Raw genomic sequence first — 57671 nt, forward strand, 5'->3', positions numbered from 1 at the left:
AGCCCGCTCCCACAGGGGGCCAGTCCCGCCCCAATAGGGGCGGTGTTCATGCCGCCAGGATCAGAAATCCTTGCACAGGCGCAAGGCGTCGTAGATCGCCGCATGCACGTTGCGCTGGGCCACGCAGTCGCCGATGCGGTACAGCAGGTAGCCCTCGCCCGGCTGGCTGAGGATCGGCTGCGGCTTGATGGCAAACAGCGCCTCCACATCGATCTGGCCCTTGTTGCGCGAGCCATCCTTCAGCGCGTAGTACAGCTCCTCGTCAGGGCGCACGCCGTTCTCGATCACAACCTGATCGACCACGCGTTCTTCCTTGGCACCGGTGTATTCGTTCTCCAGCACCGCCACCAGCTTGTCGCCTTCGCGGTAGACCTTTTCCAGCATCATGTCGCCGGTCATGATCACTTCTTTGGGGTACATGCTGCGGTAGTAGGTCGGGAAGGTCGTGCCGCCCATGGCCACGCCTGGCTTGATGTCGTCGGTGACGATTTCGACCTGGCTGCCCTTGTCGGCAATGTAGTCCGCCGTCGACATGCCGGTGAACTCGCAGATGGTGTCGTACACCAGCACGTTCTTGCCCGGCGCAACCTTGCCATCGAGCACGTCCCAGCTGCTGACCACCAGCCCCTCGGCCGCGCCCCAGTGCTCGTTCTGCTCGACGAACGGATGGCCGCCCACCGCCAGCACGATGACGTCTGGGCGCAGGTCCTGGATTGCGTCCACGCTGGCAGCGGTGCCCAGGCGCAGATCGACTTTCAGGCGTGCCAGTTCCAGTTGGTACCAGCGGGTGATACCGGCGATCTGGTCGCGCTGCGGTGCCTTGGCGGCGATGGTGATCTGCCCGCCGATCTGGTCTTTCTTCTCGAACAGGGTCACGTCGTGGCCACGCTCGGCAGCCACGCGGGCGGCTTCCATGCCGGCAGGGCCGGCGCCAACCACCACCACCTTGCGTTTGACACCGGTGGTCTTCTCGATGATGTGCGGCACGCCCATGTATTCACGGGAGGTTGCGGCGTTCTGGATGCACAGTACATCCAGGCCTTGGTACTGGCGGTCGATGCAGTAGTTGGCACCGACGCACTGTTTGATCTGGTCGATCTGGCCCATCTTGATCTTGGCGATCAGGTGCGGGTCAGCCATGTGCGCACGGGTCATGCCGACCATGTCGACATAGCCGCCTTCGAGGATGCGCGTAGCCTGGTTCGGGTCTTTGATGTTCTGCGCGTGCAGCACCGGGACCTTGACCACTTCCTTGATGCCGGCCGCCAGGTGCAGGAACGGCTCCGGCGGGTAGCTCATGTTCGGGATAACGTTGGCCAGGGTGTTGTGGGTGTCGCAACCCGAGCCCACCACGCCGATGAAGTCGAGCATGCCGGTCGCGTCGTAGTACGCGGCGATCTGCTTCATGTCCTCGTGGCTCAGGCCATCGGGGTGGAATTCGTCGCCGCAGATACGCATGCCCACGCAGAAATCGTCGCCGACCTCGGCGCGCACAGCCTTGAGCACTTCCATGCCGAACTTCATGCGGCCTTCGAACGTACCGCCCCATTCGTCGGTACGCTTGTTGACCCGCGGGCTCCAGAACTGGTCGATCATGTGCTGGTGCACGGCCGACAGTTCGACGCCGTCCAGGCCACCTTCTTTGGCACGACGCGCAGCCTGCGCGTAGTTGCCGATCACCCGCCAGATCTCTTCCACCTCGATGGTCTTGCAGGTGGCGCGGTGCACGGGTTCACGGATACCCGACGGCGACATCAGGGTCGGCCAGTTGAAGCCGTCCCAACGCGAGCGACGGCCCATGTGGGTAATCTGGATCATGATCTTGGCGCCATGCTTGTGCATGGCGTCGGCCAGGTTCTGGAAGTGCGGAATGATGCGGTCGGTCGACAGGTTGACCGACGCCCACCACTCTTGCGGGCTGTCGATGGCGACCACGGACGAGCCGCCGCAGATCGCCAGGCCGATGCCGCCCTTGGCCTTCTCTTCGTAGTACTTCACATAGCGGTCGGTCGTCATGCCGCCGTCAGTGGCGTAGACCTCGGCGTGCGCGGTGCTGAGCACGCGGTTGCGGATGGTCAGTTTGCCGATCTGGATCGGCTGGAACATTGCTTCGAATGCCATGACGCTATCTCCGGCTTACAACGGCTTTGTAACGAACAGGCCATCTTCGTGGCCTTCTTCCGACCCGCCATAGACCTGCTCGGCCACGGTGCGGATCTTGCTGCCACGGGCAGCGAGAATCTGGTCCATTGCGCCGGCGAACCAGCCGGTGAACATGTAGTCGACCTTGCGGCCAACCTTGCCGTACACGTAGACGAAGGCGGAGTGCTTGAGCTTGACGCTGCAGGTGCCTTTGTCCAGGTCGATGTCCTGGATCTCGAACAGGCCCCAGCCACGCTGGGACAGGCGCTTCATGTAATGCTCGAACACCGCCACGCCTTCCAGGCCATGGCACTCGGCTTCTTTTTCACACCAGTGCCAGGCCGACTTGTAGCCCGCCTTGTAGAGGATCTCGGCATAGGCGTCGGCGCCCAGCACTTCCTCGATACCGATGTGGTTGTTAACGAAGAAATGGCGTGGCACGTACAGCATCGGCAAGGCGTCGCTGGTCCAGACACCGGTCTCACTGTCGACTTCGATTGGCAATTGCGGGGCGATCTTGGCCATGGAAACTCAACTCCATAAAATTTTTTATTGGGATGCCCCGGCGTTGCTGGCAGGGGCTTTCAGGCTTGGAGAGCGGCTTACTCGCCCCAGACATCCTTGAGGACGTTTACCCAGTTCTCGCCCATGATCTTGCGCACCACACGCTCGGAGTGGCCGCGCTTGAGCAAGGTCTCGGTGAGGTTGGGGAACTCGCCAACGGTGCGAATGCCCAGCGGGTTGATGATCTTGCCGAAGTTGGTCAGGCGACGGGCGTAGCCCTTGTCGTGGGTCAGGTATTCGAAGAAGTCCTGGCCGTGGCCCTGGGTGAAGTCGGTGCCGATGCCGATGGCGTCTTCACCAACGATGTTCATGGTGTATTCGATGGCTTCGGCGTAGTCGTCGATGGTCGAATCGATGCCCTTGGCCAGGAACGGCGCAAACATGGTCACGCCAACGAAGCCGCCGTGGTCGGCGATGAATTTCAGCTCTTCGTCCGACTTGTTGCGCGGGTGCTCCTTGAGCCCCGACGGCAGGCAGTGGGAGTAGCAGACCGGCTTCTTCGATTCGAGGATGACTTCTTCGGAAGTCTTGGAGCCCACGTGGGACAGGTCGCACATGATGCCGACGCGGTTCATCTCGGCGACGATCTCGCGGCCGAAGCCCGACAGGCCGCCGTCACGCTCGTAGCAGCCGGTGCCGACCAGGTTCTGGGTGTTGTAGCACATCTGCACGATGCCCACGCCCAACTGCTTGAACACGTCCACGTAGGCGATCTGGTCTTCGAACGCGTGGGCGTTCTGGAAGCCGAAGAGGATGCCGGTCTTGCCCAGTTCTTTCGCCTTGCGGATGTCGGCGGTGGTGCGCACCGGCATGACCAGGTCGCTGTTGTCGCGGATCAGCTTCTGGCTGGAGGCGATCTGGTCGACCGTGGCCTTGAACCCTTCCCAGACCGACACCGTGCAGTTGGCCGCAGTCAGGCCGCCTTTGCGCATGTCTTCGAACAGCTCGCGGTTCCATTTGGCAATGATCAAACCGTCGATGACGATGCTGTCGGCGTGTAATTCGGCTGGGCTCATCAGGCTGTCCCCTTTTATTGAGTTGGGTCACGCCGAACGTTGTGCCGGCGCTTTGGGGCCAGCATATGCCTGTGCCCCGAGGCGCCCCGATGCAAAAACGACAGGGGGTTTGCCGAAAGCGTCAATGCGCGACAACAGGCCCTCTGCGACGCTATCTGGCGATGAGAGACAGTCTCGATAACGACATTTTGTTCGCTTTCATGAACATTTCGTCAGGGAGCTACCGCGTTGCCTTCGGCTGAGCGAGAATCCCTGCGATTCGTCAGCCTGTTGAGGAGATAAAGGATGAAATCAATGGCATGCCTGGTACTGCTGGCCGTCGTGTCGGGCGCCCAGGCCGGCGAGGAAGAAAGCACCCCGTGCGACAACGTCGAGACCGACCAACAGACGTACGCGTGCGCGGCCTTCAACAAGCAGACGGCCGAGCGGGAGCTGAAGTCGGCTTACGATGACTTGATCCAGCGCATTCGCGACCAGTATGCCGACGAAGCCGACCAGGCCAATGCCTTGGTGGGGCGCATGGAGGCGGCGGAAAAACTCTGGGCCCAGTTGCGCGATGCCGATTGCAAGGTCGAGACCTTTGCCGAGAAGCCTGGGAGCAAGGCGTTCGAGGCGGCGTGGGGCACCTGTGTGGCGCAGCGCAGTGATGACCGGTCGGAGTACCTGCAGTCCATCGGGCAGCAGTAAACCTGCACCGGCCTCTTCGCGGGCAAGCCCGCTCCCACAGGATCGGGTCAAGCCTGAGGTCAGTTAAGTACCTGTGGGCGGGCTTGCCCGCGAAGAGGCCGGTACAGGTTTACTTCACACCGCTCTGGCCAGCCGATCCTCCCGCGGGCACCGCTGATACCGCGCCCGGTAACAGCGGGTAAAGTACGACGCCGACTCAAACCCACACGCTACCCCCACCTCCAGCACACTCATGTCGGTCTGGCGCAACAACTGCCGCGCCTTGTCCAACCGCAGCCGCAGGTAAAACCCGCTGGGCGTGTCGTCCAGGTGCAGCCGAAACAACCGCTCCAGCTGCCGCCGCGTTACCTGCACCGCATCGGCCAGCACTTGGGTATTCAAAGGCTGTTCGGTATTGCGCTCCATCTCGCCAATCACTTTCACCAGCTTCTTGTTGCTGATGCCATAGCGGCTGGCGATCTGCATGCGCTGGTGGTCTTGTCGCGGGCGGATACGCCCGAGCACGAACTGCTCCGACACCTGCACCGCCAGCTCACTGCCGTGGGCTTGCGCAATCAGGTCGAGCATCAGGTCGATCGAGGCGGTGCCGCCTGCGCAGGTGATGCGCCGCCGGTCGATTTCGAACAACTCTTGGGTCGCCTGCAAACCTGGGTAGTTTTCCTTGAACGCTTCAAGCGCCTCCCAGTGCACGGTCGCGCGGTGGCCGTCGAGCAAGCCCGCCTCGGCCAGCACCACCGCCCCGGTATCGATGCCACCCAATATCACCCCGTCATGATCGAGACGGCGCAGCGCCTGCTGCAGCGGCGGCCCATAATAAGCCAAAGGCTCGAAGCCGGCGACGATCAGCAAAATGCCCCCCGCCTCGCCCGCGCCCAATGCCGCATCGGCGTTCACCGACATCCCATTGCTGGCCTGCACCGCGCCGCCATCCAGGCTCAGCACCTGCCAGCAGTACGACGGGCCCTTGAAGCGGTTGGCCACACGCAGCGGCTCCAGGGCACTGATAAAGCCCATGGCCGAGAAGCCGGGCAACAACAGGAAATGAATGATCTGCGGCATTGCTGTGCTCCACAGTGAAGGTGGTCGCCTGGGTGCAAGTGTTGGTCGCCAGGGTGCGATTTTCCACCCCGACAGCAGCGTAGCGTGTTCACACGGTCCAGAGAGACCGATCCCCATAACAATATGCACTGCCGATGGAGAGCCACCATGCACAGCTTGATCCGCCGCAGCCTGTTGACCCTTGCCGTGAGCAGCATCGTCTCTACCCCGCTTCTAGCCGCCGAGCCCGCCGCCTGCCAGAACGTGCGCCTGGGCGTGGTCAACTGGACCGACGTCATCGCCACCAGCGCCATGGCCCAGGTACTGCTCGACGGCCTGGGTTACCAGACCAAGCAGACCAGCGCTTCGCAGCAGATCATCTTTGCCGGCATCCGCGACAAACGCCTGGACATGTTCCTGGGTTACTGGAACCCGATCATGACCCAGACCATCACCCCGTTCATCGACGCCAAGCAGGTCAAGGTGCTCGACAAGCCGAGCCTGGAAGACGCCCGGGCGACCCTGGCAGTGCCAAAGTACTTGGCCGACAAGGGGTTGAAGACCTTCGCCGACATTCACAAGTTCGAAAAGGAACTGGGTGGGAAAATCTACGGCATCGAGCCCGGCTCGGGGGCCAATACCCAGATCAAGGCGATGATCGCCAAGAACCAGTTCGGCCTGGGCAAATTCCAGCTGGTCGAGTCCAGCGAGGCCGGCATGCTCGCCGCGGTCGACCGTGCCGTGCGGCGCAAGGAGGCGGTGGTGTTCTTCGGCTGGGCGCCGCACCCCATGAACGTGAACATCGACATGGCCTACCTGGGCGACAGCCAGGACGCGCTCGGCCCTGACGAAGGCCGCGCCACGGTGTGGACAGTCACCGCGCCGGACTACGCCGAACGCTGCCCCAACGCTCACCGCCTGCTGGCCAACCTGAATTTCAGCGCCGAGGACGAGAGCCGCATGATGCAGCCCCTGCTCGACCACAAGGACGCGCTGGAGTCGGCCCGCCAGTGGCTCAAGGACCACCCCGAGGACAAGGCCCGCTGGCTTGAAGGTGTGACCACCTTCGATGGCAAGCCCGCTGCGGACAACCTCAAGCTTACCGCCAACTGATCCGGCCTCTTCGCGGGTAAACCCGCTCCCACAGGTACAGCGCATGCCAGGGACATCACGATCCCCTGTGGGAGCGGGTTTACCCGCGAAAAGGCCAGAACCGACATCACAAGGAACCGCCATGAACCACGACGTCATCATCACCTGCGCCCTCACCGGTGCCGGCGACACCGCCTCCAAAAGCCACCTGGTCCCAGTCACCCCCCAGCAGATCGCCGAAGCCGCCGTCGAAGCCGCCAAAGCCGGCGCCACCGTGGTCCACTGCCACGTCCGCGACCCGCAAACCGGCCGCTTCAGCCGCGACGTGAACCTGTACCGCGAAGTCATGGAACGCATCCGCGAAGCCGACGTGGACATCATCGTCAACCTCACCGCCGGCATGGGCGGCGACCTGGAAATCGGCCCAGGCGAAACGCCCCTGGAGTTCGGCCCAGGCACCGACCTGATCGGCCCGCTGGAGCGCCTGGCCCACGTCGAAGCGCTGCTGCCAGAAATCTGCACCCTCGACTGCGGCACCCTCAACTTCGGCGACGGCAATTCGATCTACGTCTCCACCCCGGCCCAACTGCGCGCCGGTGCCAAGCGCATCACCGAGCTGGGCGTAAAAGCCGAGCTGGAAATCTTCGACACCGGCCACCTGTGGTTCGCCAAGCAGATGATCAAGGAAGGCCTGCTCGACGACCCGCTGTTCCAGCTGTGCCTGGGCATCCCATGGGGCGCGCCGGCCGACACCACCACCATGAAGGCCATGGTCGACAACCTGCCCGCTAACGTCACCTGGGCCGGCTTCGGCATCGGCCGCATGCAGATGCCCATGGCCGCGCAGGCCGTGCTGCTGGGCGGCAACGTGCGCGTCGGCCTGGAAGACAACCTGTACCTGGACCGTGGCGTGCTGGCCAGCAACGGCCAGCTGGTCGAGCGCGCCGTGGAGATCATCTCCCGCCTCGGCGCCCGCGTGCTGACCCCGGCCGAGGGCCGGGAAAAAATGAACCTCAAACGCCGCTGATCCCACAGGAGACCGCTATGCCTTTCATCACCAAGATCAAGACCTTCGCCGCCCTGGGTAGTGGCGTGATCGGCAGCGGCTGGGTCGCTCGCGCCCTCGCCCACGGCCTGGATGTCGTCGCCTGGGACCCAGCCCCCGGCGCCGAGCAGGCCCTGCGCAAGCGCATCGCCAACGCCTGGCCGGCGCTGGAAAAACAAGGCCTGGCGCCAGGCGCATCGCCGCAACGTTTGACCTTCGTCAGCACCATCGAAGCCTGCGTGCGGGACGCCGACTTCATCCAGGAAAGCGCGCCAGAGCGCCTGGACCTCAAGCTCGACCTGCACGCGAAGATCAGCGCTGCGGCCAAGCCTGATGCGATCATCGGCTCCAGCACCTCGGGCCTGTTGCCCAGTGAATTCTACGAGTCATCCACCCACCCCGAACGTTGCGTGGTTGGCCACCCCTTCAACCCGGTCTACCTGCTGCCGCTGGTCGAAATCGTCGGCGGCAAGCGCACCTCGCCAGAGGCCATCGACGCGGCAAAAACCATCTACACCGCCCTCGGCATGCGCCCGCTGCATGTGCGCAAGGAAGTCCCCGGCTTCATTGCCGACCGCCTGCTCGAAGCGCTGTGGCGCGAGGCGCTGCACCTGGTCAACGACGGCGTGGCGACCACCGGCGAGATCGACGATGCAATCCGTTTTGGTGCCGGCCTGCGCTGGTCGTTCATGGGCACCTTCCTCACCTATACCCTGGCCGGTGGCGATGCCGGCATGCGCCACTTCATGTCGCAATTCGGCCCGGCGCTGAAACTGCCCTGGACCTACTTGCCAGCCCCCGAGTTGACCGACAAGCTGATCGACGATGTTGTGGACGGCACCTCGGACCAACTGGGCGATCGCAGCATTGCGGCGCTGGAGCGCTACCGTGATGACACCCTGCTGGCAGTGCTGGACGCGGTGAAAACCAGCAAGGCCAAGCACGGCATGGCCTTTGGCGATTGAGGAGACTGCAATGCCTGCACTGATCACCTACCGCACCCCGGTCCAGGAGGACTGGGTGGATTACAACGGGCACCTGCGCGATGCTTATTACCTGCTGATTTTCAGCTATGCCACCGATGCATTGATGGAGCGTATCGGCCTGGATGCCGACAGCCGCGGGCAAAGTGGGCATTCCCTGTTCACCTTGGAGGCGCACATCAACTACCTGCATGAAGTGAAGCTGGGTACCGAGGTGTGGGTGCAGACGCAGATCATCGGTTTTGATCACAAGCGCTTGCATGTTTATCACAGCTTGCACAGCGAAAATGTTGAGGGGCCTTTGGCAGCCAGTGAACAGATGTTATTGCACGTCTGCTTGAAAGCATCGAAGGCATCTCCATTCGGTGATGTGACCACCGAGTGCATACAACGCCTAACGAAGCTCCAATACGGCATTCCACCACCCGCCTACGTCGGCCGCATCATTGGCCTGTTGCCACGGTAATGCGGGTGGGGCGACGTCCAAACCAGGAACGGCCGCCCCACCTGCTCCCTAATAGGGTAGAGCCATCCATAGAACATCATCCCTCTCAGAGCAATTGCTGAATAGAGGGCCGTCACTTCTTTCATTACCTTCCAGGCAGTTGGAGATACCGAAGACTGAAAACTTAATCAACCCGCCACCAGAAAAAATAAAGCTTGAATTCATACCTGAGCATGCACCCATGCCTGCTGCAGCACCATTTGCCGTCCATTGAAGGCATGATGAAGCATCGCCTTGCTGGACGCGGATTGTCGTCCGCGCATTGTTGCTCCAGTACCAAAAATCACCTTCACGCATACTGTCGCAATCCGCAAAAGTCAGCGCACCACTTGAGGTAACCGTCAAGCAGGCTGGAAGCCCTAATTTGAATCGTGCGATATTTAAGAGTTTCTTTCCAGCAAAGGGAGGATAGAAGTTTTCTACCGTTTCTCTGCGTTCATTCATCGCTCTAGCAACATCATGGTTCGCTACCGTACCCAGTGCGTGCCCTTGATAACTCAAGCGTGGATTGGAGAAGAACATTTGCCTAGGGCAGGCCGGACTGCAATCGTAAGCCATCTGTGTGCGGAACCTGAGGGAGCCCGACGCAGATTTATACTGATATCCATGCGTGTAGGTATTACTTTCACCGTTCCAGCTATGGGACATACCGAAGTTGTGACCGATCTCGTGCGCCAATGAAGAGATGCAATTGATTGCCGAAAACCCTAAATGTTTTTCTGGGCCCGGTTTACCGCCACCACACAGCTCGTTATTAGCCACTAACATCGAGACGAGATCAGCGCGCAGCCGATCCCGCACAACTTTCACCTCCGGCATGCGGTACGTCAAATCATTGAGAAGCGTGACAAAATCTCTGCCGGTCTCATCGTGATTAGCGTCCATAAAACCGGCTAATTCATACGTTATAGCGACCTGGCTATTTTTTGCGATTTGATTGGCATCCCGCAATCCCAGGATCAGCGCAGCACGGTAGTTTGGATTGTTAGCGCGGGCCTGATTGGTAGTGACAAACAGCAACCTGATCGTACTGTGTGCCGATTTCGGCGGTAGATTAGTCTTGACCGCCGATACTTCATTTGCATGCCCCTGTGGACCCTGACTGTCTTCAGGCGGCAACTTCGAACTGTCAACCTTTATTAACGCATGCTGCCTGCCTCCGAGGTATTCCAGTTGATAGCGCTGGTTATCAACGATCAAGTTACCGACCAACTGGGTGCCGTGGCGCACGATCGACAGGTAATAGCGAGGGTCAAAATCGATCTCAGCAGGTGAAGGGTTATTCAGCTTCCACGCTGAACCTTTATAACCCACCCAGCCTTCGTAACCACCGGCCATAGAACTAAAGTCGCGCACGTTGAATTGGGCTGTTTTACCATCGGGCAATGTCACTGCCAAATGCTGAGTGCTGTTGTTGATCAACTCCGCATTGGCCTCAACCAGCGTTATTTCCTCGTTAGCTGGATTCGCCAACAGAGTCGCCAGATACCCCGTGGCTGTTTTCTGCAGCGTACTGCGATCTGGGGTGGGTTCAAGCGTGAACAGTTGCGTAACCGCGCTTGAAGTGCCGCTCTCTAGCGGTGTCGATGACGAGCAAGCCGCGAGCAACGCGCACCCTGCTATGACGAGCCATGCCCTATAGGCAGATATTTTCATAATCCCGCTCCACTGGAAGTCCATCGCCTCTAGCAGAGCAGGTAACACGCAGGCTAGTCACCTGGCAGAAATGTCAGGTAGCGGCATGGAAAACAGCGAAGTATGGGCAAAAAATAACCCCGGAAAGCCGTGAGCATCCGGGGCCAAGAGCGAGCAACATCCACTGTGCACGAGCGAGGGTGACCAAACCCTCCGTTGCGGCAGATGGCTTGAGTGTGCTCACTTCAGGGCCGGGTGATTTAGCCGTAAACGACCTGTTCTTAGCCAAAGCAGCCATTGCGACATTCTGCCCTTGCGGGCATGTCGCGGTGGACACAGAATCGGTCGTAAATCACAGCAGCACTCGCTTAGCGATAAAAGGGACAACAGCCATGATGCATGCGGATTTGATTGACCAGGACGACCTCGCCGGCCACCTGCGCGCGCGCGGTTTCGACATCCCCGCCGGGGCCAGCGCCGAGCAGGCCTGCGAGGCGGTAGTGCGTGGGCTGACCGAGCCCAATGCAAAGGCGCTGAAGGGCATGGTCGAGCAGATGTATACCGGCAGCGCGACAATATTGCCGGCGGTGCGCCAGGCGATCGACAAACAGCTTTTGCCTGCGCTGGCACAGTTCAGCAAGCGCACCTGACTGATTAATCCTGCACCGGCCTCTTCGCGGGTAAACCCGCTCCCACAAGGACTGCACGATCCTGTAGGAGCGGGCTTGCCCGCGAAGAGGCCAGCACTGGTTCACAGAGGTTCCAGTTCCACCGTTTTCCCGAATACCTTGGCCAAGCCTTCCTGGTGGGTCACCGCCACAACAGTACACCCCGGCAACTCCCGCTTGAGCATCTCCAGCAAACGCTGCGCACTGCCGATATCCAGGTGACTGGTCGCCTCATCCAGGTACAACGTATCCGGCCGGTACAACAGCGCCCGCGCCAGGCTCACCCGCTGCTGCTCGCCGCCAGAAAGCACCCGTTCCCACTCCACCTGCCTGTCCAGTTGCCCAATCAACCCGCCCAGCCCCACCTTGCCCAGCACATCGACCAACTGCACATCGTCTATCGACCGCACCTGTGGATAAGCCAGCAAGCCACGCAAGCTCATCTGCGGCAGATACGGCTGCTGCGGCAACAACAGGCTGCGCCCCGGCGGCAATTGCCAATCACCCGTGCAATGGGGCCACAGCCCCTGCAAGGTGCGCAGCAAGGTCGACTTGCCCAACCCGCTGTGCCCGGCAAGCCGCACCCACTGCCCCTGGCCGACGCGCAGCTTGAGGCCGCGGAGCAAATGACTGCCGTCGGGCCGGCATACCGTCAGCCCTTGCAAGCACAGGCAATGGCCCTGCGGCGCCTTGATCACCTGCTGGCGGCTGGCGGCGATGGCCTGCTCGAACTGGTCGAGCCGCTCCAGCGCCGCGCTCCAGCGCACCAGCTTGTGGTACAGCTTGATGAACCAGCTGAGCGAGTCGTGCACGGCATTGAACGCGCTGCGAATCTGCATCAGGCCACCCAAGGTGATGGTCTTGGCCATGAACGCGGGCAGCGCCGCGAATACCGGCACGATCAGGCTGAAGCGCTGGTAGGCGACCGTGAACAGGCTCAGGTCACGCTCACGGCCCATGAGTTGTCGCCAGTTCTCGGCAATAGCTTGGAAGCGCTGTGCCAAGTGCTGGCGCTCGACCGCCTCGCCTCGGTACAGGGCAATTTGCTCGGCGTGGTCGCGCTTGCGCAGCAGGCCCGCGCGAAAGTCTGCCTCCCGTTGCTCACGCGCATAGTTGAGCGCGTGCAAGGGTTTGCCGATCAGGTGGGTCAGGACACTGCCGATCAGGGTGTAGGCCAGCACGATCCACAGCAGGTAGCCATGCACGGTGAAGGGTTCGCCGAACAGGTGGAAGGTCTGCACCCCGGACAGGTTCCACAGGATCACCACGAACGCGCCGACCTGGGCCAGATTGACTACCAGCGAGGCCACCAGCTCGATGCTCAGGTCCACCATCAGGTCGACGTCCTGGGCGATGCGCTGGTCCGGGTTGTCGGGTTCGCCGCTGAGCCCCAGGCGGTAGAACGCCTGGTCGCCCAGCCAAGCATCGATCAAACGCCCGGTCATCGCTTGGCGCCAGCGCAGTACCAGCCCTTTGCGCAGGTAGTCGAGGGCGACAAAAATCAGCACGTAGAGCCCAAGATAGAGCGCGTACTCACCGGCCAGCGCGTACAGCCCAGCGGTGTCGAAAGACGCCAGCGTGTCGTAGAAGGTTTTACTCCAGCTGTTGATCAACACGTTGATCTGCACGATCAACAGGCCAAGCCCGATGATCGTCGCCAGCATCAGCCAGGCAAGCCACTGCTGGCGGGCTTGCCAGAATGGCCGGCTCAGGCGGTAGAACCTGCGCAGGGTATTCACAACGCCTGCTCCAGCGCGGCAGCCGATGGCAGCAGGCGCAGCTGCACCTGGTTGGCGACGGGGAACAACTGCCGCGCCAGTTGCTGCATGGCCGGCACGGTCAGTGCCTCGGGCAGCCTCGCCTGTTCGCTCAGGTAGCGAGGGTCCTGCCAGTGGCGCTCACTGAGGATCAAGCGCTTGAATTGGGTTTGCGGGTCTTCGCGGCGTTTGGCCTCCTGGCGCGCCAGCTCGCGACGCTCGGCCAACAGCCACTGCTCATCCACCTTCAGCTCGGCCAGGGTCTGCTGCGCCAGTGCCCATAACTCATCCACACGCGCCGGGTCGCAGGTAAAACTCAGGGTGCTTTCGATGCGCTGCGAATCGGGGTCGAGCTGGGCATCGAAGCTCAGGCGATAAACCCCCGAGGCCTCGCCACGCAGTTGCTGTTTGAGCTGCTGGTTGGCCAGCTCACGCAGCAGTGCGACGCGCATGGCGGCCTGCGGTTGCCAGGCGTGCGGCTGGTAGCTGCTGGCCTGCAGCACAGCGCGGGGCTCGAGCGCGATCGCCAGGTCGCTGCGGCGCTGGCCGGGTTGCTGCAACGCGGCTTGCGGGTTTGGCGAGACGCCGCGCGGCAGGTTGGCCAGGTAGCCGCGCACCAGCGGTTCGAGCTGTTCTGCGGGCACATCGGCCATCAGGTAGTAAGTCACCGGCGCACGGGCAAGGCGCTGCCAGTCCGCCTGCAACTGCTTGCGATCGAGCTGTTGCAGCGCAGCCTGGTCAGGGGTTTGCCAATGATCGGCCCCGTACTTGAGTACGCGCTGCTCGCGCTCCTGGCGCGCACGCACATCCTCGGGACGACTGCGCAAGCGCTGCAGCAGATCGCTGCGCGCCTCGTCGAACAACGTGGCGTCGATGCTCGCCTGTTGGCTCAGCCGGTAGCTCTGCAGCAAGGCCGGAAGTTGCTCGGGGCGGGTGCTGAGGTACAACTGCAGGCGCTGTGGCTGATGCTCAAGGTTGACGGTGGCACCTTGCGCCTGGCGCCACGCCTGCGCACCGTCCGGCCCGCTGCGCACGGCCAGTTGGGCAGCCATCTGTAAGCGCCAGGCAGGCGCATCGGCGAGGCGGTAGCCGGCGGACGAGTCCGCTTGTAACAGCCACTTGCCCTCTGGGCCGTTACGGCGCAGCCATACCAGCCGGTCGCCGTTACCCAAGCGCCAGTGTTCGACGTGCTCAGCAGGGAATGCCTTGCGGTCGACAATGTGCCCTGCGGTGCCCGGTGCATCGGGCTTGTAACTGGCTACGCTCGGGGTTTCAGCTGACTGCTGAACAGGTGGCGAAAGCGTCTGGCTGGCAATCTCCAACCGCAGTGCCTCGACCGCTGCCACGCTTGGCAACTCGACCTGCGACTGCCCAGGCACGCTGAACTGCAACACGCGATCGGCACTGCCAAGCCAACGCCGCAGCCTGTGATTGAGGTCTTCCCGCTCGATGCCTGGCAGCACCTGCAGGTAACGACGGGCAGCAGCATGACGCTCGACCACGCTGCCTTCTGCCGCGGTGGCGTTGTTGAGCTGTTCGACCCACTGCTCGAACGTACGTGGCGCGCGGTTGGCCAAGGTCTTGTCGCCCAAGGCGCGAATATGGGCTTGCTGTTTTTGGTAGTCCTGCGCGCTGAAGCCATGCTGACGCAGGCGCTCGATCTCGGTCAGCAGCTGGCGCAGCGCCTGTTCGTGCTGCTGGCCTTCGACGCCAGCAGCGATACCCAGCACCGTCGACTGGCTGCCGATCAGGGTTTTCTGTGCCACCAGGCTGCGCACCCCGGGCGCCAGCGGCTGGCGTCGCAGGCTGTCGAGCAGCGCGGCCAAGGCCATGCGGTCGATCAACCGCTCACGCAGCGCCGCGCGGGTGGTGCCGCGGCTGTCCGGTTCATGCAGGCGGAACAACAGCGCCACCTGGTTGCTGCCAGACTGCGGGTCTTGCAGGCGGAAGATTTTCAGCGCGTTGTCCAGCGGCAGGTCGCGGTAGTCGCGAGCCGGGCTGGCACCACCTTTGGCCCTGCCGAAGGTGTGCTCGATCTGCGCCAGCATGGCCTTGGGCTCGAAATCGCCTACCGCCGAAATCACCATGTTCGGCGCCTGGTACCAGCGCGCCTGAAAGCCCTGCAAGCTGGCCAGGCTGGCACTGCGGATGGCCGCCTCGTTGCCGATGGTGCGGTGCTCTGGGTAACGTGAGCCAACCCGTTGCGAGGCGGTGCGTTGCTGGTTCATGCGCTGGGCCACACCCAGGCCGCCCCGCCACTCCTCGATGACGATCGGCCGTTCGCGCTCAAGGTCGGCAGCACTGTAGTCGCCGGCGAACGCCAGGTCGGCCAATGCTTGCAGAGCCTGCGGGGCGTGGCGCACGCCGGCCGGCGGGCTGAGCATGAACTGGGTGCGTTCGTAGTTGGTCACCGCATTGAAGTGACGGCCTTGCACCCAGCCCAACGCCGTCATGCGCTGGCGCAGGTTGCCCGACTGCCCGGCGCGGCTGTGGAACACCAGGTGTTCGACCATGTGCGCGACGCCCACCTGGTCGTCGGTTTCGTCGATGGAACCGGCATTGACCGTCAGGCGCAGGTCGAGCCGGCCAGGCTGGGCGGTCTCGCGTACCAGCCGGTATTGCAGGCCGTTGGCCAGGGTGCCTTGGCTGACCTGGGCATCCCAAGGCAATGGCGAGTCAGGTTCGGGTAGCGCGGTGCAGGCGCCGAGCAGCAGCGGGCCGAGCAGGCCCGCAATGAGCTTTTTCATCAGGGTGTCCACGGTTTTTTATGGGGTCAGAAGCGGTAGCCGACTTCCAGCCAGTACTGGCGGCCGACTTCATACGTGGTGCGGACGGTGCTGCTGTTACTGACGATCGAGTTGACCTTGTCAGTGACGTTGGTCACGTCCACAGCAACAAACAGCGCCTGCTCCCTGGCGGTGGGCATTTCCCATTTCACGCGCATGTCCCAGGTGGGTGCGCCAGCCACCGAAGCGGTGTCGTAAACGGCCAGGGCCTCGCCGTCCACATCGGCGGTGCGGCCGGTGTCGATGATCTGGTCGTACGCACCCCGGTAACGAAAGAAGTTGCTGATGCTCAGGTGCCAGCGCGGGATCTCGGTAATGGTGGTCAGGCGCGCGGTCCAAGGGCGGTTGAAGTCGCTGGCCGGGAGTTGGCTGTAAGCCATGCGTTTGCCGTCGTAGAGCACATCACCATCCGCGTATTCGGCGTCATTGAAGCCAGCTTCATAGGTGCTGTAGGCATTCTTGCTGCGCGACCAATCCAGTGCCAGTTGCAGGCTGGTGACACTGCCCAGCACCCGCAATGGCTGATTGGGCGTAACGGTCAGGGACAGGTTGTCGCTCTCGCTCGCACCCGCATTCACGTAGGTGTAGTAAATGGCCTGGTAGCCCTCAAGGGGATCAAGGCCAAGCACCCGCGACGAGGACCGCACCACCTGGTCCTTGCCCTTGCGGTGTAAGTACTTCAGGCGAAAGTCAGTGTTCAGCCAGCGCTGTTCCAGGCCGAGCATCAGTTCATCGTCGTAAGGGATGTTCATGTCTGAAAAACGGTTGGTGTTCAGCGTTTGCCGACCGACCCACTCACTGGTCTGGCTGCTGCGGGTATAGGTGGTGTTGAAGCCCTGGCGGCCATCGGCAAGGCGGTACTTGAACAGGTTGCGGCCGTAATAGCGGTTGGCGCCGAAAACCAGCACCGTGCTGCGGTCGCCGAAGAAGTCGTAGTCACCGGCAAAGCGCGGTGAAAGGGTCTTCTGCTGCATGTAGTCATCGCCTTCGAAGCGCACGCCCGGGCGCAGGCTGAGCTTGCCTATCTGCATTTGGTCGTCGATGAACACGGCGTAAGCATTTTCGGTCAGGTCCAGCTTGCCTGCGTTGTACTGGGTACGCAGGTTCGCCCACTGGCGGCTTTTCCCGTTGAGCAACGGGCTGACGGAGCACCACGGATCGTCGCCTGCGCAGCGGGTTTCGTCGTCGCGGCTAAACCCGCTCACGCCCTGCCCGGTTGCTTCGCGCTCCCACTCCGCGTGCTTTTGCGACAACTCAAGGCCTGTCGTGAACGCGTGGCTGGTACCGGCGAAATCGAACGTCTGCCATTGGCCCTTGAGCGTGTAATCAAGACCGCGCTGACGCTGGTCCAGATTGCCGAACGAGCCCTCACCGCTGCGGGCTGTATTGCCGGTGGGGTTGCCCCAGTTCTTCTCATCGGAGTAATACCAGAACACCGTGTCCTTGCTGTCGGCCTCTCGCGAGCTGTACAGGTTGGTAAGCGCCAGCGTGTGCGTCCAGCGCGCTTGGTCACCTTCCCAGACGGCCTTCAGCGAGCCCTGCCAGCCGCCATTGGTGTTGGTGAAATCGGAGTCGAGAAAATTCTGCCGGAAAAACACGTTCTCCTGAGGCGCGTGGATGAACGAGCCTTCCAGCGTCAACCGCTCGTTGACGTCCCAATAGGTCTTGAGCATGTAGTTGTCGAGCTGGCGGGTCTGGTCCGCGCTGCTGTCGGCATTAGGGCTGCTGTAACCATTTTCGTAACGGTTGAGCGGGATCACCGAGCGGCGCTGGGAAAAGCTCAGGATGGCACCGAAATTGTCGGTCAGGTGGCCCTCGAGCATGCCTCGCAACGTGGTCTTCTCGAACTCCGGCTGGTACTGCTCGGAAGAGGCGTGGTCGAAGCTCTCCTGATCGGCTTCGGTAATGTGGTAGCGGGTCCACTCCGAGCGGGTCAGTGCATAGGAGATCTTGCCGTGCAGTTCTCTGCTCGGGCGACGGGTGATGGCATCGATCACGCCGCCATTGAAGCCACCGTATTCGACTGGGACGTTGCTGTCGTAGACCTTCACTTCCTGCAGCAGGTCAGCGTCCAGGGCTATGCCGTGGGGGTTGCTGGGCGCGGCATCGAATTGGCGGTTTTCACTGTAGCCATGGGCGCCAGGGTCCAAGTCGTTATTGATCGAAATGCCATCGATCATGAAGTTGTTCTGGTAGAACTTGGCGCCGTTGATGCTGATGTCGGCGGGGTCGATTTCGCCCGGGGTGTTGGAGCTTTTTTGCGCGCTGGAAAATTGCACGCTCGGGTGCATCTGCAGCAGGGTCGTGATATCGCCATTGGCCCCAGGGAAGGCACGGATGGCCTGATTGCTGATGACCGTGGCACCCAGGTAACCATTGTCGCCGCTATCGCCCAGCACCAAGGTGTCATGCAATTCCATAGGGCCGGCATCTGCATCGCTGTGCAGGAGGCGCAGGCTTACCACACCACCGTCGTAGTCCCAGGTCAGGCCACTGCCAGAAAGCAGGCGAGCCAATGCCGCTTCGTTGCTGAAACGCCCCTGCACGGCATTGCTTTGCGCGCCCTCTAGCAACTGCGCATCGGCGGTCATTTGCAGACCGCTTTGCTGGCCGAAGGCGATCAACGCGCCAGCAAGGTCCTGCGCCGGGATAGCAAAAGCATGCACTTGCGCCAATTGCGAAGAGGCGGCGGCCTCACCTGCCGACACTGCAGGCACGATCAGGACACAGCCTGCGCCAAGCAGCGTACTGCGGGCCAAATGCTTCAGGCGCAACGACCACCCCCGCGCTTGGCGAGGCATACGGCTTGTTGTTTCAGTCATCCCACATCCCCACCCCGGGCAATCGCCGGGCTGCAAAATTGAATACGAATCGGTATCAGTTATTGCGCGCGGGGAAGAAGACGGGGCAGTGCGGGGATTTTTCAGAAAATTGTGAAATTAGTTTTTTTGTGACGCGTTTTTTGGGGCCGCAAAGCGGCCCCCGGCAATCTCAAGGCTTACTCAGCACCAATAACCAAGGCCCATAGCTACGCAGCTCTCCGCCATGCGGCCGGACCACCGCACGCAGCGCCGCCTCGGGTTTGCGCAGGTCATACACACCGGTGACGCGCTTGGCCCCCAGCGCATCGTCACGCAGCAGCACCTTGCCCGGCAGGTAGCGCGCCAGCTCCGCAACCAGTCCGGCCACCGTCTGGTCATCGGCAATCAGTTGCCCTTGACGCCAGGCGGCCGCCTGCGCGGGCACGAAGGTGTGCACCTGTACCAGCCCGTCGTCATAGCGCAGCCGCTGCCCTGCAGTCAGCGCACCGGACAGCACATGCCCATCGCCGCTGTCCTCGACCCGCACCGACCCGTGCTGCACATCCACCCCTACCCTGCCTGGCCGCAGTGCGACGTTGAACGCCGTCCCGGTCACCGTCACCTGCACCGCCTGGGCACGCACGTGAAACGGCTTGGCTTTGTCGGGGGTGACCTGGAAAAAGGCCTGGCCGGTGAGCAGGCGCACATCACGGTGATCACCCGCATAGTCCACAGCGATGGCCGTGTCGCTGTCCATCTGCACCACGCTGCCATCGGCCAGGGTGATGTCGCGTGTTTCGCCCTGGGCCGTGCGGTAGTCGGCCTGCAGCCGCAGGCTCAAGGAAGGCGCCAGCGCCACCAACAGGCAGGCAGCGACCGCAGCGCCCAGCCACCAGCGGCGCCGAGATGTGCGCGGCACAGGCAGACGCAGTACCTCAGCTTGCGGCCATTGCGCGGTGGTAGCAGGGGCCAGTTGCCCCGTCAGCTGCCACACCCGCTCGGCTTTGCGGTAGGCCTCGGCGTTGGCCGAATCGCTGGCGCACCATTGCTCGAACTCGGCACGCAGCGGCCCATCCTGCGGGGCCTGCTGCAGGCGCAGGAGCCAGTCCAGGGCCTGCTCGCGGCGGCTGGATACGAGGTCTGCTGGCGTCATGTCCGGCACGTCTCCTGGGGGCTGAGGGGCGCGAAGGGTCGCGAAGGGTCGCACAGAGTCGGCCCGATGAGCAAAGGACGCGCCAGCGCCTGGTTTTTTCAACTGCCCCGTCAAAGGTCGTCCTCCAGCCGCGCCATGCAATGGCTCATGGCGTCGCGCACCAGTTGATGCACCAAGCTCACGGAGACGTTCAGGTGGTTGGCCACCTGCTGCAAGGTGAAGCCCCCTAGGCGGTGCATTTCGAAGGCGATGCGGGTGCGTTGCGGCAGCTCTTCGAGGGCTCGGCTGATGGCGTCCAGCTCGTTCTGCTGGCTGACCGCCTGCTCGGGCGAGGCACTGCTCGACGGCAGCTCGGCGAGGATTTCGTCGCCGTCTGGCTGGGCTTTTTCGGTGGCGGTGCGGCGGGTCTGATCCAGGGCCAGGTTACGCACGATACGGTAGAGGTAGCTGGCCGGGTGGCGGATGTCGGCATCATCCTGCTGCCCACTGAAACGCAGCCAGGCTTCCTGGACCACATCCTCGGCGCGGGCACGGCAGCCAACAATCGGGCGCGCATAATCGACCAACGCCGCCCGATGGGCCAAGTACAGCTGCAGTTTGTCGTCCGCCACGGGGTGGTATGCCAGGGAGTATCGGGGGCGGCGATGTTACCCGTAGTCGAGAATCATTATCAATACATGATCACGGGCGGTGTTCACGTGTAGGAGCAGCCTTGTGCTGCGAAGAGGCCGGTGACAGCTTCATATAACGAACCTGTTTTCACCGGCCTCTTCGCAGCACAAGGCTGCTCCTACAAACGGGCGCGTAGCGTTTACAGCCTTACGCTGGCGAACGTCGACTCGTTGCGTGCCTGGCTCAGGGCCGCCATCGGCCCGCTGTGCGGCGACAGGGTCATGGCCTGCGGGATCGGCATCATCGCCACCTGCTGCGCGGTGTTGGAGCCCACGCGCTCATCACGCGGCGGAATGCCGAAGTACTCGCGGTAGCACTTGGAGAAATGCGGGGTAGAGACGAAGCCACACACCGAGGCCACTTCGATGATCGACATCGGCGTCTGCTTCAGCAACTGCCGCGCGCGGATCAGGCGCAGCTTCAGGTAATAGCGCGACGGCGAGCAGTGCAGGTACTTCTGGAACAGGCGCTCGAGCTGGCGCCGCGACACCGACACATACACCGCCAGTTCGTCGAGGTCGATCGGCTCTTCCAGGTTGGCCTCCATCAGCGCGACGATTTCCTGCAGCTTCGGCTGGTTGGTGCCGAGCATGTGCTTGAGCGGCACGCGCTGGTGGTCTTGCTCGTTGCGAATGCGCTCGTAGACGAACATCTCGGAGATCGCCGCCGACAGTTCACGGCCATGATCGCGGCTGATCAGGTGCAGCATCATGTCCAGCGGCGCGGTGCCACCGGAGCTGGTGAAGCGGTTGCGGTCGAGGGTGAACAGGCGGGTGCTCATGTTGACCCGTGGGTAGGCCTCCTGCATGGCGGCCAGGCATTCCCAGTGCACGCTGCAATCGAAGCCGTCGAGCAGCCCGGCACAGGCCAGCGCCCAGCTGCCGGTACACACCGCGCCCAGGCGCCGCGACTGGCGAGCCTGCGCCTGCAGCCAGGTCACGTGTTCACGGGTAACGGTGCGCTGAATGCCGACACCGCCGCAGACGATCACGGTGTCGATCGGCGGCGCATTGTGCATGGCCGCGTCGGGGGTGATCTGCAGGCCATCACTGGCCCAGACCTGGCCGCCATCGACGGTCAGGGTGTGCCAGCGGTACAGCTCGCGGCCGGAAAGCTGGTTGGCCATGCGCAGCGGCTCTACCGCCGACGCCAGGGAAATCAGGGTGAAGTTGTCCAGTAGAAGAAACCCGATGGACTGGGGAGTTGTGCGGTTCTGGGTTGGATTCCCGGAGGTGTACGACGTCATCGCGATTTCTCCTCACACAAATGCAGGGTGTGCCTCAGGCGGGCACTGATTTTTTTGTTATGGCCCCCTCTTCGTAGGTAGGGGCTTGTTGCCAATCACAACGCAAACGCCGTGCCTGAAATTGAACGGCTATCCGAAAAAACCTGAAAACGACGCCTTTACTCGGCAAATCAGGGCCTTCGGCGCGGGCTGGCTGAACTTCTGGAACCGCCGTGCTAGGCGCGCTCCTTGTAACTGCTGAGCACTTTGGTGACACGTGTCTTGTGGGTTGCCCAGAAACGACACTCTTAAGTGTCACCGACAATGCCCACACTCATCGCGACATCTGACGGCCGGTCATGCACAAACGCCCCATAGTGGGGCGTCGTGGTGACCAGCAGCGCGTGATTAGCGCATCAGCATTCGATGGCGCTGACCGCCAGGCCGCCGCGTGAGGTCTCTTTGTACTTGTCGTGCATGTCGGCGCCGGTGTCACGCATGGTGCGGATCACCTGGTCGAGGGAAATGAAGTGTTCGCCGTCACCGCGCAGGGCCATCTGCACCGCGTTGATCGCCTTGACTGCGGCAATCGCGTTGCGCTCGATGCACGGCACCTGCACCAGGCCACCGACCGGGTCGCAGGTCAGGCCAAGGTTGTGTTCCAAAGCGATTTCGGCGGCGTTTTCCAGTTGTGGCGGTGTCGCCCCCAACACTTGCGCAAGGCCTGCCGCCGCCATGGCACAGGCCGAACCGACCTCGCCCTGGCAGCCGACTTCGGCGCCGGAAATCGAAGCGTTCTTCTTGCACAGGATGCCGACCGCTGCCGCCCCGAGGAAGAAGTCGGTCACGTTCGACTCGTCCACCACATCACTGAAGCGCATGTAGTAGTGCAGCACCGCCGGGATGATGCCCGCAGCGCCGTTGGTGGGCGCGGTGACCATGCGCCCGCCAGCGGCGTTTTCTTCGTTGACCGCCAGGGCGAACAGGTTGACCCACTCCATGGCGCTCATGGTCGAGCCGATCACGTTGGGCTTGCCGATCTCTTGCAAGCTGCGGTGCAGCTTGGCGGCGCGGCGCCGTACGTTGAGGCCACCGGGCAGCGTGCCTTCGTATTTCAGGCCGTTGGTGACGCACTCCTGCATGGCTTGCCAAAGCTTCTGCAGGCCGGCGTGGATCTCTTCCTCGCTGCGCCAGACCTTCTCGTTGGCCATCATCAATTGCGACACGCTGAGGTCGTTTTGCTTGCACAGTTGCAGCAGCTCGGCGGCACTGTTGAAGTCGTAGGGCAATACGGTCTGGTCGGCGTCCAGCACACCGCTGGCGGCCTGCGCAGCATCGACCACAAAGCCACCGCCCACCGAGTAGTAGGTGTCGCGGTGCAGCTCGCCCTGCGCGCCTTCGGCGATCAAGGTCATGGCGTTGGGGTGGTACGGCAGGTTCTCGTCCAGCAACAGCATGTCGCGGGCCCAGACAAACTCGATGGGCAGGCGGCCGGCCAGCAGCAGGGTGTTGGTTTCGCGCAGGTCGGCGATGCGAGGGACGATCTGGGTCGGGTCGATGGCGTCCGGCCAGTCGCCCATCAGGCCCATGATGGTGGCGTTGTCGGTGCCGTGACCGATGCCGGTGGCCGAGAGCGAACCATACAGCCGCACCTCGACCCGTTTTACCTGCTCCAGTTCGCCGCGCTCGCGCAGCCCCTGCACAAACAGAGCGCCAGCCCGCATGGGGCCGACGGTGTGGGAGCTGGAGGGCCCGACACCAATCTTGAACAGGTCGAACACGCTGATGGCCATTGTCGAATCACCTCTTGCTGGGCTTGTCTCTGCGCGCCATGCGCAGGGCGGGGCAACTGCTAGGCTGAAGCTGCGAGCCGCCATGAATGCACGCATCATCGGCCTTTTGCCTACCCCTTCGCCGTCTGCAACCGACGTAGTTTTGTCCAGCTGCGCCGTGCTGTTTTTACCTGAGGTACTGCCGTCTTCACGCCGTTTTCCAGCGGCCTGGTGACGCAAAAACGCGGCCGAGGGGGTGGAAAAATCCATATGCGACATCGCCAGTACTGGATACGACCCGTTCCGTACTGGATACGACCCGTTCCGTACTGGATACGACCCCACCAGTAGGCGATTGCCCGGCGCTGGAGGATTATCAAAAGCGACTCGTATAGCACGGCCACGCAACCTGCCCTCTGCAGGCCTGGTCGACCGGACCTTCAGAACGCCCGGCGACCCACGCGAACCCGAAGACAAAATCACAGGAGTCCATCCATGAAAGGTTCACCCTCGCTGTTGTTGGTTGCGTTGTTGTCCACCCCGCTGCTGGCCCAGGCCGCCGAGCCTGAGCAGTGCCAGACGGTACGTTTCTCCGATGTCGGCTGGACCGACATCACGGTGACGACAGCCACCACAAGCGTTGTGCTCGAAGCCCTGGGTTACAAGACCCACACCACCATGATCTCGGTACCGGTGACCTATAAGTCGCTGGCCACCGGCAAGGACCTGGACGTGTTTCTCGGCAACTGGATGCCGACCATGGAGAACGACATCAAGCAGTACCGCGACGCCGGCACCGTCGAGACCGTGCGCGCCAACCTGGAAAACGCCAAGTACACCTTGGCCGTGCCCCAGGCGCTGTATGACAAGGGCCTGAAGGATTTCAGCGACATCCCCAAGTTCAAGAAAGAACTGGACGGCAAGATCTACGGCATCGAGCCGGGTAACGACGGCAACCGCACCATCCAGAGCATGATCGACAAGAACGCCTTCGGCCTGAAGGACGCCGGCTTCAAGATCGTGCAGTCGAGCGAGGCCGGCATGCTGTCGCAGGTCGACCGGGCGCAAAAACGCAACGAGTCGGTGGTGTTCCTGGGCTGGGAACCGCACCCGATGAACACCCGCTTCAAGATGCAGTACCTCACCGGCGGGGATGATTTTTTCGGCCCCGAATTCGGCAAGGCAACCGTATTGACCAACACCCGCAAGGGTTACGTGCAGGAATGCAGCAACGTTGGCCAACTGCTCAAGAACCTGTCGTTCGAGCTCAAGGATGAAAGCACCATGATGGGCTATGTCCTGGACGACAAGATGAAACCCGAAGCAGCCGCCAAGAAGTGGCTTAAAGACAACCCCGGCAAGCTGGATACCTGGCTGGCAGGCGTTACCACCGTTGATGGCAAACCCGGCCTTGAGGCGGCCAAGGCCAAGCTGGCGCAATAACGCACCACGCAATAGCGCTACCTCGGGGCGGGACCGTGCCCGCCCCGGACTGATTTCAATCTTTGCAGGTGGAAGCTCGCTATCATGCTTATCGATCAGAAAATACCCCTGGGGCAGTACATCGCGTCGTTCGTCGAATGGCTGACCCAGAACGGCGCGAATTATTTCGACGCCATCGCGCAAGGCCTGGAGTTCATGATCCATGGCGTCACCAGTACCCTGACCTGGTTCAACCCGTTCGTCCTCATCGCCCTGTTCGCCGCCCTGGCGCACGTTATTCAGCGCAAGTGGGGGCTGACGGCGTTCGTTGCGCTGTCGTTCCTGCTTATCTTCAACCTGGGTTACTGGCAGGAAACCATGGAAACCCTGGCGCAGGTGACCTTCGCCACCGTGGTCTGCGTGGCCATTGGCGTGCCGCTGGGCATCGTCGCCGCGCATAAACCGATGTTCTATACCGCCATGCGCCCGGTACTCGACCTGATGCAGACGGTACCCACCTTCGTTTACCTGATCCCGACCCTGACCCTGTTCGGCCTGGGCGTGGTCCCGGGGCTGATCTCGACGGTGGTGTTCGCCATCGCCGCGCCGATCCGCCTCACCTACCTGGGCATTTGCGATGTGCCACAAGAGCTGCTCGACGCCGGCAAGGCCTTTGGCTGCTCGCGCCGTCAGCTGCTGACCCGCATCGAACTGCCCCACGCGATGCCGAGCATCGCGGCCGGTGTCACCCAATGCATCATGCTGTCGCTGTCGATGGTAGTCATCGCGGCCCTGGTGGGCGCCGACGGCCTGGGCAAACCTGTGGTCAACGCACTGAACACCGCCGATATCTCCCTGGGCTTCGAAGCGGGCCTGGCGATCGTGCTGCTGGCGATCATGCTCGACCGTATCTGCAAGCAACCGGAAGTCACGGTAAGGGGTGAAGCATGAGCATCATTCGGTTCGAAGACGTCGACGTCATCTTCTCCAACAAACCGCGCGAGGCATTGTCGCTGCTCGACCAGGGCAAGACCCGCGAGCAGATCCTCAAGCAGACCGGCCTGGTGGTGGGTGTCGAAAAAGCCAACCTGGATATCGAGAAAGGCGAAATCTGCGTGCTCATGGGCCTGTCCGGCTCGGGCAAGTCGAGCCTGCTGCGTTGCATCAACGGCCTGAACACGGTCAGCCGCGGCAAGCTGTTCGTCGAGCATGAAGGCAAGCACATCGACATCGCCCACTGCACCCCGGCCGAGCTGAAGATGATGCGCACCAAGCGCATCGCCATGGTGTTCCAGAAGTTCGCCCTGATGCCCTGGCTGACGGTGCGCGAGAACATCAGCTTTGGCCTGGAAATGCAGGGCCGCCCAGAGAAAGAGCGGCGCAAGCTGGTGGACGAGAAGCTTGAACTGGTTGGCCTGACCCAGTGGCGCAACAAGAAGCCCGACGAGCTGTCCGGGGGTATGCAGCAGCGGGTGGGCCTGGCCCGAGCGCTGGCGATGGATGCCGACATACTGCTGATGGACGAACCGTTCTCGGCACTCGACCCGCTGATCCGCCAGGGCCTGCAGGACGAACTGCTGGAGCTGCAGCGCAAGCTGAGCAAGACCATCGTGTTCGTCAGCCACGACCTGGACGAAGCGTTGAAGCTGGGCAGCCGCATTGCAATCATGAAGGACGGGCGGATCATCCAGTACAGCAAGCCCGAAGAGATCGTACTGAACCCGGCGGACGACTATGTGCGCACCTTCGTTGCCCACACCAACCCGCTGAACGTGTTGTGCGGCCGCAGCCTGATGCGCAGCCTGGACAACTGCAAACGGGTCAATGGGTCGGTGTGCCTGGACCCGGGTATCGATTCATGGCTGGACATTGGCGAAGGCGGCTCGCTCAAACGTGCACGCCAAGGCCAGAACGGCCTGGATATGCAGAATTGGGCGCCAGGGCAGAATGTAGAGTTGCTGGAGCGCAGGCCGACGGTGGTGCACGCCGATATCGGTATGCGTGAGGCGCTGCAGATTCGTTATCAGACGGGCAACAAGCTGGTGCTGCAGGATAACGACAAGGTGGTGGGGATTCTTGGGGATACCGAGCTTTACCACGCGTTGTTGGGCAAGAACCACGGGTGATGCCATTGGGGCCGCGTTGCGGCCCATTCGCAGCACAAGGCTGCTCCTACAGGGGGCGCGTATTCTTGTAGGAGCAGCCTTGTGCTGCGAATGGAGGGCAACGCCCTCCCAGCAATGGCTCAGCGAACGACGATCCCGCGCGAAGCCATGTAAGCCTTGGCTTCCGGAACGGTGTACTCGCCAAAGTGGAAGATACTGGCCGCCAACACCGCGCTGGCATGCCCTTCCAGAATCCCGTCCGCCAGGTGCTGCAGGTTACCCACCCCACCCGACGCAATCACCGGAATCCCCAGCGCATCGCTGATGGCCCGGGTAACGCCCAGGTCAAAGCCGTTCTTCATGCCGTCCTGGTCCATGCTGGTCAGCAGGATCTCACCGGCACCCAGGCCTTCCATCTTCTTCGCCCACTCCACCGCATCCAACCCGGTCGGCTTGCGCCCGCCATGGGTGAAAATCTCCCAGCGCGGCGTTTCACCCGGCGCGGAGACCTTCTTGGCATCGATGGCAACGACGATGCACTGCGAACCGAAACGGTCCGCCGCCTCGCCCACGAACTCTGGGTTGAACACCGCAGCCGTGTTGATCGAGACCTTGTCGGCACCGGCATTGAGCAGGTTGCGGATGTCCTGCACGGTGCGCACGCCACCGCCCACAGTCAGCGGGATAAACACTTGGCTGGCCATGCGCTCGACGGTATGCAGCGTGGTGTCGCGGCCATCGACGCTGGCGGTGATGTCGAGGAAGGTGATTTCGTCGGCACCCTGCTCGTTGTAGCGACGGGCAATTTCTACCGGGTCGCCGGCATCACGGATGTTCTCGAACTTGACGCCCTTGACCACCCGGCCGTTGTCCACGTCCAGGCAAGGGATGATGCGCTTGGCCAGTGCCATGGTTCAGTCCTCAGCCTTGGTAGTTGTCGCAGAAGGCCTGGGCCTCGGCGACATCGAGGGTGCCTTCGTAGATGGCACGGCCAGTGATGGCGCCGATGATGCCAGGGGCCTTGGCGTCCAGCAGGGCCTTGATGTCGCCCAGGTTGTGAATGCCACCCGATGCGATCACCGGAATGCGCGTGGCTTCGGCCAGGGCTTTGGTGAAGGGCACGTTGCAGCCCTGCATCATGCCATCCTTGGCGATGTCGGTGTAGACGATCGCCGAGACGCCATCGGCCTCGAAACGCTTGGCCAGGTCGATGACCTGAACAGTGCTGACTTCAGCCCAGCCGTCGGTGGCGACGAAGCCGTCCTTGGCGTCCAGGCCAACGATGACCTTGCCCGGGAAGGCCTTGCAGGCCTCGGCGACGAACTCTGGCTGCTTGACCGCCTTGGTGCCGATGATGACGTAGCTGACGCCCGCCTTGACGTAGTGCTCGATGGTTTCCAGCGAGCGAATGCCGCCGCCGATCTGGATCGGCAGAGTCGGGTAACGCTTGGCGATGGCGGTGACCACTTCGCCGTTGACCGGCTGGCCTTCGAAGGCGCCGTTGAGGTCGACCAGGTGCAGGCGGCGGCAGCCACCCTCGACCCATTTGGCGGCCATGCTCACCGGGTCATCGGAAAATACCGTGGAGTCTTCCATGCGGCCCTGGCGCAGGCGCACGCAGGCACCGTCCTTCAGATCGATAGCGGGGATAATCAGCATCTTGGGAACCTGTCTATTTGTTGGGTTTCAGGGCTTCTCGAGTGCCCACAGGTCGCTCTCGATGCTCTCGAACCGCTCCTTGAGGTGCAGCTGAACATCGGCAATCGCCCTGTTGTAGTAATGGGGTGCAATCTCTTTGCTGAACAGGTCGAGGACCTCGGCCACTTCAAACGACCCCAGCTGCAGCTCGAAACGGTCTTCGAGAAAACGCTTGAGCGTATCGAGCGCTTCGCGCTCCTGCTCGGGGGCCAGGGTAATGATCGGGGCCTTGGTCTTCGATCGGCTCATTTACCAGCGCCCGTCCCAGGCGACGAAGTTCTGCAGCAACTGCAGGCCATGGGTATGGCTCTTCTCTGGGTGGAACTGCACGGCAAAGCGCGAGCCGTCGGCCAGCGCGGCGGCGAAGTCGACGCCATAGTGGCCGCGACCGACCAATTGGCTCGGCTTGCCGGCATTGATGTAGTAGCTGTGCACGAAATAGAAACGTGCGCGGTCAGGGATGTCGTGCCACAGCGGATGGTCGTTGGCCTGGCTGACTTCGTTCCAGCCCATGTGCGGCACCTTCAGGTGCTCGCCATCCTCTTGCAGGCCCTTGCCGAAAAACTTCACCTGGCCTGGGAACAGGCCGATGCAGTCGACGCCGTTGTTCTCTTCACTGTGCTCGAGCAGCGCTTGCATGCCGACACAGATGCCGAGGAACGGGCGGTCCTGGCTGACTTCACGCACCAGGCTGTCGAAGCCCAGGCGACGGATTTCGGCCATGCAGTCGCGAATCGCGCCCACGCCTGGGAACACCACGCGGTCAGCCTCGCGGATCACCGCGGCGTCGCTGGTGACCAGTACCTTGCCGGCGCCGACATGCTCGAGCGCCTTGGCCACCGAGTGCAGGTTGCCCATGCCATAGTCGATTACGGCTACCGTCTGCATTTACAGGCATCCCTTGGTGGAAGGCATCTGCCCGGCCATGCGCTCGTCCAAGGTAATGGCCATGCGCAGCGCGCGGCCGAACGCCTTGAACACGGTTTCGATCTGGTGGTGGGTGTTGTGGCCACGCAGGTTGTCGATGTGCAGGCTCACAAGGGCGTGGTTGACGAAGCCCTGGAAGAACTCCTGGAACAGGTCGACATCGAAGCCACCGACCGTGGCGCGGGTGTACGGCACGTGCATCTGCAGGCCTGGGCGGCCAGAGAAGTCGATGACCACGCGCGACAGCGCTTCGTCCAGCGGCACATAGGCGTGGCCGTAGCGGAAGATGCCTTTCTTGTCGCCGATCGCCTGGGCAAATGCCTGGCCCAGGGTGATACCGACGTCTTCGACGGTATGGTGATCGTCGATGTGCAGGTCACCCTTGCACTCGATGTCCAGATCGATCAGCCCATGTCGGGCGATCTGGTCGAGCATGTGTTCAAGGAAAGGCACACCGATATCAAATCGGGCCTTGCCGCTGCCATCTAGGTTGATCGAGCACTTGACCTGGGTTTCCAGGGTATTGCGCTCGACGGAAGCCTTACGTTCGACCATCACCAGCTCCGCAAAATCATTGGGCGAAAAGGGCTCCATTATAGGCCCAGAACGCGCCAGCTTGAAACGCGGATGACATATGGCAAAGCAAGCAATCACGGGGGGTAGATGCCGTTACAGGTCTATACAAGCTGTGAATCTGGGGCTGCGTTGCAGCCCTTTCACCGGCAAGCCGGCTCCTACAGTGACCGCGCAGGGCTTGAGCAACTGAAGATCCTGTGGGAGCCGGCTTGCTCATCAATGGAACAGTACAGCCGTCTTCTGCAGCGTAATCCACACCCCCCAAGCCAGCGGCACAACCACCGCAGCCCAGGCGATCAGCACCAACGGCAAGCTGCCCGGCGCGGCATGCCACTCCAGCGAACGTGCGCCATCGGCACCCTTGTCATGGCTCAGCGCACGCTCGGCGGCCAGTTGCTGGTCGCTCATGAAGTGCTTGTCGGCCACCGGGCGAATCAGCATGTTGCAGATAAAGCCCAGCACCAGCAGGCCCGCAAGGATATACAGGGTCATGTCATACGCCGCCGCGCGCTCAACGCCCGCCGCCAGCTGCGACTCGCGCAGGTAGGTGATCAGCACCGGCCCCAGCACGCCCGCCGCCGCCCAGGCCGTCAGCAGGCGCCCATGAATCGCACCGACCATCTGCGTGCCGAACAGGTCGGCCAGGTACGCCGGCACCGTGGCAAAGCCGCCACCGTACATCGACAGGATGATGCAGAACGCCGCCACGAACAGCGCCACGTTGCCCAGGTGCCCCATGTTCGGCACCAGGCTGTAGAGGCCCACGCCCAAGGCGAAGAAGGCAAAGTAGGTGTTCTTGCGGCCAATGTAGTCAGAGAACGACGCCCAGAAGAAGCGCCCGCCAATGTTGAACAGGCTCAGCAAGCCGGTGAAGCCCGCTGCGATGGCGGCAATTTGCGCCAGCTGGGTGGCGTTCAGTTCGCTGAAGCTCAGCTCGTTGCCCAGCAACTTACCGGCGAACACTTCCTGCAACAGCGGCGACGCCATGCCCAGAATACCGATGCCGGCCGAGACGTTCAGGCACAGCACCAGCCACACCAGGGCGAACTGTGGGGTTTTCCAGGCCACGCTGACGTGCACATGGCGGTCGGTGACCATGCCATTGCCGGCCTTTTTCGCCGGGGCGGTCCAGCCCTCAGGCTTCCAGCCGGTCGGTGGCACGCGGTAACCCAGGGCGCCGGCCGTCATGAACACGAAGTAGATCGCCGCCATCACCACGAAGCTTTGCCAAACCCCGACGTCTTCTGCGCTGCCAAAGTGGCCCATCAACGCGGTCGCCAGGGGGGCGCCGACCATCGCGCCACCGCCAAACCCCATGATCGCCATGCCGGTGGCCATGCCGCGTTTGTCCGGGAACCACTTGATCAGCGTCGACACCGGCGAAATGTAGCCCAAGCCCAGGCCAATGCCGCCGATCACACCAGAGCCCAGCCACATCAGCCACAGCTGATGGGTCTTCACCCCAATCGCCGAGATCAGCATACCGCCGCACCAGCACAGCGCCGACACCAGCCCGGCCTTGCGCGGCCCGGCGTGTTCCAGCCAGCCGCCAAGCACCGCGGCCGAGCAGCCGAGGAACACGAAGAACAAGGTGTAGATCCAGCTCAGCATCGAAATCGGCCAGTCGCACTCGGCGCTGAACAGGCGGGCGATGAACCCCATGTCCGCCGAGCAGGCCACCGGCGCAGTGATGCCGATGGCTTGCGACAGCGGCAACCAGAACACCGAGAAGCCATAGGCCATGCCGATACACAGGTGGATAGCCAAGGCGGCCGGTGGCACCAGCCAACGGTTGAAGCCCGGACGGGCGATGATGCGCTCCTTCGACAGGAAGCTCGGCGCACCGGCCAAGGTGCCCGCCGTGACGTTACTGCTCATGGGTTTGATCCTTTTTGTATGGCCTTTACTGGGCGACGCACCGCGACAATGGGTCGCGGGCACACCGAAAGCGGCGCAAGGTTACCAGCACCCGGTGGGATGAAAGCAATCTGATATCGTGGATTTTTCTGTAGCTGAAACGGTATTTCGGTTCGCCTGTACCGGCCTCTTCGCGGGGCAAGCCCGCTCCCACATGATCGGATGAACCCTGTGGGAGCGGGCTTGCCCCGCGAAGAGGCCGGTACAGGCAACACAAAAGGAACTGCGAGAACTGCGGCTGTCGAAAGCCGCAACATCTGATCCATTCGTAGGGAAATGCCCTGTATCTCTTGCCGGATACGCAGGGATAAGCACTGCGGCGCTATACTCTGCCGCTGAAATTCAAATCGGACTACAAGGACTCGCCCATGAAAGCGTTCGGCAAAATCCTGGGACTGGGGCTTCTCGGGTTGCTGCTGATCATCGTGGCGCTGGGCTTCGCCCTGACCCACCTCTTTGATCCCAACGACTACAAAGACGAGATTCGCCAGCTGGCGCGCGACAAGGCTCATGTCGAGCTGACCCTCAACGGTGACATCGGCTGGAGCCTGTTCCCGTGGTTGGGCCTGGAGCTGCATGACGCGAGCATCGCGACCTTGAGCAAACCCAGCGAGCCGTTCGCCGACCTGAAGATGCTCGGCCTGTCGGTACGCGTGCTGCCGCTGCTGCGCCGCGAAGTGCAGATGAGCGATGTGCGCGTCGAAGGCCTGAACCTGACCCTGGCCCGCGACGAAAATGGCCATGGCAACTGGGAAGACATCGGCAAGCCATTGCCCGCCCCTAACGGCGCCCCAACCGATACACCGGCCCAGGCACCTGCCGAACAGGCCCCGGCGCAAGCCGACAGCGGCAGCGAGCGTGCGGTCAAACTCGACATCGACAGCCTGACCGTGAACAACGCCCGCGTGCAGTACACCGATGCCAAAAACGGCCAAAGCTACAGCGCCGAAAGCATCCAGCTGAGCACCGGCCCGGTCCACGAAGGCGCGAACATTGCGCTTAAGGCGAGTGCCTTCCTCAGTGCCACCCAACCGAGCATCAAGGCCCGCACCGAGCTTGCCGGCGAACTGCGCTTTGACCGCAAGCTCAAGCGCTACAACTTCGAAGACATGCGCCTGTCGGGCGAAACCTCGGGCGAGCCGTTTGCCGGCAAGACCGTGACCTTCGCCGCGCAAGGCCAACTGCTGGTAGACCTGGCAGCCAATGTCGCCTCGTGGAACGGCCTGAAAATTTCGGCCAACCAGCTGCGTGCACTGGGTGAACTCAACCTGCGCGACCTGGACAAGGCACCGCAACTCAGCGGCGGCCTGTCGATCGCCCAGTTCGACCTGCGCACCTTCCTCGACGGCATCGGCCGCCCGCTGCCCGCCACGAACGACCCTGCCGCGTTCACCAAGCTGGAACTGGTCACCCGCCTGCAAGGCACGTCGAACAGCCTGGCCCTGGCAGACCTGGCCGTGAAGCTGGACGACAGCACCTTCACCGGCCGCGTGGCCGTCGAAGACTTCGCCAAACAGGCGCTGCGCCTGCAACTGAAGGCCGACACCTTCGACGCCGACCGCTACCTGCCCGCCAAGAGCGAACAAGCCAAAGGCGCCACCGCCGCCCGCCAGGCCGAGGTCAACCAACAGGAAGCCAGCGCCGTGGCCGGTGCCAGCAGCTCCCCGCTGCCCAACGCCCCGACCCAGGTCGCCTGGAGCGACGACAAGCTGCTGCCGGTGGACCGCCTGCGCGCCCTCGACCTGCAGGCCGACCTGACATTCGGCGCACTGACCCTGGACAAACTGCCCATTCAGGATGCCCAGCTCAAGGCCACCGGCCAAGGCGGCCTGGTGACCCTACAGACCCTGCGCGGCGGCCTCTACAATGGCAGCTTCGAGGCCAAGGGCACCGTCGATGTGCGCCCTGCCGTGCCGCAGCTTGGCGTCAATACCAAGATCAACCGGGTACCGGTGGAACACTTCATCAAGGCCGAGGGCAAAGAGCAAACGCCACCGGTAAAGGGCCTGCTGACCCTGACCAGCGACCTGACCGCGACCGGCAACAGCCAGAAGGCACTGGTCGACACCCTCAATGGCAGCGCCAACTTCACCATCAACGATGGCGTGCTGGTCAATGCCAACCTTGAACAGCAACTGTGCCAGGCCATCGCCACCCTGAACCGTAAAACGCTCAGCGGCGAACCGCGCGGCAAGGACACGCCCTTCGAGGAACTGCGTGGCAGCCTGGTGGTGCGCAATGGTGTGGCCAGCAACCCAGACCTCAAGGCCCGCATCCCAGGCCTGACCGTCAACGGCCACGGCGACCTCGACCTGCGCGTGCTGGGCATGGACTACAACGTCGGCGTGGTCGTCGAAGGCGACCAACGCGCCATGCCGGACCCGGCCTGCCAGGTCAACGAGCGCTATGTCGGCGTTGAAGTGCCGCTGCGCTGCCGCGGCCCGCTGGAGCTTGGCGCCAAGGCCTGCCGCCTGGACCAAGACGGCCTGGGCAAGGTCGCCGCCAAACTGGCCGGCAACCGCCTGAAAGACAAGATTGATGAAAAACTCGACGAAAAACTCGGAGACAAAGTGAGCCCTGAACTTAAAGACGCGCTCAAGGGGCTGTTCAAACGATGAGCCCCGAGCAGTTCTCCAGCGCCGTGCTGGACTGGTATGACGCGCACGGCCGACACGACCTGCCCTGGCAACAGGGCATCAACCCGTACCGGGTATGGGTGTCGGAAATCATGTTGCAGCAGACCCAGGTCAGCACCGTGCTCAACTACTTCGACCGCTTCATGCAGGCCCTGCCCACCGTGCAGGCCCTGGCCGAAGCGCCGGAGGACGAAGTGCTGCACCTGTGGACGGGCCTGGGCTATTACACCCGCGCGCGCAACCTGCAGAAGGCCGCGAAAATCGTCGTCGAGCAGCATGGCGGCGAGTTCCCGCGTAGTGTCGAGCAACTGACCGAACTGCCTGGCATCGGCCGCTCCACCGCCGGTGCCATCGCCAGCATCAGCATGGGCATCCGCGCGCCCATCCTGGACGGCAACGTCAAGCGCGTGCTGGCCCGCTTTACCGCCCAGGCCGGCTACCCCGGCGAGCCCAAGGTGGCTAACCAGCTGTGGGCCAGCGCAGAGCGCTACACCCCACAGACCCGCGCCAACCACTACACCCAGGCGATGATGGACATGGGCGCCACGCTGTGTACCCGCAGCAAGCCCAGCTGCCTGATCTGCCCGCTGCAACGCGGCTGCGAAGCGCACCTGCACGGCGAAGAAACCCGCTACCCCGAGCCCAAGCCACGCAAGGCGCTGCCGCAACGCCGGACGCTGATGCCACTGCTGGCCAACCACGAAGGCGCGATCCTGCTGTACCGCCGACCGTCCAGCGGCCTGTGGGGTGGTTTGTGGAGCCTGCCGGAGCTTGAGCACATCGAACAGCTCGACGACCTCGCCTACCAGCATGGCCTGCGCCTGGCAGAGAGCCGCGCCCTAGACGGCCTGACCCACACCTTCAGCCACTTCCAGCTGGCGATCGAGCCCTGGCTGGTGAAGGTCGACCCGGTCGGCCAGCACGTGGCCGAGCCCGACTGGCTCTGGTATAACCTCGCCACCCCGCCGCGCCTGGGCCTCGCTGCCCCGGTCAAGAAGTTGCTCAAACGCGCGGCCGACGAACTGATTGCAGGAGATGCCCGATGACCCGCACCGTGATGTGCCGCAAGTACAAAGAAGAACTCCCAGGCCTGGAGCGCCCGCCCTACCCAGGAGCCAAGGGCCAGGACATCTTCGATCACATCTCGCAGAAGGCCTGGGCCGACTGGCAGAAGCACCAGACCATGCTGATCAACGAAAAGCGCCTGAACATGATGAATGCCGAGGACCGCAAATTCCTCCAGGCCGAGATGGACAAATTTTTCGCTGGCGAAGAATACGCCCAGGCCGAAGGCTACGTTCCGCCTGCTGAATGACCCCAAAAAACGTAAGCGACGGAATTAATTTAAAATTTTTTCAAAAAGTCGTTGACGGACGGTCTGGAAATCTATTTAATTCACCTCGTCGCCCAGATAGCTCAGTCGGTAGAGCAGAGGATTGAAAATCCTCGTGTCGGCGGTTCGACTCCGTCTCTGGGCACCACCTTCAGCTTCTGGTGGTTGCAAAGTTACCCGAAGCGACAACAAGAAACCCGCCTAGTGCGGGTTTTTTGTTGCCTGCGATTTTTGCAGTGGCCATCTGTAACCCCGCCAAATAAAAAGCCCTCTGAGCAATGCACAGAGGGCCTCGTCACAAATCAGCCATTACGCCTGGCTATCGAATTCCTCGGGGGTCATCTGCCCCCGATAGGAAATGGTCAGCAGCGCCCTGGCGTCATCAACAGATGCGACCGCCTTGGCCAACTCCGCCTCGGTGATCTTGTACTCATCCAGGGCCAGGGTAAGCCAATCGTTGTAACCGGTGCCGTCGTTGCTGACACAGCTCAGCACCAGGTGAAAGTAATGCTTCATGGGTAAGTCTCCTGTTAGCCCCACCTAAGAGTAGGCAGATCAGGCTATTGCGCCCGCCCTTTGAGTATCAGGTGGAAACCACCCACCTGAGGCTGGGGCCGAGCCCACCTATCCGGGTAAATTGACCCGCATCAATAAGCGCCAGGCCTGTCGCCCCTAGCATGGGAAAAGCACATCAGAACCGACAGGACCTCCATGAGCGACGACGCCACCCTGCTAGTCACATCCACCTCGAACGCCACGCCAAACGCCACGCCAACCAGCCCCAACCGCCGCGCACGCCCGCGCAAACCCGCCATCAAAGCAGTCGCCGACCCCGTCATCACCCAGGTCAGCCAGCAACCGGCAGCCATGGAAGTGGCCAGGGCGCCCAAGGGCAGTAACGAAGACAGCACCCGCGCACGCCTACCGGCCAGCTACCCGTACCGCACCCGCATGCACCGCCAGCAATACGAAAAGGCCAAGCACGCGCTGCAGATCGAACTGCTTAAAGTGCAGAGTTGGGCGAAGGAAACCGGCCAGCGCGTGGTGATCCTGTTCGAAGGGCGCGATGCGGCGGGCAAAGGGGGCACCATCAAGCGCTTCATGGAGCACTTGAACCCACGTGGCGCGCGGATCGTGGCGCTGGAAAAGCCTTCTGAGCAGGAGAAGGGCCAGTGGTACTTCCAGCGTTATATCCAGCACCTGCCCACTGCGGGTGAAATGGTCTTCTTCGACCGCTCCTGGTACAACCGCGCCGGGGTCGAGAAGGTGATGGATTTCTGCAGCCCACTGCAGTACCTGGAGTTCATGCGCCAGGCACCCGACCTTGAACGCATGCTGTGCAACAGCGGCATCCTGCTGTTCAAGTACTGGTTCTCGGTGAACCGCGAAGAGCAGCTACGGCGCTTCATCTCACGCCGCGACGACCCGCTCAAGCACTGGAAGCTGTCGCCCATCGACATCAAGTCGCTGGACAAATGGGACGACTACACCGCCGCCAAAGAAGCGATGTTCTTCCATACCGACACCGCCGATGCACCCTGGACGGTGATCAAGTCCGATGACAAGAAGCGCGCGCGCATCAACTGCATCCGGCACTTCCTGCACTCGCTGGATTACCCAGGCAAGGACCTGGCCGTAGCGCACGCCCCAGACCCGCTGCTGGTGGGGCGCGCATCACGCGACTTCGAAGAGGATGAAGCGCCTACCGCCGCCCACTGACAGCGGCAATCAGAAGTTGGCCATGGCGCTACAGTATTCAGCCTTGGTGGTCTGTACGGGTTGCTCCACCCCAAGCTGCCGCAGCTTGACGCCGCAGGCGCTGTAGCCGCGCACCACCACTTCGTAATCGGCGCCTTTCTGCGGCACGAAGTAGAACATGCCCAAACAGTTGGTCACGCTGTTGTAGCTGCTCCGGCCACCATCTAGAAAGTGCAGGGTGAACGGCTTGCCGGCCGGCACCAGCACTTCGCTGACCGCATCGCCCTGCATGACCGGGGCGCTGGCGGGCATGCCCAGGGTTTCGCCATTGCGGTCGGCAAAACCCTCCTTCGGCACCGCGATTACCCCGGCGCCGGGGCTGTACCAGTCAACGCAATCCTTGCCCGGCACAGCACGCACCATGCCGTCGGCAATCACCCGCAAGCGTGCGGTATCGCCTGAAGTCGGTGAGCCATAAGGCGTGTTGAACGATTTGACCGCGGCAATATTGCCGCAGCCGGCCAGCGCCACTGCCAGCAGGCAAAGCGAGATCGGTGTTTTCATCCCTGAATTCCTCATGAGTAGATGCCGGACATCCGGCCGCTTGCCTGAGACCCTCGCATGTCGCTTGGGTTTCGCGGGCAAGTGCGATTCAATACGCGCACTTTTTCAGGCACACCCAAGGATTCACCCATGGCCACCACGACCAAGCAACAGAAACGCGCCAAGCGCGCCGCCAGCAAGGCCAAGCAAAACCGCATGGTGCGCAGTGGCCAGGCGGTCAAGGCCAGCGCCGGCGACAGCGCCAGCATCGAGCAGGTGTTCAACAAGGCCATGGAGTCGGACAGCTACAAGGAGCTGTTCGACAAGATGAAGGCGGCACAGGAAACCAGCCTGGTCGCGATGATCTCGGTGTTCCTGGTCGACCCGCTGCTGGCCCTGGTGCTCAAGGGGCACAAGGAAGAGCACGCCACCGACTACATCGTGCTGGTGTTCAATGCCTACCGCACCTGGCTGGATGGCGCAGACGAAGACACCACCATGGCCTGGCTGGAAAGCGACGAGTTCCAAGAGGCTTATATCGCTGCCTCGGAAGTTGTGGCCAAGCAACAACAGCAGCAGAAGCAGTTCGGCTAAAGAAGCCAGCACCGGCCCTAGGGTAGGAGCAGCCTTGTGCTGCGAAGAGGCCGGTGAATGCACCGCAACTATTGGCTGCTTTCACGGGCCTCTTCGCAGCACAAGGCTGCTCCTACAGCGGGACGCAGAATTCGCTAGCGGGCCGTAACATGCAAAAAGGCCGCGCCCTACACAGGGCGCGGCCTTGTCATTCAAAGCAGCGCAGATCAGTTATCCAGCGCCACCCGCCCAGCCGCTTCGCGCTTGCGATGCACCAGCAGCCCGGCCGCCACCACACCAATGCTCAGCAAGGCAGTGGCGATGATCTCGGCGCGGTGATCTTCACGCAGCCCCATCACCACCAGCACAGCAACGATGAAGGCGATGGTCGCCCAGGTCAGGCCCGGGAACAGCCACATCTTGAAGTCGATCTTCTCGCCACGCGCTTCACGCTGGCTGCGCATGCGCAGTTGCGATACCGCGATCACCAGGTACACCAGCAGCGCAATGGCGCCGGAGCTGGCCAGCAAGAACTCGAACACCTGGGCCGGCGCCACATAGTTGGCGAACACGCACAGGAACGCTGCCGCAGTCGACATCAACACCGCCACATGCGGCGTACCTGCCTTGGTGGTGCGTTGCGACATGGCCGGGGCATCGCCACGCTTGCCCAGGGAGAACAGCATGCGCGAGGAGGTGTACAGCGCCGAGTTCAGGCAGCTGGTGACGGCTACCAGCACAACGATGTCGACGATCAGCTTGGCATTCGGCACACCGATGCGGCTCAGCACAGTCTGGTAAGAGCCCAGTTCAGCCAGGGCCGGATCGTTCCACGGCACCAGCGCCACGACCAGGAAGATCGACACCAGGTAGAACAAGCAGATACGCCAGATCACCGAATTGGTCGCGCGGCTGATCTGCTTGCCCGGGTCTTTGGACTCGGCAGCGGCGATGGTGACGATTTCGGTACCCATGAACGAGAACATAGTGGTCAGCATGGCTGCCAGCACCGCGCCCAGGCCATTGGGCATGAAGCCTTGGGTGTCGAACAGGTGGCTGACACCGCTTACTTGGCTGCCAGGCGCCAAGCCGAACATGGCCACGCAACCCACGACGATGAAGCCAATGATCGCCAGGACCTTGAGCAAGGCGAACCAGAACTCGAATTCGCCGTAGTTCTTCACACTGCACAGGTTGGTCAGGGTCAGCACCAGCGTGATGATCAAGGAGAAGGCCCACAGATCAACAGCAGGGAACCAGGCATGCAAAATGGCCGCGGCCGCGTTGGCCTCCAGCGGAATCACCAGCACCCAGAACCACCAGTACAGCCAGCCAATGGTGAAGCCGGCCCAGCGCCCAATGGCGCGATCGGCATAGGTAGAGAAAGAACCGGTGTCCGGTGAAGCAATGGCCATTTCGCCAAGCATGCGCATGACCAGTACGACCAAGGTACCGGCGGCGGCGTAGGCCAGCAGTACGGCCGGGCCAGCAGCGGCGATGGCGTGGCCGGAGCCAACGAACAGACCGGCGCCAATCACGCCAGCGATGGACAGCATGGTGACATGCCGCGATTTGAGCCCCTGAGCGAGGTCATTGGAATTGTTACCGCTCATAAAACTACCTTTGTAAGGAGTGGACCACTCCGACTACGGGAACGAAGCGCGCCTGGGGTTAGTTAGGCGTCGCTGCAATCGGCGGTTTCCTACTGGCAATAAGTGAGCCATCTGCTGAATGCATTCGTCAGAAAAATCTGGCAACCGTAAAGGGCGCGGCTTGCAGGGCTTTCGGCCATGCCTTGACCGAAAGGCCGCCAAATCGCCGTGCAAGGTCCGGATTACTGAAATACCCACTTACAAATGCACCAAAGGTGCTCCCAGGTAACACCTATGCACCGCTGCAATGCAGAAAAGTACAACCGGCAGGTACAACCCTGCCTGGCAAGCGTCAGCAATGGCCTAGAGGGGGATTACCCGCGAATGGTCCAAAACCGCTTCCAAGCGCGGGCCAAAGCTGGCACCATCGCGCCTTTTTTCATCAAGGCTCTGGTGTTGGGCTAGACCTTCGCGGTCATCCTCGCGACGTTGCACTGCAGCGATGCGACAATCTGCCCCGACAGCGACCCGAGCCCCTAGCGACCCTGTTGGCCGCCATAATGCCGCTATGCTAGCTTGGCGCACGCCAGGAAGGCCGCCAACAGCTGGGAACGCACCCGAACACATGAGGACCGCACATGGCTCAGGCCACGCCCGCGCTGGAAATCCGCAATCTGCACAAACGCTACGGCGAGCAGGAAATTCTCAAGGGCATTTCGCTGACCGCACGCGACGGTGACGTGATCTCCATCCTGGGGTCGTCCGGTTCCGGCAAGTCCACCTTGCTGCGCTGCATCAACCTGCTCGAAAACCCGCACCAGGGCGAAATCCTGGTGGCCGGCGAATCACTCAAGCTCAAGGCCGCCAAAAACGGCGACCTGATCGCTGCCGACAACCGCCAGATCAACCGCCTGCGCAGCGAGATCGGCTTTGTCTTCCAGAACTTCAACCTGTGGCCGCACATGTCGATCCTCGACAACATCATCGAGGCACCGCGCCGCGTCCTCGGCCAAAGCAAGGCCGAAGCCATCGAAGCCGCAGAAGCCTTGCTGAACAAGGTCGGCATCTTCGACAAGCGCCACAGCTACCCCGCGCAACTTTCCGGTGGCCAGCAACAACGTGCCGCCATTGCCCGTACCCTGGCCATGAAGCCCAAGGTCATCCTGTTCGACGAGCCAACTTCGGCGCTCGATCCGGAAATGGTCCAGGAAGTGCTAAACGTTATCCGCGCATTGGCCGAAGAAGGCCGTACCATGCTGCTGGTCACGCACGAGATGAACTTTGCCCGCCATGTGTCCAGTGAAGTCGTCTTCCTGCACCAGGGCCTGGTTGAAGAGCAAGGATCGCCGCAGCAGGTCTTCGAGAACCCGACCTCGGCGCGTTGCAAGCAATTCATGTCCAGCCACCGCTAACGGAGCAACACGAATGCAGACCTATAAGAAATTCCTCCTGGCCGCTGCCGCCACCCTGGTGTTCTCGGCAAATGCCATGGCAGCCGAAAAACTCAAAATGGGCATCGAGGCGGCCTACCCGCCGTTCAACAACAAGGATGCCAGCGGCCAAGTGGTCGGCTTTGACAAAGACATCGGCGACGCACTGTGCGCCAAGATGAAAGTCGAATGCGAAGTGGTTACCTCTGACTGGGACGGTATCATCCCGGCGTTGAACGCCAAGAAGTTCGACTTCCTGATCTCGTCGCTGTCGATCACCGATGAGCGCAAGCAGGCCGTCGACTTCACCGACCCGTACTACTCGAACAAGCAGCAGTTCATCGCCCCGAAAAACGTCGACTTCAAAACCGACCGCGCCTCGCTCAAAGGCAAGACCATCGGTACCCAGCGCGCCACCCAGGCAGCGACCTGGCTGGACGACAACGGCGGCATGGACAACGAGTTCAAGGTCAACCTGTACGATGGCCAGGAAAACGCCTACCTGGACCTGACCTCCGGCCGCCTCGACGCCATCCTCGCTGACAAGTACGCCAACTACGACTGGCTGAAGTCCGCTGCCGGCAAAAACTTCGAGTTCAAAGGCGAACCGGTGAACGACAGCGACAAGGTCGGCATTGCCGTACGCAAAGGCGACGATGAGCTGCGCAACAAGCTCAATGCCGCACTCAAGGAAATTGTCGCCGACGGCACCTACAAAAAGATCAACGACAAGTACTTCCCGTTCAGCATCTATTGATTCGCCCCGACCGGCACGCCCTTGGGCGTGCTGGTCCCTAGAACGACCCTACCCATGAATATCGACCTGCACGGATTCGGTCCGGCCCTGGCGGCTGGCACCTTGATGACCGTAAAACTGGCGCTCTGCGCCTTGCTGCTGGGGCTGATCCTGGGCCTGCTCGGTGCCCTCGCCAAAACGTCCCCGGTCAAGCCACTGCAATGGCTTGGCGGCTTCTACTCGACCTTGGTTCGCGGCGTGCCCGAACTGCTTTGGGTCCTGCTTATCTATTTCGGCACCGTCGGCATGATGAACAGCCTCGGCGAGGCGCTCAACATGCCCGGCCTTGAGCTCAGTGCCTTCGCCGCCGGCGTCATCGCCCTCGGCCTGTGCTTCGGCGCCTACGCCACCGAAGTGTTCCGTGGCGCCATCCTGGCAATCCCCAAGGGCCACCGCGAAGCCGGCCTGGCACTGGGCCTGTCCAAGGCGCGCATTCTGTCGCGGATCATCCTGCCGCAGATGTGGCGCATCGCCCTGCCTGGCCTGGGCAACCTGTTCATGATCCTGATGAAAGACACCGCGCTGGTGTCGGTCATCGGCCTGGAAGAAATCATGCGCCACGCGCAGATCGGCGTGACCATGACCAAAGAGCCGTTCACCTTCTACATGGTCGCGGCCTGCATCTACCTGGGCTTGACCGTCATCGCCATGACCGGCATGCACTTCATGGAAAAACGCGCCGCTCGCGGCTTTGCGAGGGCTGAATCATGAATTGGGAAGTCATCATCAAATGGCTGCCACGCCTGGCGCAGGGCGCGACCCTGACCCTGGAGCTGGTGGCCATCGCCGTGGTTGCCGGGCTGATCCTGGCCATCCCGCTGGGCATCGCCCGCTCGTCGCGCCACTGGTACGTGCGCGCCCTGCCGTTCAGCTACATCTTCTTCTTCCGCGGTACCCCGCTGCTGGTGCAGCTGTTCCTGGTCTATTACGGCCTGGCCCAGTTCGACGCCGTGCGCAACAGTTCGTTGTGGCCTTACCTGCGCGATCCGTTCTGGTGCACCGTGCTGACCATGACCCTGCACACCGCCGCCTACATCGCCGAGATCCTGCGCGGCGCGTTGCAGTCGATCCCCAAAGGTGAGATCGAAGCGGCACGGGCGTTGGGCATGTCGCGGGGCAAGACCCTGTTCTACATCATGCTGCCGCGCGCCGCCCGGATCGGCCTGCCGGCCTACAGCAACGAAGTGATCCTGATGCTCAAGGCCAGCGCCCTGGCCAGTACCGTCACCCTGCTGGAACTGACCGGCATGGCGCGTACCATCATCGCCCGCACCTACCTGCCGGTGGAGATCTTCTTTGCTGCCGGGTTGTTCTACCTGCTGATCTCGTTTGTGCTGGTGCAAGGCTTCAAACTGCTGGAGCGCTGGTTGCGGGTAGACGCCTGCCAAGGGCGCTAAACCTTACTGGCCTCTTCGCGGGCAAGCCCGCTCCCACAGGAATGCCACCGGGCGCAAACCTTGCGCCCCCCTGTAGGAGCGGGCTTGCCCGCGAAGGGCTGCAAAGCAGCCCCAACCCTGCCGACCACAACCATGACCCCACTCCCCATCCTCCACAGCCACCCGCTAAGCGACCGCTTCCAGGCCCTAGACCAGTTCCTGACCGAGCACCAGCACCTGTGGAAACCCAGGCCATTCACCGCCCTGCGCCTGGAATGGGAAGCCCAACACCCAGCGCTCGCCGCCCACCTGCGCCAATCTCCCCTGGCCGATGCCGACGCCGAGCCCGACCCAACCACCCTGCCCGCGCCCTTCCCACAACTGGCCCGGCAAGCCCACCACCTCAGCGCCCTGGATACACTCCCCGACGCCGGCCTACCGCCCGCCGCCCACCGCCTCGACGTCGGCGTACCCGGCCGCAAGTGGCAGCAGATCGAAGCCTTCACCCGCCGCCTGGCCTTCAACGAGCAACCCCAGCACTGGCTGGACTGGTGCTCCGGCAAAGGCCACCTTGGCCGCCGCCTGCTGCAACCCGGCCAGCAACTGAGCTGCCTGGAATACGACGCCGAGCTCGTCGCCGCCGGCCAAGCCCTGAGTGACCACCACCACCTGCCCGCGCGCCATGTGCATCAAGACGTGATGGCCGCCGACAGCGCCCGCCACCTCGACAGCGACAAAACCGTGGTCGCCCTGCACGCCTGCGGCGACCTGCACGTACGCCTGCTGCGCCTTGCAAGCCAGCAAGGCTGCCGCCAAGTCGCGGTTGCCCCTTGCTGCTACAACCGCATCGAAGCACAGCACTACCAGCCGTTATCCACAGCCGCCCACGCCTCCAGCCTACAGCTTTCGCTGGACGACCTCGGCCTGCCATTGAGTGAAACCGTCACCGCCGGCGCCCGCGTGCGCCGCCAGCGCGACACCTCGATGGCCCGTCGCCTGGGCTTCGACCTGCTGCAACGCCAACAGCGCCAGTGTGATGATTACCTGCCCACCCCCTCGCTGCCGGTGGCCTGGCTGGACAAGCCCTTCGAGGCGTATTGCCGCGACCTGGCCGCACTCAAGCAACTCCCGCTGAGCGGCACCCCAGACTGGGCTGCCCTTGAGGCCGCCGGCTGGCAGCGCCTGGCCGAAGTCCGCAACCTCGAGCGGGTGCGCAACCTGTTCCGCCGCCCGCTGGAACTGTGGCTGGTACTCGACCGCGCCCTGTTCATGGAAGAACAAGGCTATGCCGTGCGCCTTGGCTTGTTCTGCGACTATCCACTCACGCCACGCAACCTGCTCATCCTCGCGGAACGCGACCGTTAGCCGCAGCACAACCTGTGGATAAGTCTGTGCACAAGCTTTTGATGAATGGTTGGATCCAAGCGCTATTTCAAGCGTTTGGCTTATTCCTGCAGGCAGTTCAAGGCCCGCAAAAACAGGCATTTGCGCAAAGACCAGCGGCGTATGGGTTCGGCATGCCTTTCGCGCAAGTTGGCAATGCTACTTGTGCATAAACTTTTGTTGTGCTTTCTGCAGGGGCCACAAAGCGGACCGATGCGTCAACGGTTTTTGTTCTTGGCCAGCTCGATATCGTTCATCAACGCCTTGGCCAACGCCGCCAGGTAATCGGCTGCGCCCAACAGCTTGTGGTCGTCTTCCATATCGCCCTCCCTGAGCAGGTGCTTGATATAGCCGAGCAGGATCGACACCTGCTCGTAGGCGTCGTCGATGGGGATGCCGGGTTGTACGCGCAGCAGGTTAACCGGTGGGTTGCCGACTTCGAGGAAAGTTTCCAGGCCTGCGGTGGTGATCTCAATGTGGGGCTGGGGTGGATCGGGGACGATCTTGATCATGGCGTAAGTCCTTATTCAATTAAGGTACTGCCACTGAATCTTTCTCACGGATTTAGGTGGCAGCCGTACGCGGGGTGAGAAACCGAGTGAATAAGGAAGCCCGGCCAGACCGAAGCCTGCCCGCGTACAGCCACCATTACGAGGTAGCACTCATTCATAATCGGGTTCTCACACCCGGTCGCCGAAACGACCCGAAAACGGTATCCGTGAGGCACTTCCCCGACAACAGCGATACTTCGGCAGCGCGCGTAGGATAGGTCCGAAGCAGGCCAACCCCGAAGCATTTGGTTTCAGGTTCAGAAATGCCTTACAGGTCACGCACCGCCTCCCCTTCCAGGGTGTATCATCCGCCCCCCAAATCATTAAAAAGACACGTCGCACGCTGACCGCCAGCCCTGCGACCTTCTGGCGTTGCGCCAGAGCCGACAATGGAACAACGGACCCTTATCGTGACCCAAGCCAAGCCCCTTGCCCTGTTGACCCTCGCCATGGCCCTGACCGCGTGTGCCGGCGGCACCCCAAGCCAGCCTTCCAGCAACCTGGGCTGGGACACCCCCGCCATGCAGCTGGGCGGCGACCGAGGCCTCCCCCTGCGCGCCGACACCCCTTGCCGCAAGCGCGGCTGCGACAACGACAAGCTGTTTTTCAACCCCGGCAAAACCGAGCCAAACGTCAACACGATCCACCGCGGCTGGTAGGAAAAATCTCCTTTTAAGCCGGTGACTTAGCTCATTTGCAAACAATCGCAAGGAAGTGGTTTACAGGCGCCAAACGATCGTTATAATGACGCCCCATTGCCGGTATAGCTCAGATGGTAGAGCAACTGACTTGTAATCAGTAGGTCCCGGGTTCGATTCCTGGTGCCGGCACCATACGCAGTATCAAAAAAGGCTCACCGAAAGGTGGGCCTTTTTTGTTTGTGTGTCCGCTGCGACGCCCCATAGCCCCTCAGGGCAGCCCGATTGGCCCGCCACGGGATTGCCACCTTGCAGCGATCTGGATACGCACCAGCCTCAGTAATTTGAGCTACCCCATATCCAAAGGCCACCCATCCCCTTGAAAACTGCACGCCCCGTGTAGGAGCTGGCTTGCCTGCGATGGGCTGCAAAGCAGCCCCAAGTGCCTCCGCCAAAACGCCGTTCTAACCGCCAACCAGAGATTCCCCAGCGCCCAAAAGGTCGCCCGCGCATAGAACTCGTACCCAGCGTAGTAATGCCTATCAAACAGATTGCTGGCATTCCAGAACGGCTACCCAGACCAGCTGACGTCGGTAACCCCTCGCCCACGCCATTAGAGGTCTCGCCAATGGGACTCGCTACCGGAGAAATATGCTCTGCGCGATAGCCCTCCATGACTAATGTCCAGCGGCTCCCAACATCACGCCGAAAGTAATGGCTGAAATTCCTACTCTGCGCATAATCGCGGTAATCACCAAACGCGCCGTCCTCCAGCAAACTATCCGCTTTACCGAATCTGCGCCAACTGTTCCGAGCTCTTTCTCCTGAATAGAAACGGGCACTCCTACCAATGCTGCAACCCTGATCGCACAACGCTTTGCTGCAATCCCCACTACCGGCGTGACAAACACCGAGGTCACAAGCAACAGCCATGTAGATGATGGTGCCGCAGACCAGGGAATGGACTGCACCTGACTGACAGTCAGGCATGCCCCGGTCATCGCATTGCTGCTTGCACGTGACTCAGGATTTCGCGGCACTGGTCTCGTCAGCCAATGCAGCCTCCCCCCGCCCACCGGCAACGGTGCTCAGGAGGCCAGATCATGAGATGCCCTTGCTCCCGGACGTAAGGAGCCGCCAGCCCCCCGTAGAGGACATTCCCGACAGGTCGCAGGGGCCTTGATCCCTGATAACACTCAGCATTCTTGGCGGAATGACGTGGGGAATAGGTTTGGGACTTCGGCAAAACAGACCGGCCTGGATGACGTACGGGGCGGGCGCTGTGAGCCTTTTGAAAAATTCAACATTCACTTACTATAAGAGTACCTTGAGCTATTTCTTTGGAGACCTGGTTTGCTATTAACTGACGCTGAGATCCGAACAGCCGTACTCTCCGGAGAAATAGATTTCGGCCGTCTTTTCGATCACCGGCAGATCCAATCCGCTTCTATCGATCTGACTTCCGGAAAAATATATATCCCGGACAAAATAAAAGAAATAAACAAAGTCCAGAACTTCTCCGACCTAGCGATACACCAGTGCAGTATAGGAGCAGGGGAAGCGATAATTATCGAACTATCTGAAAACATACAGTTAAGCAAAGACATCGGAGGCATTCTCCTCCCTCCAAACTCTTTGACTAAGAATGGCATCATCATGACCAACCCAGGTCATATCGATCCAGGTTATAGCGGAAAACTCACGGTTTGTCTCATTAACATGGGTAAAGACGCAATTCCAATGGAGTCAAGCTCTGTCGTAGCAACTCTGCTCCTGTTCAGGCTAAATGCTCCTTCCTCTGGCTATCAAAAAGGGCCAGGCACCGGTGCAAACCTAACGCAGCTATCTAAACTTTCAAAAGATTTCGCAAACATTTCAGAAAGGTCGTACGACGATATCAAGCGAGTAATATGGAGACATTTCATCGCTGCGCTGGGACTCTTGTCGTTAGCTTTCGCAATTCTAGCGATCGCTGTACCGAGTTTACTTCCATTTGCAGCAGGCCTTCTAGAAAATAGACACAGCGAATCAAAAAATGGCGAAGCCATCAAAAAGTTGGAAGAACAGATAAAAACTCTGCAAAGCCAGCTAGAAAAAAAGCCGTCCGTAATTGATGCACCTGCACCTGCACCTGCACCTGCACCTGCACCTGCACCTGCACCTGCACCTGCACCTGCACCTGCACCTGCACCTGCACCTGCACCTGCACCTGACCATAAGGAGACAGAATGAAAGTCTCAAGTCCTATTGTGAGATGCGTTGCAAAAAGCTCTATTGACTTTGACGCGATTCAAGAATTCTTAGATTCTGAAAAAATGGTGTGGCAAAGAACGACTGACTCTAAAAGCAGCGATGACTTAGTCGAATTCTCAGGGCGAATTTGCTATATGTCTTTTGGTCAACGTCAATCGCCGAGAAGCAATCAGGAATACATACTCAACCTCATTGATAGCGGGCATGGCAGTGTGCTCGAGCATGCAAGTTGGACTTTCATCGTATCAGGTGTATCACGGGGTTTTACCCATCAACTTGTGCGACATCGCGCTGGCTTTTCGTATAGTCAGCTTTCACAGCAGTATTACGACGAGTCTGACGCGGACTTTGTTGCGCCTCCATCACTAAAAAAAGATTCTCCTTTATATAAAAAATGGCTTGATGCAATGCATTCATCAGTCGAGCTATATAGAGAACTCATCGCGAGCGCAAAGAAATTATCCATAAGCAACAGCTTTTCCAACAAAGAAAAGTTACGAGAACTCAGAACAACTGCAAGATCAATTCTCCCAAACGCCATTGAAACAAAATTAGTATTTACGGCAAACGCCAGAGCACTGAGGAACTTCCTAATTACGAGAGGGGCAATCGAGGGTGACTGGGAGATGCGGGATGTGTCAACTCAAATCCTAAAAATTGTCAAGCAAGACGCACCTTCGCTTTTCCAAGACTTTGAAACAATAAAATTAAGCGACGGAAGCAGTTCTGTCATAAAAAAGACCATATAGCCACGCCAGAACAAACCTTAGGCGACTTAATGCACTTTAAGTCGCTAGACCTCGACGCATCATATCAAACTATAAGCTTTATCGGGATCCAGAAAATGGGGGCTGATTTATCTTCCGAAACATAAATCAGTCCATTTTTGTTTTTGATCAAAAATCTAAACAACACCGAAAGCCGCCCCCCTGCAACTACAAACGGCAGTAGTTAATTCCGCATCTTCATGTCTGCTCTATAAAAATTATCCCTCGGGAAAACAGAAACGTACTCAGACTCTTCGGTCTCGTAGCGCACCCAAATATTATCCACGCTTTTATAAATGAGACATCCCGTCTGGCTGTCCTTGTCGTTTACATGAACGACCACAAAATTGCACCCATTAGTGACAGCAACCTCGCCACCACTTTTCATTGCCGAATTGAAAAGATAGTTAGAAAACCACACTATCCCAATCAGCAAAAAAATCCCTTTCAACTGCGAACAGGCGAGCAATAAATTTTCAGCCCTTGCAGATGCAATCTTCTTCAAATACAACGTACCCAATAACGCCGACAGCACACTAGCGACAACAAAAAATAAAAGCGGATACGCAACAGGGCTTACAACCTTGATTATTTCTCTACCACCCTCAAAGAAAATTTGATCCACAGCAACATCAACGAACGCGGGGTCTACTCTCACGCTTCGAAAGTAACCATTAAAATAGCCTCTTCCTGAAGCATATGTAATAGCCGTCAGTAAGAATGCACCACCTACGAATTCTAAAATTCCGTTTCTCACTGCCACCCCCTATTCCAAGTCAAGGCGGAACTGCTCGCCCGTTCCGCTGGAATGTTGTTTGGGCCCCATGGTTTTTTCTGAACCACTTTCAATATCTATTTGTGGCGAGAAGGAAATAGACGGCAATGCGCTATCGGCGTTAGCTAATTTTAGATCAAGGCTAGAGGTCAAACTTGTAACCCCTTTCTTGCCCATAATCTGCTTATACTCCTCAAGCATTTTATCTGTTTTATCCCTATCAGCAGGCTTTGCAGTTCGCTCCTGGGACATATCATCTTGTTTAAGAGTTGATACTATCTCTTCAGAGAGACTAGTCAGCGCATCAGACCCACCTTGACACCCAGTCAAGCCGAAGGCTAGTAAAGAAGCTAAGACCCGAGCATAGACCTCTGGTTTCACTCCATTCAACACCTGAACTGCGTGATGAAAGTAACCAGGCGACATAACTTCAGCCTGCGAGGTCAATCTTTCTTGGAAGTCGGTCCCATGCAAGCTGTCCTCTAGCAATCTCGCCAAGTCAAAACCCGGCATAGTTGGTTTCAGCAGAGCATCTGTCGTCAATTGCGTGCAAACTACGAAATCAAGCAACTTGCACATACTTCGAGTGCCAATGGGGCCAATTTTTGCAACGCGATTAGAGAAATAAACCACATTTGAACGAACAAAAATAGGATAAATCAAGCAATATATTTTATCCCAATACTCGTCCAAGCTGGAAACCGTATTCCTAGCTAAGAGAGGCTTCTTTAATCCGGCACTAAGAAGCTCCCGTGCAATTGGCTTACCCCAAGCAACATTCCTGCGTAGCTTAGACTCTAAATACTCAACCTTCGGCTCTTTTGAGCCTCGGTATATTTTATTAACCAACACAGTCTCATCAATGTAAGACTCTGACGTGAATTGTCCGATAGCTATATGGGTCTTACATAAAGTAACGACCAGATCACCCACGCACATTTGTTGCGCAAATTTATTCACCTGCGCTTCGCGGTTGGCTAGAGACATTTTGCTTTCGAAATACTCTTCCTCGGCCAACTCAACATCTTGCTCTAGCTCAGTGCTGGTGTCATCGAGTTTTTTCAGTACTGCTAAAGGTGAATCAAAGAAGCTATCAGATTCAGCTTCCAGATACCTACGCAAAATCTCTCTAGAAGGAATTTCGTCAAGCGCGTGTTTTTTGATTAGCTTGTCGATATGAGCGATTGCAACAACGCCGTGCTTCAGGAAATTCTGAAAATGCTTTCCGCCGGAAGCCCTAACCAACCATATCCGCTGTCCCTCAGGGTATACAAAGACTTTCGGAAGCACCTTCAATTCCCTCTGCAATATCAGAATGATGGCTCAGTATAATTTTCACGCCATCCGAAATGCAACAAAAAACACTCATGGTGTTTAAGCGCTCTTATAGCGCAAACTTAATACTGCAGGGAACACTTATACGCCGAGTGCAAAAACATCTACTACTAGATACTCAACCGCCCTTTGTTAGGCCCAACCCGGAGTATCACTCACCAGTTAAAAAACGGAAATAATCGCAACGGATAGCTTTAGAGATAGAATCAAAAAAATAACATCACAGAAAAATATTTATTTTCAGTTATTTACGAGCTTTTTCGACTCCTGGTGCCGCACCGTACGCAGTATCAAAAAAGGCTCACCGAAAGGTGGGCCTTTTTTGCTTGTGCCATCACTGAAACGGTAATGTGAAAGCCCCACCGCAAGACCCCACCCCACCTTGATCTCAATCAAAACCCAAACCACCAAACCGCATAGCGTGAAATCAGCCCCCACTTTCCGAGGACTGAACACCTTGCCCAAAAAATTCCCCACCCACCCCAGCCACCCCGAGCGCATCTGCTGGGGCTGCGACCTCTATTGCCCAGCCAAGGCACTGGCCTGTGGCAATGGGTCAGATCGGACCATGCATCCAGTGGAGTTGTTCGGCGAGGACTGGGACAGGTTTGAGGACCGGTTGGATAAGCCGATTGATGATGTATCGGGGGTGCAATGCAGTTGATTGTGGGTGGGAAAGGGGCCGCTTTGCGGCCCATTCGCAGCACAAGGCTGCTCCTACAGGGGGGCGTCAGAATGACGTGCTGAGCGTCAGCGACAGATTGCGGGGGTCGCCATAGATTGCCCCGGCATAGAAGCCGTAGCGGGTGTAGTAATGCTTGTCGAACAGGTTATTGGCATTGAGGCTAACGCTGGTCTCGTCAGTCAGCTGGTACTTGGCCATGGCATTCCAAATCGCATACCCCGACCAGTTGACGTCGGTCGAGCCTGCGCTTACGCCATTAGTGGGCTGGCCTGCGGGGCTGGATACCGCGCGGATGTTGCTCTGCGCGGTAACCCCTGCGCCAAGCGTCAGGCGGTCCAGTGGGCCGGACAGGCGATAGGTGGTGGAGGCCTTGAACAGGTGTGATGGGTCGCTGCGGCCGTCGCTGTCGATGCGGCGGAAGTGCAGGTAGGTGTAGCCGGCGTAGACGTTCCAGCTGGGGGTCAGTGCGCCGGCGATTTCCAGGTCGATGCCGTCGGTTTCCTGGCCGGAACCGGCCTTGTAGGCGTCGTTACCAGTGGGAGTGGTCAGGTCGCCGTCCAGCACGGCTTTGTTTTCCTGCTTGGTGCGGAAGTACGCGGCCGAGGCATTCAGGCGGCCATCGAACCACTCGCCTTTGATGCCGGTTTCGTAGCTTTGGCCGCGAATGGGTTCGACTTTGCTGCCGCTGCTGGTCTCGGCGGTTTGTGGGGTGAAGATGTCGGTGTAGCTGGCGTACAGCGAGTAGGTGTCGTTGAGGTCGTAAATAGCCCCCAGGTAGGGGGTGACGATGCCGTTTTCTTCCTGGCTGGTGCGCACGCCGGCGTTGCTGCGGGTAATGGCCGAGTAGTTGCTGGTACGCACGCCGACGATCACCGACAGTGGGTCGGTGATGCTCAGGCGGGTCGCTGCGTACATGCCTTGCAGGCGGGTGGTGGTTTTGCTGTGGCGGCCGGTGCGCGAGGCGAGCATGTCGTAATCGTCATCCACGCCATTGCGCCAGTCGGTCAGCGGGAAGCCGTTGTTGGCGCGGAACTGGCAACCCAGCGCTGCGGCGCTGACTTGGCTGTCGCTGACCATGTTGCAGGTGTATTCCGGCGACCAGGCCACGGTGCGGCTGTCGTTGTAGCCGACCATCGCTTGATGGGTGCGGCCAAACAGCTGGAACGGGCCGGACAGGTCGATTTGCGCAGACTGCTGGGTGGTGTCGCTGGAGCTGTGCAGGCCGTTGAGCACGGCGCCGCTGCCGTCCTGGTCCCAGTAGCCGCCAAAACTGCCGCGCCCGGCCGAGTTGACCTTGGCCAGGCCGCGGTGGTTGAGGGCCTCGGCGGTGCTTTGCGCGGCCTTGAGGTTCAGCGACCAGTCGTTGTCGAAGCGGTGTTCGAGGGAGCCGAAGGCGGTGCGGGTGGTGTACTCGCCAAAGCTCCAGCTCGGCACTACGTTGGTGCTGCGCGGCAGGTCGGTCTTGCTGCCGTCGCCGTACCAGATCGGGATGTTCGCGCCCCAGCCGCCGCCGACGACTTTGTTGTATTCGTACTGGTAGCCGGCGCCCAGGGTGGTGGCGTCGTCGAGGTCGAATTCGAAGTTGGCCAGCGCGGCGCGGGAACGTTCGGACTGGTTGTCGCGGAACGAGTTGGCGTCCTGCTGGGTCATCACGAAGCGCGAACGCAGGCGGCCGTCTTCGGACAGCGGCAGGTTAAGGTCGGCGCCCAGGCGGCGTTTGTCCCAGCTGCCGTAGGTGGCGTAGGCGCTGCCGCCGAAGGTTTTGGTCGGGGCCTTGCGGATCAGGTTGACGGTGGCCGACGGGTCGCCGGTGCCGCCGAGCAGGCCGTTGGCGCCACGGACGATATCGATGCGCTCGTACAGGTCCATGTTCAGCGCATTACCCCCGCCGCTGAAATCGGAGCCACCCTGGAACTGCAGGCCATCGACCTTCCAGTTGGTGATGGAATAACCGCGGGCGCGGTAGTCGGTGCGGCCGCCTACCTCGGCCTTGCTTGCGGTCACGCCTGGCGTGGTTTCCAGCGCCTGCTCGATGGTGTGGATGGCGCGGTCGTCCATCTGCTGGCGGGTAATGGTGGTCACCGACTGCGGTGTTTGACGCGGCGTCAGCTTGAGGCCGGTTGAACTGCGGCTGCTCTCGACCGTGTACCCTAGCTGGCCGGTTTCATCGGCAGGCACCAGCGCGCTGTCTTCGATCTGCGTGGCATCCAGCTCCAGGGGCTGGCTGTCAGCCGCCATCGCTCCACCGCTGATGGCCACGGCAATGAAGAAGGCCAGCGGGTTGAGGCGACTTCCGCCTCGGCTGATGGGAGAGAAGTCGTTCATGATGCTCCGAGGTTTCATTTGGGAAGGTTTCGTATTCGCAGATGATTTTTTGTTACGATTCTAGGGATCCGCCCTTGGGGCTCCAGGCCCGGCTTGTACGGGCTTGTAATCCAACGTAACGAGCGCCATCGGGCCTCATCGAACAGGTGTTTTTTGAAATGAGCACGACCCTGCTGGTTGTCGACGATGACGACGAGATCCGCGAACTTCTCTGCGATTACCTGACCGATGCCGGCTATACCGTGCTAGCGGCCGCTGACGGCGACGGGATGCGCCAGCAACTGGCGCTGCATAAAGTCGAGCTGGTGGTGCTGGACTTGATGCTGCCCGGCGAGGATGGCTTGAGCCTGTGCCGCCAGTTGCAATCGACGCCCGGGCTGGCGGTGATCATGTTGTCGGCCAAAGGCAGCACGCTGGACCGCATCATTGGCCTGGAAGTGGGCGCGGACGATTACCTGGCCAAACCCTTCGAGCCACGCGAGCTGATTGCCCGGATAAAAGCGGTATTGCGCCGCCCGCAGCGCCTGGATACGCCGGTTGCAAAGCCCGCGGTGGAAGCGCAGCAGTTCGCTGGGTTTCGCCTCGACCACGTCAAACGCCTACTCACCCGCCCTGACGGCGAAACGCTGACCCTGCCCCGCTCCGACCACCGCGTATTGCGCGAGCTGCTGGAGGCCAACAACCGCGTGGTGTCCCGCGATCAGCTGACCCGCAGTGCGTTCGGCCGTGACCACCTGCCTGACGACCGCTCGGTGGACATGTGCGTCAGCCGCCTGCGCCAGCAATTGCGGCGCGCCCCGGGCGGCGCAGCGCAGATCCTTACCATCCGCAACGAAGGCTACTTGCTGAGCCTTGCGCGCAGCGAGGCTGATGCCTGACATGCGCTGGCTTCGCCGGCTGTGGCCGCGCACGCTGTTTGGCCAACTGCTGCTGATCATGGTCAGCGGCACCGTGGTGATCCAGTTGATGTCGAGCAGCATCTGGTTCGATGTGCGTTTCGCCCAGGTGCTTGAGGCCCCTGTTCGGCTGATTGCCGCCCGCAGCGCGCCGCTGATTGCCAGTGCCAATTGCCATGGCAGCCCGATGCAGGCACCTGCCCACTATCAGTTGCGCTGTGCCGAAAACCTGCCCGCGGCGGAACACGACGAACGCAGAGGGCGCAAGCGTATCGAGCTGCTGCTGCAACAGGCCCTCAAGTACGAGCTTGGCCACGCCCAGGAGGTGCGCCTGCTGAAGGTGCACCTGACCGATGAACTGGGCCAGCCGATTGTCTGGCGCAGCCTGTTCGGTTTGCGCACGGCGCAGGCACATATCGCGTTTGCCGTGCCGCTGGCCGATGGGCATTGGCTGACCATCGATGGCCAGGAGCTGCAGGGCTGGAGCGGCGAGTCCGCCTGGGTGTTGATCAGCGATTACCTGCTGCGGGTGTATGCCCTGCGCATCGTCGCTGTGCTGTTGGTGTGCCTGGTGGCCGTGCGCCTGTGCTTGCGCCCGTTGCGGCGCCTGGCGGATGCCGCGCGCGGCCTGGGCAGCAACCTGGAACAGCCGCCTTTGGCGCTGGACGGGCCGGAAGAAGTGCGCCAGGCCGCCCAGGCCTTCAACGCGATGCAGCAGCGGTTGATTGCGATGGTCAACGACAAGGCCTACTTCCTGGCTGCCGTGTCCCACGACTTGCGCACCCCACTGACCCGCATGCGCCTGCGCCTGGAGCGCTTGCCGGACGACGAGCATCGCCAGCGCCTGCGGCAGAACATCACGCAGATGGACGACATGATTGGCCAAGTGCTCGATTACCTGCGGGCCGGGGAGCAGCAGAATCTGCAACAGGTGGACCTGGACCGGCTGGTGGCGCGGCAGTGTGCCGACTTGTCCACAGCCCGCGAGCCCCTGCCGGTTCATGGCCAGGGCGGCAGTTTGCGGGTTGATGCGCTGCTGCTGCAGCGTTGCCTGCAGAATTTGCTGGTCAATGCCTTGCGCTATGCCAAGGAGGTTTCGGTCACGCTGGAGCGCGCGACCACGGGGGTTTATATCCATGTCGATGACCGAGGGCCGGGGATCGCGCCAGGCTTGCTGGCGACGGTTACCGACCCGTTCGTGCGGGGTGAAGGGTCGCGTAACCAGGCGTCTGGCGGGTATGGCTTGGGGTTGAGTATTGCCCAGCGGATCGCGGCCAGCCATGGCGGCGAGTTGCTGTTGTGCAACCGCGACGACGGTGGGCTGCGGGCCAGCGTGCTGTTACCTCGATAACCTGTCACCGCTCCCACAAAGCGCTGAGCTGGGCACGGGATCAGGTAACAGTGTTTTACCGATTGCCCAGGTTTTCCGCAGCCCGCCATTGCCTATCCTAGGCGGGTCATCCTGCCTGCGATGGACCCATGAAACACTCACTGCCCAGCCGCTACGCCTGCCTTTTCATCTGCCTGTCGTTCACCTGTGCCAGCCTCCCATTACTGCCCCAACATGCCTGGCTCTGGCCATTCACACTGATCACCGCCCTGCTCAGCCTGGTCGGCCTCAATGACCTGCGCCAGAGCCACCACGCGGTGCGGCGCAACTACCCGATCCTGGGCAACATCCGCTACTTGATCGAAACCATCCGCCCAGAAATCCGCCAATACCTGATCGAAGGTGACGACGACAAGCTGCCGTTTTCACGGTCCCAGCGTTCCCTGGTGTATGCACGGGCGAAGAACGAGAGCGCCGAAAAAGCCTTCGGCACGCTCAACGATGCCTACAAACCCGGCTTCGAATTCATCAGCCATTCGATGCTGCCGGTGGCCACGCCCGACCCCGCCT

51 protein-coding genes and 2 tRNA genes (1 of these 53 running past the window's edge) are annotated in these 57671 nt (G+C 61.0%); 28 read left to right on the forward strand and 25 right to left on the reverse strand.

All coding sequences use genetic code 11. The features are described 5' to 3' along the window. Positions 1–60: 60 nt before the first annotated feature. The 3 genes from dgcA to AC5PZ0_RS20225 all read right to left on the reverse strand — a co-directional run bounded on the left by dgcA (position 61) and on the right by AC5PZ0_RS20225 (position 3722). The gene (dgcA, locus tag AC5PZ0_RS20215) at positions 61–2121 is read right to left on the reverse strand and encodes a dimethylglycine demethylation protein DgcA (RefSeq protein WP_027594294.1); all 2061 of its coding nucleotides are present in this window, start codon (positions 2119–2121) and stop codon (positions 61–63) included. A 15-nt stretch (positions 2122–2136) separates the two neighbouring features. Then, positions 2137–2667, reverse strand: a complete 531-nt coding sequence (locus AC5PZ0_RS20220) for a DUF5943 domain-containing protein (protein ID WP_027594293.1) — start codon at positions 2665–2667, stop codon at positions 2137–2139. Positions 2668–2744: 77 nt separating this feature from the next. Beyond that, entirely contained in the window at positions 2745–3722 is a 978-nt protein-coding gene (locus AC5PZ0_RS20225; RefSeq protein ID WP_027594292.1) for a dipeptidase, read from the reverse strand. Positions 3723–4007: 285 nt separating this feature from the next. Between AC5PZ0_RS20225 and AC5PZ0_RS20230 the strand changes: the two genes are divergently transcribed. Further along, positions 4008–4409 (forward strand): lysozyme inhibitor LprI family protein, encoded by a 402-nt coding sequence (locus AC5PZ0_RS20230; RefSeq protein ID WP_027594291.1) that lies wholly within the window; start codon positions 4008–4010, stop codon positions 4407–4409. 114 nt (positions 4410–4523) lie between these two features. Here AC5PZ0_RS20230 and AC5PZ0_RS20235 read toward each other — a convergent pair whose 3' ends face one another. Beyond that, positions 4524–5468 (reverse strand): GlxA family transcriptional regulator, encoded by a 945-nt coding sequence (locus tag AC5PZ0_RS20235; protein ID WP_493855620.1) that lies wholly within the window; start codon positions 5466–5468, stop codon positions 4524–4526. A 147-nt stretch (positions 5469–5615) separates the two neighbouring features. On the opposite strand from AC5PZ0_RS20235, the gene choX reads away from it, so the two are divergent. The 4 genes from choX (at position 5616) to AC5PZ0_RS20255 (ending at position 9033) form a co-directional block, all read left to right on the forward strand. Continuing rightward, positions 5616–6560, forward strand: a complete 945-nt coding sequence (gene choX / locus AC5PZ0_RS20240; protein WP_099428110.1) for a choline ABC transporter substrate-binding protein — start codon at positions 5616–5618, stop codon at positions 6558–6560. A gap of 121 nt (positions 6561–6681) precedes the next feature. Beyond that, positions 6682–7566 (forward strand): 3-dehydrocarnitine:acetyl-CoA trimethylamine transferase CdhC, encoded by an 885-nt coding sequence (gene cdhC, locus AC5PZ0_RS20245; protein ID WP_099428109.1) that lies wholly within the window; start codon positions 6682–6684, stop codon positions 7564–7566. 17 nt (positions 7567–7583) lie between these two features. Next, positions 7584–8549 (forward strand): L-carnitine dehydrogenase, encoded by a 966-nt coding sequence (locus AC5PZ0_RS20250; protein WP_265970132.1) that lies wholly within the window; start codon positions 7584–7586, stop codon positions 8547–8549. A gap of 10 nt (positions 8550–8559) precedes the next feature. After that, entirely contained in the window at positions 8560–9033 is a 474-nt protein-coding gene (locus AC5PZ0_RS20255) for a thioesterase family protein (protein WP_493855621.1), read from the forward strand. Positions 9034–9081: 48 nt separating this feature from the next. Here the strand turns inward: AC5PZ0_RS20255 and AC5PZ0_RS20260 are convergent, their stop codons facing one another. After that, a complete protein-coding gene (locus AC5PZ0_RS20260) occupies positions 9082–10728 on the reverse strand; it encodes a reprolysin-like metallopeptidase (RefSeq protein WP_493855622.1) in 1647 nt (548 codons plus the stop codon). Positions 10729–11099: 371 nt separating this feature from the next. On the opposite strand from AC5PZ0_RS20260, the gene AC5PZ0_RS20265 reads away from it, so the two are divergent. Further along, entirely contained in the window at positions 11100–11357 is a 258-nt protein-coding gene (locus AC5PZ0_RS20265; protein ID WP_027594285.1) for a hypothetical protein, read from the forward strand. Between the two features lie 101 nt (positions 11358–11458). On the opposite strand, the gene AC5PZ0_RS20270 is transcribed toward AC5PZ0_RS20265, so the two are convergent. The 7 genes from AC5PZ0_RS20270 to AC5PZ0_RS20300 all read right to left on the reverse strand — a co-directional run bounded on the left by AC5PZ0_RS20270 (position 11459) and on the right by AC5PZ0_RS20300 (position 23562). Then, a complete protein-coding gene (locus AC5PZ0_RS20270; protein WP_493855623.1) occupies positions 11459–13114 on the reverse strand; it encodes an ABC transporter ATP-binding protein/permease in 1656 nt (551 codons plus the stop codon). Then, complete coding sequence (locus AC5PZ0_RS20275; RefSeq protein WP_493855624.1) at positions 13111–15879, reverse strand: M16 family metallopeptidase; 2769 nt, start codon at positions 15877–15879, stop codon at positions 13111–13113. The genes AC5PZ0_RS20270 and AC5PZ0_RS20275 overlap by 4 nt, the downstream gene beginning before the upstream one ends. 26 nt (positions 15880–15905) lie before the next feature. Continuing rightward, complete coding sequence (locus AC5PZ0_RS20280; RefSeq protein ID WP_493855625.1) at positions 15906–18740, reverse strand: secretin and TonB N-terminal domain-containing protein; 2835 nt, start codon at positions 18738–18740, stop codon at positions 15906–15908. Between the two features lie 169 nt (positions 18741–18909). Beyond that, positions 18910–19872, reverse strand: coding sequence for a FecR family protein (locus AC5PZ0_RS20285; protein ID WP_493855626.1), 963 nt, complete (start codon positions 19870–19872; stop codon positions 18910–18912). A 110-nt stretch (positions 19873–19982) separates the two neighbouring features. Beyond that, positions 19983–20483, reverse strand: coding sequence for a sigma-70 family RNA polymerase sigma factor (locus AC5PZ0_RS20290; RefSeq protein ID WP_027594280.1), 501 nt, complete (start codon positions 20481–20483; stop codon positions 19983–19985). 200 nt (positions 20484–20683) lie between these two features. After that, positions 20684–21790, reverse strand: coding sequence for a choline metabolism transcriptional regulator GbdR (gbdR, locus tag AC5PZ0_RS20295; protein WP_493855627.1), 1107 nt, complete (start codon positions 21788–21790; stop codon positions 20684–20686). A gap of 395 nt (positions 21791–22185) precedes the next feature. Further along, a complete protein-coding gene (locus tag AC5PZ0_RS20300) occupies positions 22186–23562 on the reverse strand; it encodes an L-serine ammonia-lyase (RefSeq protein WP_099452656.1) in 1377 nt (458 codons plus the stop codon). 474 nt (positions 23563–24036) lie between these two features. On the opposite strand from AC5PZ0_RS20300, the gene AC5PZ0_RS20305 reads away from it, so the two are divergent. The 3 genes from AC5PZ0_RS20305 to choV all read left to right on the forward strand — a co-directional run bounded on the left by AC5PZ0_RS20305 (position 24037) and on the right by choV (position 27089). Next, positions 24037–24984, forward strand: coding sequence for a choline ABC transporter substrate-binding protein (locus tag AC5PZ0_RS20305; RefSeq protein ID WP_027594277.1), 948 nt, complete (start codon positions 24037–24039; stop codon positions 24982–24984). Between the two features lie 81 nt (positions 24985–25065). Then, entirely contained in the window at positions 25066–25914 is an 849-nt protein-coding gene (choW, locus tag AC5PZ0_RS20310) for a choline ABC transporter permease subunit (RefSeq protein WP_172960399.1), read from the forward strand. Further along, positions 25911–27089: a choline ABC transporter ATP-binding protein gene (gene choV / locus AC5PZ0_RS20315; protein ID WP_027594275.1), complete on the forward strand. Its 1179-nt coding sequence runs from the start codon at positions 25911–25913 to the stop codon at positions 27087–27089. The genes choW and choV overlap by 4 nt, the downstream gene beginning before the upstream one ends. A 119-nt stretch (positions 27090–27208) precedes the next feature. Here choV and hisF read toward each other — a convergent pair whose 3' ends face one another. The 6 genes from hisF to AC5PZ0_RS20345 form a co-directional block, all read right to left on the reverse strand. Continuing rightward, a complete protein-coding gene (hisF, locus tag AC5PZ0_RS20320) occupies positions 27209–27979 on the reverse strand; it encodes an imidazole glycerol phosphate synthase subunit HisF (RefSeq protein ID WP_027594274.1) in 771 nt (256 codons plus the stop codon). 10 nt (positions 27980–27989) lie between these two features. Beyond that, a complete protein-coding gene (gene hisA, locus AC5PZ0_RS20325; protein ID WP_016484508.1) occupies positions 27990–28727 on the reverse strand; it encodes a 1-(5-phosphoribosyl)-5-[(5-phosphoribosylamino)methylideneamino]imidazole-4-carboxamide isomerase in 738 nt (245 codons plus the stop codon). A 27-nt stretch (positions 28728–28754) separates the two neighbouring features. Further along, positions 28755–29015: a DUF2164 domain-containing protein gene (locus tag AC5PZ0_RS20330; protein WP_027594272.1), complete on the reverse strand. Its 261-nt coding sequence runs from the start codon at positions 29013–29015 to the stop codon at positions 28755–28757. Next, positions 29016–29654, reverse strand: coding sequence for an imidazole glycerol phosphate synthase subunit HisH (gene hisH, locus AC5PZ0_RS20335; protein WP_493855628.1), 639 nt, complete (start codon positions 29652–29654; stop codon positions 29016–29018). Next, on the reverse strand, positions 29655–30248 hold the full coding sequence (hisB, locus tag AC5PZ0_RS20340) for an imidazoleglycerol-phosphate dehydratase HisB (RefSeq protein WP_027594270.1): 594 nt from the start codon (positions 30246–30248) through the stop codon (positions 29655–29657). A 237-nt stretch (positions 30249–30485) separates the two neighbouring features. Further along, entirely contained in the window at positions 30486–32147 is a 1662-nt protein-coding gene (locus AC5PZ0_RS20345) for an OFA family MFS transporter (RefSeq protein WP_027594269.1), read from the reverse strand. A 407-nt stretch (positions 32148–32554) separates the two neighbouring features. On the opposite strand from AC5PZ0_RS20345, the gene AC5PZ0_RS20350 reads away from it, so the two are divergent. From AC5PZ0_RS20350 to AC5PZ0_RS20365, 4 genes are all read left to right on the forward strand, one after another. Continuing rightward, the gene (locus AC5PZ0_RS20350; RefSeq protein ID WP_099452651.1) at positions 32555–34804 is read left to right on the forward strand and encodes an AsmA family protein; all 2250 of its coding nucleotides are present in this window, start codon (positions 32555–32557) and stop codon (positions 34802–34804) included. Then, complete coding sequence (gene mutY / locus AC5PZ0_RS20355) at positions 34801–35868, forward strand: A/G-specific adenine glycosylase (protein WP_085273847.1); 1068 nt, start codon at positions 34801–34803, stop codon at positions 35866–35868. Before AC5PZ0_RS20350 ends, mutY begins: the two co-directional genes overlap by 4 nt. Next, positions 35865–36137: an oxidative damage protection protein gene (locus AC5PZ0_RS20360; protein WP_027594266.1), complete on the forward strand. Its 273-nt coding sequence runs from the start codon at positions 35865–35867 to the stop codon at positions 36135–36137. The genes mutY and AC5PZ0_RS20360 overlap by 4 nt, the downstream gene beginning before the upstream one ends. 90 nt (positions 36138–36227) lie before the next feature. Next, positions 36228–36303: transfer RNA gene (locus AC5PZ0_RS20365), tRNA-Phe, on the forward strand. Between the two features lie 161 nt (positions 36304–36464). Here the strand turns inward: AC5PZ0_RS20365 and AC5PZ0_RS20370 are convergent. Beyond that, positions 36465–36671, reverse strand: coding sequence for a hypothetical protein (locus tag AC5PZ0_RS20370; RefSeq protein WP_493855629.1), 207 nt, complete (start codon positions 36669–36671; stop codon positions 36465–36467). A gap of 351 nt (positions 36672–37022) precedes the next feature. Here AC5PZ0_RS20370 and ppk2 point away from each other — a divergent pair, with 351 nt between their 5' ends. Then, a complete protein-coding gene (gene ppk2, locus AC5PZ0_RS20375; protein WP_493855672.1) occupies positions 37023–37874 on the forward strand; it encodes a polyphosphate kinase 2 in 852 nt (283 codons plus the stop codon). A 9-nt stretch (positions 37875–37883) separates the two neighbouring features. Here the strand turns inward: ppk2 and AC5PZ0_RS20380 are convergent, their stop codons facing one another. Beyond that, positions 37884–38417: a hypothetical protein gene (locus AC5PZ0_RS20380; RefSeq protein ID WP_027594263.1), complete on the reverse strand. Its 534-nt coding sequence runs from the start codon at positions 38415–38417 to the stop codon at positions 37884–37886. Between the two features lie 129 nt (positions 38418–38546). On the opposite strand from AC5PZ0_RS20380, the gene AC5PZ0_RS20385 reads away from it, so the two are divergent. Beyond that, positions 38547–38990: a hypothetical protein gene (locus AC5PZ0_RS20385; protein ID WP_027594262.1), complete on the forward strand. Its 444-nt coding sequence runs from the start codon at positions 38547–38549 to the stop codon at positions 38988–38990. Between the two features lie 206 nt (positions 38991–39196). Here AC5PZ0_RS20385 and gabP read toward each other — a convergent pair whose 3' ends face one another. Next, complete coding sequence (gene gabP, locus AC5PZ0_RS20390) at positions 39197–40582, reverse strand: GABA permease (protein WP_027594261.1); 1386 nt, start codon at positions 40580–40582, stop codon at positions 39197–39199. Positions 40583–41199: 617 nt separating this feature from the next. Here gabP and AC5PZ0_RS20395 point away from each other — a divergent pair. From AC5PZ0_RS20395 to AC5PZ0_RS20415, 5 genes are all read left to right on the forward strand, one after another. Continuing rightward, positions 41200–41973, forward strand: coding sequence for an ABC transporter ATP-binding protein (locus AC5PZ0_RS20395; protein WP_027594260.1), 774 nt, complete (start codon positions 41200–41202; stop codon positions 41971–41973). 13 nt (positions 41974–41986) lie between these two features. Further along, entirely contained in the window at positions 41987–42748 is a 762-nt protein-coding gene (locus tag AC5PZ0_RS20400) for an ABC transporter substrate-binding protein (protein WP_033703190.1), read from the forward strand. A 54-nt stretch (positions 42749–42802) separates the two neighbouring features. After that, the gene (locus AC5PZ0_RS20405) at positions 42803–43498 is read left to right on the forward strand and encodes an ABC transporter permease (RefSeq protein WP_099428097.1); all 696 of its coding nucleotides are present in this window, start codon (positions 42803–42805) and stop codon (positions 43496–43498) included. Further along, positions 43495–44184: an ABC transporter permease gene (locus AC5PZ0_RS20410; RefSeq protein ID WP_027594257.1), complete on the forward strand. Its 690-nt coding sequence runs from the start codon at positions 43495–43497 to the stop codon at positions 44182–44184. Before AC5PZ0_RS20405 ends, AC5PZ0_RS20410 begins: the two co-directional genes overlap by 4 nt. Before the next feature lie 132 nt (positions 44185–44316). Then, a complete protein-coding gene (locus AC5PZ0_RS20415) occupies positions 44317–45528 on the forward strand; it encodes a methyltransferase (protein WP_493855630.1) in 1212 nt (403 codons plus the stop codon). Positions 45529–45764: 236 nt separating this feature from the next. On the opposite strand, the gene AC5PZ0_RS20420 is transcribed toward AC5PZ0_RS20415, so the two are convergent. After that, entirely contained in the window at positions 45765–46058 is a 294-nt protein-coding gene (locus tag AC5PZ0_RS20420) for a DUF3077 domain-containing protein (protein WP_186682943.1), read from the reverse strand. 449 nt (positions 46059–46507) lie between these two features. Between AC5PZ0_RS20420 and AC5PZ0_RS20425 the strand changes: the two genes are divergently transcribed. The 4 genes from AC5PZ0_RS20425 (at position 46508) to thyX (ending at position 49737) form a co-directional block, all read left to right on the forward strand. After that, the gene (locus AC5PZ0_RS20425; RefSeq protein WP_027594254.1) at positions 46508–46756 is read left to right on the forward strand and encodes a hypothetical protein; all 249 of its coding nucleotides are present in this window, start codon (positions 46508–46510) and stop codon (positions 46754–46756) included. A gap of 98 nt (positions 46757–46854) precedes the next feature. Continuing rightward, positions 46855–46930: transfer RNA gene (locus tag AC5PZ0_RS20430), tRNA-Thr, on the forward strand. 1158 nt (positions 46931–48088) lie between these two features. Beyond that, entirely contained in the window at positions 48089–48967 is an 879-nt protein-coding gene (locus AC5PZ0_RS20435) for a dCTP deaminase (RefSeq protein WP_493855631.1), read from the forward strand. Further along, the gene (thyX, locus tag AC5PZ0_RS20440) at positions 48964–49737 is read left to right on the forward strand and encodes an FAD-dependent thymidylate synthase (RefSeq protein ID WP_275748645.1); all 774 of its coding nucleotides are present in this window, start codon (positions 48964–48966) and stop codon (positions 49735–49737) included. The genes AC5PZ0_RS20435 and thyX overlap by 4 nt, the downstream gene beginning before the upstream one ends. A 202-nt stretch (positions 49738–49939) precedes the next feature. On the opposite strand, the gene AC5PZ0_RS20445 is transcribed toward thyX, so the two are convergent. Next, on the reverse strand, positions 49940–50518 hold the full coding sequence (locus AC5PZ0_RS20445; RefSeq protein ID WP_493855632.1) for a hypothetical protein: 579 nt from the start codon (positions 50516–50518) through the stop codon (positions 49940–49942). Between the two features lie 3 nt (positions 50519–50521). After that, positions 50522–51820 carry a hypothetical protein gene (locus AC5PZ0_RS20450; RefSeq protein ID WP_493855633.1) on the reverse strand — a complete coding sequence of 433 codons (1299 nt, stop codon included), beginning with the start codon at positions 51818–51820 and terminating at the stop codon, positions 50522–50524. A gap of 502 nt (positions 51821–52322) precedes the next feature. Between AC5PZ0_RS20450 and AC5PZ0_RS20455 the strand changes: the two genes are divergently transcribed. Then, positions 52323–52529: a DUF3079 domain-containing protein gene (locus tag AC5PZ0_RS20455; RefSeq protein WP_493855634.1), complete on the forward strand. Its 207-nt coding sequence runs from the start codon at positions 52323–52325 to the stop codon at positions 52527–52529. A gap of 66 nt (positions 52530–52595) precedes the next feature. On the opposite strand, the gene AC5PZ0_RS20460 is transcribed toward AC5PZ0_RS20455, so the two are convergent. Next, on the reverse strand, positions 52596–54893 hold the full coding sequence (locus AC5PZ0_RS20460) for a TonB-dependent siderophore receptor (protein ID WP_027595216.1): 2298 nt from the start codon (positions 54891–54893) through the stop codon (positions 52596–52598). A gap of 140 nt (positions 54894–55033) precedes the next feature. Between AC5PZ0_RS20460 and AC5PZ0_RS20465 the strand changes: the two genes are divergently transcribed. From AC5PZ0_RS20465 to AC5PZ0_RS20475, 3 genes are all read left to right on the forward strand, one after another. After that, entirely contained in the window at positions 55034–55753 is a 720-nt protein-coding gene (locus tag AC5PZ0_RS20465) for a response regulator (protein WP_027595215.1), read from the forward strand. Between the two features lies 1 nt (position 55754). Further along, positions 55755–57122 (forward strand): ATP-binding protein, encoded by a 1368-nt coding sequence (locus tag AC5PZ0_RS20470; protein ID WP_493855635.1) that lies wholly within the window; start codon positions 55755–55757, stop codon positions 57120–57122. A gap of 128 nt (positions 57123–57250) precedes the next feature. Beyond that, a protein-coding gene (locus AC5PZ0_RS20475) for an FMN-binding glutamate synthase family protein (protein WP_493855636.1) crosses the window boundary here: on the forward strand, positions 57251–57671 show its 5' portion. The gene runs 1250 nt beyond the window's last position; the window shows 421 of its 1671 coding nt (coding positions 1–421); its start codon is at positions 57251–57253; its stop codon lies beyond the right edge, outside the window.

The organism is Pseudomonas sp. 5.2, assembly GCF_059025405.1.

What these genes read in the sequence shown, in the direction of transcription:
- AC5PZ0_RS20235 (WP_493855620.1), bottom strand. Translation starts at nt 5,468, where the DNA reads ATGCCGCAGATCATTCATTTCCTGTTGTTGCCCGGCTTCTCGGCCATG.
- AC5PZ0_RS20470 (WP_493855635.1), top strand. Translation starts at nt 55,755, where the DNA reads ATGCGCTGGCTTCGCCGGCTGTGGCCGCGCACGCTGTTTGGCCAACTG.
- AC5PZ0_RS20460 (WP_027595216.1), bottom strand. Translation starts at nt 54,893, where the DNA reads ATGAAACCTCGGAGCATCATGAACGACTTCTCTCCCATCAGCCGAGGC.
- AC5PZ0_RS20220 (WP_027594293.1), bottom strand. Translation starts at nt 2,667, where the DNA reads ATGGCCAAGATCGCCCCGCAATTGCCAATCGAAGTCGACAGTGAGACC.
- AC5PZ0_RS20395 (WP_027594260.1), top strand. Translation starts at nt 41,200, where the DNA reads ATGGCTCAGGCCACGCCCGCGCTGGAAATCCGCAATCTGCACAAACGC.
- AC5PZ0_RS20255 (WP_493855621.1), top strand. Translation starts at nt 8,560, where the DNA reads ATGCCTGCACTGATCACCTACCGCACCCCGGTCCAGGAGGACTGGGTG.
- gabP (WP_027594261.1), bottom strand. Translation starts at nt 40,582, where the DNA reads ATGAGCGGTAACAATTCCAATGACCTCGCTCAGGGGCTCAAATCGCGG.
- AC5PZ0_RS20415 (WP_493855630.1), top strand. Translation starts at nt 44,317, where the DNA reads ATGACCCCACTCCCCATCCTCCACAGCCACCCGCTAAGCGACCGCTTC.
- AC5PZ0_RS20305 (WP_027594277.1), top strand. Translation starts at nt 24,037, where the DNA reads ATGAAAGGTTCACCCTCGCTGTTGTTGGTTGCGTTGTTGTCCACCCCG.
- mutY (WP_085273847.1), top strand. Translation starts at nt 34,801, where the DNA reads ATGAGCCCCGAGCAGTTCTCCAGCGCCGTGCTGGACTGGTATGACGCG.
- AC5PZ0_RS20400 (WP_033703190.1), top strand. Translation starts at nt 41,987, where the DNA reads ATGCAGACCTATAAGAAATTCCTCCTGGCCGCTGCCGCCACCCTGGTG.
- choV (WP_027594275.1), top strand. Translation starts at nt 25,911, where the DNA reads ATGAGCATCATTCGGTTCGAAGACGTCGACGTCATCTTCTCCAACAAA.
- AC5PZ0_RS20300 (WP_099452656.1), bottom strand. Translation starts at nt 23,562, where the DNA reads ATGGCCATCAGCGTGTTCGACCTGTTCAAGATTGGTGTCGGGCCCTCC.
- hisB (WP_027594270.1), bottom strand. Translation starts at nt 30,248, where the DNA reads ATGGTCGAACGTAAGGCTTCCGTCGAGCGCAATACCCTGGAAACCCAG.
- AC5PZ0_RS20410 (WP_027594257.1), top strand. Translation starts at nt 43,495, where the DNA reads ATGAATTGGGAAGTCATCATCAAATGGCTGCCACGCCTGGCGCAGGGC.
- AC5PZ0_RS20380 (WP_027594263.1), bottom strand. Translation starts at nt 38,417, where the DNA reads ATGAAAACACCGATCTCGCTTTGCCTGCTGGCAGTGGCGCTGGCCGGC.
- choX (WP_099428110.1), top strand. Translation starts at nt 5,616, where the DNA reads ATGCACAGCTTGATCCGCCGCAGCCTGTTGACCCTTGCCGTGAGCAGC.
- AC5PZ0_RS20420 (WP_186682943.1), bottom strand. Translation starts at nt 46,058, where the DNA reads ATGATCAAGATCGTCCCCGATCCACCCCAGCCCCACATTGAGATCACC.
- ppk2 (WP_493855672.1), top strand. Translation starts at nt 37,023, where the DNA reads ATGGAAGTGGCCAGGGCGCCCAAGGGCAGTAACGAAGACAGCACCCGC.
- hisA (WP_016484508.1), bottom strand. Translation starts at nt 28,727, where the DNA reads ATGCTGATTATCCCCGCTATCGATCTGAAGGACGGTGCCTGCGTGCGC.
- AC5PZ0_RS20370 (WP_493855629.1), bottom strand. Translation starts at nt 36,671, where the DNA reads ATGAAGCATTACTTTCACCTGGTGCTGAGCTGTGTCAGCAACGACGGC.
- AC5PZ0_RS20360 (WP_027594266.1), top strand. Translation starts at nt 35,865, where the DNA reads ATGACCCGCACCGTGATGTGCCGCAAGTACAAAGAAGAACTCCCAGGC.
- cdhC (WP_099428109.1), top strand. Translation starts at nt 6,682, where the DNA reads ATGAACCACGACGTCATCATCACCTGCGCCCTCACCGGTGCCGGCGAC.
- hisF (WP_027594274.1), bottom strand. Translation starts at nt 27,979, where the DNA reads ATGGCACTGGCCAAGCGCATCATCCCTTGCCTGGACGTGGACAACGGC.
- AC5PZ0_RS20225 (WP_027594292.1), bottom strand. Translation starts at nt 3,722, where the DNA reads ATGAGCCCAGCCGAATTACACGCCGACAGCATCGTCATCGACGGTTTG.
- AC5PZ0_RS20385 (WP_027594262.1), top strand. Translation starts at nt 38,547, where the DNA reads ATGGCCACCACGACCAAGCAACAGAAACGCGCCAAGCGCGCCGCCAGC.
- gbdR (WP_493855627.1), bottom strand. Translation starts at nt 21,790, where the DNA reads ATGACGTCGTACACCTCCGGGAATCCAACCCAGAACCGCACAACTCCC.
- thyX (WP_275748645.1), top strand. Translation starts at nt 48,964, where the DNA reads ATGAAAGTCTCAAGTCCTATTGTGAGATGCGTTGCAAAAAGCTCTATT.
- AC5PZ0_RS20280 (WP_493855625.1), bottom strand. Translation starts at nt 18,740, where the DNA reads ATGACTGAAACAACAAGCCGTATGCCTCGCCAAGCGCGGGGGTGGTCG.
- AC5PZ0_RS20350 (WP_099452651.1), top strand. Translation starts at nt 32,555, where the DNA reads ATGAAAGCGTTCGGCAAAATCCTGGGACTGGGGCTTCTCGGGTTGCTG.
- dgcA (WP_027594294.1), bottom strand. Translation starts at nt 2,121, where the DNA reads ATGGCATTCGAAGCAATGTTCCAGCCGATCCAGATCGGCAAACTGACC.
- AC5PZ0_RS20275 (WP_493855624.1), bottom strand. Translation starts at nt 15,879, where the DNA reads ATGAAAAAGCTCATTGCGGGCCTGCTCGGCCCGCTGCTGCTCGGCGCC.
- AC5PZ0_RS20285 (WP_493855626.1), bottom strand. Translation starts at nt 19,872, where the DNA reads ATGACGCCAGCAGACCTCGTATCCAGCCGCCGCGAGCAGGCCCTGGAC.
- AC5PZ0_RS20345 (WP_027594269.1), bottom strand. Translation starts at nt 32,147, where the DNA reads ATGAGCAGTAACGTCACGGCGGGCACCTTGGCCGGTGCGCCGAGCTTC.
- AC5PZ0_RS20250 (WP_265970132.1), top strand. Translation starts at nt 7,584, where the DNA reads ATGCCTTTCATCACCAAGATCAAGACCTTCGCCGCCCTGGGTAGTGGC.
- hisH (WP_493855628.1), bottom strand. Translation starts at nt 29,654, where the DNA reads ATGCAGACGGTAGCCGTAATCGACTATGGCATGGGCAACCTGCACTCG.
- AC5PZ0_RS20465 (WP_027595215.1), top strand. Translation starts at nt 55,034, where the DNA reads ATGAGCACGACCCTGCTGGTTGTCGACGATGACGACGAGATCCGCGAA.
- AC5PZ0_RS20405 (WP_099428097.1), top strand. Translation starts at nt 42,803, where the DNA reads ATGAATATCGACCTGCACGGATTCGGTCCGGCCCTGGCGGCTGGCACC.
- AC5PZ0_RS20265 (WP_027594285.1), top strand. Translation starts at nt 11,100, where the DNA reads ATGATGCATGCGGATTTGATTGACCAGGACGACCTCGCCGGCCACCTG.
- AC5PZ0_RS20230 (WP_027594291.1), top strand. Translation starts at nt 4,008, where the DNA reads ATGAAATCAATGGCATGCCTGGTACTGCTGGCCGTCGTGTCGGGCGCC.
- AC5PZ0_RS20260 (WP_493855622.1), bottom strand. Translation starts at nt 10,728, where the DNA reads ATGAAAATATCTGCCTATAGGGCATGGCTCGTCATAGCAGGGTGCGCG.
- AC5PZ0_RS20330 (WP_027594272.1), bottom strand. Translation starts at nt 29,015, where the DNA reads ATGAGCCGATCGAAGACCAAGGCCCCGATCATTACCCTGGCCCCCGAG.